Source organism: Lysinibacillus sp. OL1 (assembly GCF_004332175.1).
Taxonomy (GTDB): Bacteria; Bacillota; Bacilli; order Bacillales_A; family Planococcaceae; genus Lysinibacillus; species Lysinibacillus capsici.
In genome coordinates, this window is sequence record NZ_SJDS01000017.1 from 1 (window position 1) to 57,671 (window position 57,671).

The window sequence follows — 57,671 nt, forward strand, 5'->3', positions numbered from 1 at the left end:
GGTATAGCCAAGCGGTAAGGCAACGGATTTTGATTCCGTCATGCCTAGGTTCGAATCCTAGTACCCCAGCCATTTTTAATTTCACGAGCCATTAGCTCAGTTGGTAGAGCATCTGACTTTTAATCAGAGGGTCGAAGGTTCGAGTCCTTCATGGCTCATCATTTTTTAATTAACATGCGCCCGTAGCTCAATTGGATAGAGCGTCTGACTACGGATCAGAAGGTTATGGGTTCGACTCCTGTCGGGCGCGCCATAAAATCAACGGAATGTAGCTCAGCTTGGTAGAGCACTTGGTTTGGGACCAAGGGGTCGTAGGTTCGAATCCTGTCATTCCGACCATTTTCAAAAAATTATGGGGCCTTAGCTCAGCTGGGAGAGCGCCTGCCTTGCACGCAGGAGGTCAGCGGTTCGATCCCGCTAGGCTCCACCATTGTAATATTTTTGGAGGTATACCCAAGTCTGGCTGAAGGGATCGGTCTTGAAAACCGACAGGCGGGTAACACCGCGCGGGGGTTCGAATCCCTCTACCTCCTCCATTTTTCGGGTCAGTAGCTCAGTTGGTAGAGCATTAGATTGAAGCTCTAAGTGTCGGCGGTTCGATTCCGTCCTGACCCACCATTATTGCGGGTGTAGTTTAATGGTAAAACCTCAGCCTTCCAAGCTGATGTCGTGAGTTCGATTCTCATCACCCGCTCCAAAATGGGCCTATAGCTCAGCTGGTTAGAGCGCACGCCTGATAAGCGTGAGGTCGATGGTTCGAGTCCATTTAGGCCCATCATTATTCCGAAGTAGCTCAGTTGGTAGTAGCACCTGACTGTTAATCAGGTTGTCGCAGGTTCGAGTCCTGCCTTCGGAGCCACGGCCCGTTGGTCAAGTGGTTAAGACACCGCCCTTTCACGGCGGTAACACGGGTTCGAATCCCGTACGGGTCATCAAGCATGTAGCACAGATGTGTGTTACATGCTTTTTTCTATTCTCCTTTTTGTTAATCGATAAAAGATAATGCAATAGCAGAAAAAGACCTATTGGCAAGGTGAAGGACTAAATTTCATTCCCCTAGCATCTTTCTATGGGCTTCCAATAAACCGCTTTACTTACCACGTACACTTCATGGTCAACATTTTTGTGAAGGCGCTTGACTTCTCTAGTATAGCGATACAGGCGCAATCCTGCCCAGAGAATTAGTGAAACTGGTTCTGCTCTATGCGAAAGCGAAGTACTAGCAGCAAGTAAGTAGCTCAGAGCGATTAGTCTTTCCATCATTTATAAAAATTCTATTGATTTCTTTGTTCTGCAATCCCCTGAAAAAGGCTACATGACTACTGTAGCCTTTTTATAATAATTAAAATCTTTCTCCCTTACATTCTCTTACGAAAAAGAGTCTATAGAGTAAATTTGAACAAACTATTTCATATATAAAATATGTATGTTTTTTCGATTACTATTTTCATGGTGCTTGTTGTTTTGTTCCTCTAATATGAGGATAAGTGGAGGAATCGATATGAATATACAGGAGATACAGCAATTTTTAAATCTATATCAGACAGAACAAAATGAATCAGAACTTTGGTTAAAGAATAGATTACAGGCAGTTAAGGATGCAGGTGAATATCATCCAACAACAGAGGAGCTAGTTTTTGGTGCACGGGTGGCATGGCGAAATAGCAATAAGTGTATTGGACGTCTGTTTTGGCAGTCACTGCATGTGGTAGATGCACGTGATGTTTTAGATGAAAAGGCTATTTTTCAAAAATTACTAGAACATATTGATTATGCGACAAATCATGGGAAAATTCGTCCAACTATAACAGTGTTTGCTTCAGATAGAGTACGGATTTGGAATCATCAACTAATTCGTTATGCAGGCTATGAAACAGATGCAGGCATTATTGGAGATTCACAGTCCATTAAATTTACAAAAGTGTGTGAGTCGTTAGGATGGAGAGGTAAAGGAACTGATTTTGATGTACTACCACTCGTTATACAGGTGGATAATCGTGCTCCTCAAATGTTTGTAATTCCTGAAGAAAATATAGTAGAGGTCTCAATCCGCCATCCAGAGTCAATCGATGTGGAGAAATTAGGAATGAAGTGGTATGCTGTACCCATTATTTCGAGTATGCGTTTTCAAATGGCTGGAATTGATTTTCAAGCAGCTCCATTTAACGGCTGGTATATGGGAACAGAGATTGGTGCACGAAATTTAGCAGATCATGATCGTTATAATATGTTACCTGCCATTGCAGACATTTTTAATCTTGATACAACCAAACATGCGTCTCTTTGGCGTGATCGTGCTTTAGTAGAACTTAATATTGCTGTTCTTCACTCATTTAAAGAAGATGGTGTGAGCATTGTTGATCATCATACAGCAGCTCAGCAGTTTAAATTGTTTGAGGAGGCAGAAAAATCAACAGGAAGAGAAGTGACAGGCAACTGGACATGGTTAATCCCACCACTTTCCCCTGCCACAACGCATATATTCCATAAACCCTATGTAAATATTTATCATACACCAAATTATTTTTATCAAAAACCATGCTATTAGTGTAAAGGAATTGTTTACTTTCAATACTTTTGATGAGAGAGGGCGCTTACTATGTTAAATCAGCAAATTCCCAATATCCCATGGAGACAATTGACGACACCTTATGGTAGAGGTACAGCCATTCCTAAGCTGATAGAACAGGAGCAATACACACAACTAGCTGAATTAATTGAACATCAAGGTACACTGTGGCAGGTGACACCATGGGTTTTGCTTGTCCTGCTAAAAAAGCTTACTAGTAAAAAATTAGAGGTTGTCTCCTTACAAGAGGTACAGTTATATTTAGCTGTGGCACATGCTATTACCAAGGATTATCTCGAGCCAGTCAATACTGTTAAAAATATGCAGGAGCTATTAGACGTCAACTATTTGTGGATAGAAAATGAGGATAATGATGAACAGGAGTGGGAGAAAGAAACGCCAAAGGGCTATGAGGAGCAAGCTTTTGTAGGCTATTACTATTATAGTTATAGGCTTTTACAAGAGGCTGTTCCTATTTTTTCTACTATAACAGCTCGTAATAATGAAGCATCAGAATGCCTTGCTGAATTGCTAACATTACTCCAGCAACCCGACAATTAAGTAATGTGTAAACACTATATAGAAATAGAGCAGATGGAGGAATCTAATCCACCTGCTTTATTTAATTTTAATGCACATATTCATCCTTAGAGGCTCTCATTGAGCAAAAGAAGAGTAACATTGCTACAACGACAAAGAGCCATCCCGCAATATTCCAGCCGCCAAATAAATCATGCAAGTAGCCAAAAAGAATAGGACCAATTGCGGCAAATAAATAACCCAAAGATTGTGCAAAGCCTGATAAATCTGCTGCTTCAAATGCAGTACGAGTACGGAGAGTGAAGAACATCATTGCTAGGGCAAATGAAGAACCACCTGCTAACCCTAGAAGAACCATCCACAGTACCCCAAGACTTGTCCATTCCATGACAACCCCAACAAAGCCTACTAAATAGAAGGATGTAAACATCAATACAAGTGGGCGTTGAGAAGTCATTTTACCGGCAATAATAGGCACTGCTAAGGCCATTGGTACTTGTGAGAATTGCATGATTGAAAACATCCAGCCAGCTTTATCAGGGGCTAAACCTTGAGCAATATAGATCTCAGGTATCCAAGCTGCTGTTGTGTAGAATAATAAAGATTGTAAACCCATTGCCCCTGTGACAGCCCAAGTAACAGGTGATTTCCATAAAGGTGTACTGGTCTTTTTAGATGTAGTAACTGGTTCCGGTTTATTTGACTTTAGTTGAGGTATCCAAATTAAGATTGTAATGAGAACGAGTATGAGTGCAATGGAAAGTGCACCTTGCCAGCCTAACCATGAATTAGCTATCGGATAGCTAATACCAGCACCAAGGCCTGCAGTAAAATTCATGGACATGGTGAAAAAGGCCATTAATAAACCCACATGATAGGGAAATTTCAATTTCAATAATCCTGGAATTAGTACATTTCCAAAAGAAATGGCTACGCCAATTAACACAGTACCCAATAGAAGTAATTCTGTAGTACCAAGTGAACGTAGGACAATTCCTAAGGCCAAGAGAAAAGTTGATAAAAATAATGTTAGCTCAAGCCCTAGTTTGCGTGCTACAACTGGTGCAAATGGAGATATAACAGCAAAAGCCAGCAATGGTATCGTTGTTAGAAAGCCTGCCAATACATTAGATATTCCAAGATCTTCACGGATAAAGGATATAATTGGGCCAACAACAGTTAGTGGCATTCGTAATGTAGAGGCTATAAAGATAACTCCAAAGACTAAAAGTAAGGTTGTTCCTTTCCAGCTAATTTTTTTACTTGGAAAACTAGTGGAATGATCATTTGTAGTCAAAATAAAATCCCCCCTAATAATAATCATTCTAATTGAACTACTATAACACTTTATCACACTATTAAAAATAGTAGAAGATTCATAAAATACAGAACATTTATGGTTGTATTGAAATGTCTATGGTCTTATGTTAGTATAATAAACATCATAAATTTAATAATTATATGCCTCATGTTTGTATTGAGGTAGAGGTCGCGATATTTATAAGTATGCTAATTGAAATGACAAGCATTGATGAAATTAGTTGAAAGGAAATATTGCCGAAGTGTGAGGGGACTTGAAAACCTCATGCTGGGGCTGTCTCCGAAAGGAACAGAACTGTCACGTTTGCACAACGTGTTGAGCTATCATGTAGGAAAAACTGAGGATTAATGTAGCCATCACAGTGTATATGTGATGGCATTTTTTTGCCTCATAAATAGGAAGGAAGCTATATCGTGAGTGAAATAAAAGTAAATCAGCTCGGACATAAAGCACCGAAGCTGAAAAAAGAATTAAAAAGCCGTCATATTACAATGATTTCTTTAGGCGGTACAATTGGTACGGGGCTATTTTTAGCCAGTGGAGGAGCAATTGCTCAGGCAGGACCTGGAGGAGCATTGCTTGCCTATGCTTTAATTGGTATTATGGTGTATTTTTTAATGACAAGTTTAGGGGAAATGGCTGCCTATATGCCATCATCAGGTTCATTTAGTACGTATGCAACGAAATTTGTAGATCCTGCTTTGGGCTTTGCATTAGGCTGGAACTATTGGTATAACTGGGCAATCACCATTGCTGCCGAAATTGCTGCTGTGTCATTAATTATGAAATATTGGTTCCCAGATAGTTCATCAGCACTTTGGACAGTATTATTTATTGCTGTTGTACTGACGTTTAATTTACTATCCGTAAAAAGTTATGGTGAAAGTGAATATTGGTTTGCCATGATTAAAGTAGCAACGGTTATTGTTTTTATTATCATTAGCTTACTAATGATTTTTGGTATTTTAGGTGGGCAGGCTCCTGTAGGTTTCACTAATTTCTTTGTTAGTGATGGGCCATTCCATGGTGGCTTCCTTGCTACATTTGGTATTTTCCTAGCTGCAGGATTTTCATTCCAAGGGACAGAATTACTAGGAATTACAGCTGGTGAAACAGATGATCCTGGTAAAAATATTCCGAAGGCTGTTAAATCTGTATTTTGGCGTATTCTTTTGTTTTATATTTTAGCGATTGGTGCAATTGGGATGTTAATTCCATTTACAGACGAACGTTTATTATCAGAAGATATCGCAGTATCACCGTTTACACTAGTGTTTGACCGCCTAGGTATCGCCTTTGCTGCTTCATTAATGAATGCCATTATTTTAACGGCTATGCTTTCAGCAGGAAATTCAGGACTATATGCATCTTCTCGTATGTTATGGCAATTAGCTATGGATGGACATGCACCTAAATTTTTTGCAAAGCTAAGTCGTAGAGGTATTCCGATTTATGCACTTATGGCAACATTAGCTGTAGGCTGTTTAGCATTTTTGGCATCCTTCTTTGGCGATGGAGTGGTTTATATCTGGTTATTAAATGCTTCTGGAATGTCTGGGTTTATTGCATGGCTAGGTATTGCGTTTAGTCATTATCGTTTCCGCCGAGCGTTTGATGCACAGGGCTTAGATCCAAAGTTATTACCTTATAAAGCCAAATTATTTCCGTTTGGACCATTATTTGCTTTTACAGTTTGTATGATTGTAGTCATTGGACAAAATTACACAGCCTTTACAGGCGATAAGATTGATTGGTACGGTATCCTTGTTTCGTATATTGGGATTCCATTATTTTTAGCATTATGGTTTGGCTATAAAATAAAGCACAAAACAAAAATGCTTCCACTTAAAGATTGTGATTTAAAAGTTGAAGATTAGATAATAGAGCTGTTCTATAAACCAAAGAGTGATGGTTTATGGAGCAGCTCTTTTTTCAACACTCATAAACAAATCACTAATCAAACATCATAAATATGGTAATGTAATATACATATGGAAATTGGGTTTTGATAGGAGAGGTGCATCATAGTGCAAAAGCATATTTTACTTGTAGAAGACGATGAAGCCATTCGTGAAATGGTTTCTAATTACTTAACGATGGAAGGTTTCCATGTCACAACAGTGACTAATGGCGAAGAGGCATTACAAAATTGTTTGCAAAAAACCTTTGACTTAGTCATCTTAGATATTATGATTCCTAAATTAAATGGATTGGAAGTATTAAAGATTATTAGAGAGCAGGCAGCACTTCCTATCATTATTATGTCTGCAAAAGACAGTGATGTTGATAAAGCATTGGGCTTAGGATTAGGGGCAGATGATTATATTGCTAAACCCTTTTCTATGCTGGAATTTTCAGCACGTGTAAAGGCTGTTATCAGAAGAGCTACGAAATACTCTAGTCAAGCTGAACAAAAGCAAGAAGTCCTAGAAATTGATAATTTAAAGATAGATATCGTTAATTTTTCAATAACAAAGAGCGGACAAGAGATAAAGCTGACATCAAAGGAATTTTCCATTTTAAAATTGTTTGTGACAAATCGCCACAGAGTTTTTACCAAAGAGCAAATTTATCAGACGATATGGAAAGATGCCTATTACGGAGATGAAAATATTATAAATGTACATATCAGAAGACTACGTGAAAAAATAGAAGATGATCCGTCACATCCTCAATATATTAAAACCCTATGGGGAATCGGCTATAAATTTGAAGGGTAAAACTATATGATATTTCTATTATTATTAATCATTGTATTGCTAATCGGCATTCTTATTTTTCAATGGAAAATCAAGAAGGAACAAGAACGTGCTATCCAATATATTCATCGAAAACTACACGTAATTGTGAATGAACAGACGTATGAAAAGATTCTAGTAACAACTACAAATTCAGAAATTCAACAGTTACTTATTACACTGAATACTTTGCTAGATCAACATCAAAAAATTCAGGCTACGCATCGTAAAATGGAAAATTCCATGAAAAAGATGTTGGCCAATATTTCACATGATCTTAAAACGCCTTTAACCGTTGTACTTGGCTATATTGAAATGCTTCAACTTCAAAATGGGATTAGTGACGAGGAACAGCAACGTTTACTTAAGGGTGTACATGCTAAAACATTAGAAGTATTAAAAATTATTCATACATTTTTTGACTTGGCAAAATTAGAGGCTGGGGACACAGATTATCCAATCACTAAAATCAATGTCAGTGAAATATGCCGAAAAAATGTTTTGTCTTTTTACGATTTGGTTACTTCACTGGGATTAGATATTAAAATTGATATCCCAGAAAGCTCCATATATGCACTTGGTAATGAAGAAGCATTAAATAGAGTGTTAAACAATCTACTGTCTAATGCTATTGCATATGGAGCAGATGGCAATGTAATTGGAATTACCATAAGAAATGACGAAGTCAATATTGATATTGATGTGTGGGATTGTGGCAGGGGCATTGATGAATATCATATCGATCGCGTTTTTGAAAGAATGTATACGCTTGAGGATTCTCGAAATAAATCTTTCCAAGGTAGCGGTTTGGGACTAACGATTACAAAGAGACTAGTAGAAATAATGAATGGCTCCATCCGTTTATCGAGTATTCCCTATGAAAGAACTATTTTTACGATTTCGTTAAAGCGAATGATGTATTAAATCGATTATGCTTGTAGAGCTTTAATGCTTTGCAGGCTTTTTTACTTAAGAAATATGTAAGAATGCAGTAATAAAATAGAGAGTTTCATTTTTTATAATGAAGCTAGTCACAATTGAGGGAGAGAATTACATGACATACATTGTAAAAACAAATCAGCTTACGAAAGTGTACGATGGAAAGGAAGTTGTTTCTGCTGTCAATATGAACGTTAAGAAGGGAGAAATTTATGGATTTTTAGGTCCAAATGGTGCGGGTAAAACGACTGTTATGAAGATGCTAACTAATCTTACGAAGCCTACAAGTGGGGATGTAGAAATTTTGGGGACGAAATTGACGGATAAATCCTATGAAATACTAAAAAGAATGGGGACAATTATTGAATATCCTATTTTTTATGAAAAATTAACGGCTAGTGAGACCCTGGAATTACATTGTGAATACATGGGTTATTATGATAAGAAAGAAATTGCACATGTTCTTAATTTAGTAAAGTTATCGAATACAGAGAATAAGCAGGTTAAAGATTTTTCTCTGGGAATGAAGCAGAGATTAGGTATCGCAAGGGCCATTATTACAAAGCCAGAGTTACTTATATTAGACGAACCAATTAATGGATTAGACCCAGTAGGGATAAAGGAGTTAAGAGAGCTTTTCAAGATGCTTTGTAAAGAGTACGGTATAACCATTATTATCTCTAGTCATATTCTGGCTGAAATAGAACAATTGGTCGATACAATAGGTGTTATTAAGAATGGGAGGCTCATCACGGAGGTAGCAATGGATACTATTAATCGTGATCAGGTCAATTATACCGAAGTGATTGTAAGTGATGGGAAAAAGGCAGCGTTTATTATTGAAAGCGAATTGAACATTACTAATTTTAAGCTAATGGATGATAAAACGATACGTATATACGACTCAACTCTATCCCAAAAAAGCCTATCTAGAGCATTAATTGAACATAACGTTGAGATTGAAGAGATTAGTAAAAAAACAAGTTCATTAGAGGATTATTTCTTAAAGCTAATCAATGGAGGTGTTGTCCATGCTTAATTTAATGCGTTTAGAAATGAAAAAATTTCATTTAGGTTCATATGTTAAAGGAGCCATTATCGCTAATTTTGTTATTCTTGGTTTCTTGTTTATGATTTTATTTATTTCTAAAGTTGAAGGAGACCCAGGGCTTGAAAATTATGAGGTTGCATTCAGTGTTATTGATTCATTTGTAAGAGCAGTTTTTATGATTTTTGCTTCTACGTTAATAGCTAAGTTAATCATCGGAGAATATAAATTTAAAACCATTACATTAGCCTTTATGTATCCTATAAGTAGAAAGAAATTAATGGTCGCAAAGCTTGCTATTGTCATGCTATTTACTTTCAGTATGATCATTATCTCCAATGCTCTTATTACAACCATTTTTTGTATCATAAGCGATCGATATGAATTAATTCCTGATGTACTATCAAGTTCTTTAATTATCCAGCAAATACCTTCTGTATTGATGAATGCGATTGCTGCCTCAGGTATAGCTTTAATCCCATTGTATTTCGGGATGAGAAAATACTCTATACCGACAACTATCATTTCATCTATTATAATTGTGTCTGTAACTTCATCAAATTCAGGTAACTTTACTTTAAACGATATTATTATTATTCCAATTACTTTAGCAATCGTGGGTCTTGGTATTGCTTATTTAGCCATTAGAAATATCGAAAAGGTGGACGTTTAATCAAAAAGATACCAGGTGCTCATTACTATAGAGTACCTGGCTTTTTGTTATCCAAAAATTGTTTCCCACAGTAAGTAAATATTTAACGTAACAACAATGACTACGACAAACCAACCTAAAACAGTTGTAATACGGTGATTAACTAAGCTTCCCATGATGTCTCGTTTACTTGTAAACATAACCAGAGGGACAAGTGCAAAGGCAATACCAAATGATAAAACAACCTGACTAAGAACGAGAGCATAGGTAGCATTCACACCAGAGGCAATGATTGCAAGTGGTGGCACCATGGTAATCGCTCTACGTAAATAAAGAGGTATTTTTCTTTGAATGAAGCCCTGCATGACAACATCACCTGCTAAAGTCCCTACAGAGGAGCTAGCAAGCCCTGCAATAAGTAAACCAAGACCAAAGGAAATGGCAGCCATTGGGCCGAGCGCCTCTTTTAAGCCATTGTAGGCAACATCTAAATCTTCAACTACAACGCCTTGGGTATGGAATACTGCTGCGGCAATTATGAGCATGCTCATATTGATGGCACCAGCAATAATCATAGCGATGATAATATCGATAAATTCAAATCGAAAAATGCGTCTTTTTTCTTCTTCATTACGACCAATAATACGGCTTTGTGTTAAAGAGGAATGTAAGTAAATAGCATGAGGCATAACGGTTGCACCTAAAATACCTGTTGCTAATAATAGTGAATCTACACCTTCAAAGTGTGGCGTGAACATGCCAATCGCTACATCACCCCATGCTGGCTGCGCTAAAAATGTTTGGAAGGCAAACGCCAATACAACAATTAAAACCATGCCAGAAATACCTGCTTCAAAGGCTCTAAATCCTCTTCTTTGCAACTCTAAAATAGCGAATGAACCCACTGCTGTAATCAATGCGGCGGGAAGCATTGGGATATTAAAAAGTAAATAAAGCCCTAGTGCTGCTCCGATAAATTCCGCGAGGTCTGTGGCAATGATGACCAATTCCGCCTGTATCCATAAAAAGATAGATGTTTTTTTAGAAAAATGCTCGCGTGCGACTTCAGGTAAATTTTTTCCTGTGGCAATCCCAAGTTTGGCAGACAGGGACTGAATTAACACGGCCATTAAATTAGAAAAGGCTATAACCCAAAGTAGCAGGTAGCCGTATTGAGAGCCTGCTGTAATATTTGTAGCAAAATTGCCAGGATCAATATAGGCGACTGCTGCAATGAAAGCAGGTCCTAAAAATGGCAAAAATCTTCGCCAACCTTTTATATCTCCATCTAAAACCGCCTCTGCAGACGATTTTGTGACTCGTTTGTAAACCATATTGTTCCCTCGTTTCAAAAAGTATCATTAGTGAAATAAAGTTTCCTATAGGAAAATAAGATATTAGTATTCTAACGCTAGGAATAAAAAAAGTGAAGTAGTTTGCTTTATCCTTCTAAAATAAGTATGCTCTTTTGGATGAAGTGAATGAGTAGAAAAATTAAATTGCAGGAAAAATTCGAAATTTATAGAACTAATGAAATGAAGAAGGGAGACAGGGTGATGGATATGGTATGGGTAAAATCAAAAGTAACAATTCCACGTACAGTGCCAAATGTATTAGAGAGGAAGAAATTATTTTCTATTTTATCTAACAATCGAATGAAGAAACTAACCATTATACGGTCAGCCGCAGGATACGGAAAGACGACTCTTTTAAGTCTGTGGTTGAAGCATATTGATGAATCGGTAGCATGGTTTACTATCGATCAGAATGACAATGATCCTGTGAAATTTTTAAAGTACTTAATACATACATTATCTTTTAGCATATTGAATGTAGAACAAAAGTTAAACAATATACTAGATGAAACACCACCTTTTGAAATAATTATAGATACACTGTTAAACGATTTGAATACATATAAAGAAAATATTCATATTGTTTTTGATAATTTTCAAGAAATCCACAACCCTCAAATTCATCAAATTATCAATCGACTTATTGAATATTTACCAGCCAATGCACGAATCTATATAACCACACGAACTAATTTAGAACTTTCACTAGCAAAATGGCGTGTAAAAGGTTGGATACTAGAAGTCGGGACGGGTCAATTATGTTTTGATTTAGAAGAGCTACAATCTTTCTTTAATTCTGTTACTAATGATGAACAGAAGGATGCGCTGAAGCCTTTATTAAAGACTACAGGGGGCTGGATAGCAGGTATCCAACTGATAAAGCTATCAACAGGTGGAATGATAGGTAATCTTAGTAGTGAAGAAATTTTAGGCAAAGCTAGTTCATATATACATGAGTACTTCATGCAAGAAATTCTTTTAATATTACCTCAAGAATTGCAAGATTTTCTACTAAGAACTTCCATTTTAAACTACTTAGATCCGAGTGTTTGTGCATCCATCACGAACGGATTAGATAGTTTAACTACATTCTCAGAGCTGGAGAAAAATTGTTTGTTTATCGAACAAGTACAAGCTCATCCACCCGTTTATCGTTACCAAACTTTATTTAGGCATGCCCTACAGGTAGAATTTCAAAGGCAATATTCCTATGAAATGATTACCTCTATTTATTACGAAGCAGCCACTAATTTATGCCAAGGAGAAGACTATGTAGCGGCAATTGAGCTTGCTTTAAATGGCGAATTATACAAGCTTGCACATGAATGGATTCAAAAATATTTAGTCGAAATATTTGCCGAGGGACATACTCTATTATTCGGGCAGTGGATACAGAAATTAAGGAATGCGCAGTTTCCAGTAGATATTAATATGCTTGTCTTATATATTACTACTCTGTTTTCAACCCATGAAATTGATCAGGCGAATAAAATCATAGAGGAACTACTTTTAAAACAAAATAAATTGAAATGGATGGATGGTTTTCAATTTATTGCTGTCTCAAAAATCTTTGAAATTTTGAATGCTTATATTGGTTATATGGAAGATGGGGATATTGAAAGGGCAAAAGTAGGCTTACAAACACGTGTAAATGTAAGAAAGAATAAGTCATCTTTATATGATATTTCATTAAAATATAATCAATTTGAACCTAGAATTTTACGTACTTTTATAGGTGCAAAAGGAAAATTCTTACCAGTAGAAAAAATGGATGAACTGATTAGCGTGTTGAATGAAAGTGAAATAAGGGAGCGAAATATTACAGGCGTTACCTATGGATTACTAGCTGAAATTTTGTATGAAATAAATGATTTAGATAGGGCAAGTAAAGAGTTAGAAATCGGTTTACAATATGGTTTGCATTTTCAAGATCCAGGATTATTTATACCAATGTACTTATTAAAGGCACGTATTTATATGACTAAAAAACAATTCGAAGAAGCACATCTGTTATTGATTGAAGCTATGAAGGAAACCGATAAACCTTATTGGATCGGAATGCTCTATATTATGAAAGCACAATCTTATTTATTGGAAGGAAATATTTCATATGCGCAACAGGAATTTTTTAGAGTGACGGATTTTATCAATTATAGAATTGCATCAAAAAATCCCTTTTATTTATTAGTTGAGGGTAAAATTCTGTATGCTAAAAACCAACTGGAGGAAGCATTGCAAATTGCTATTCGTTTAAAAGAAGGAGCAATTCAGGAAAAGCAAATCGTTACGCTTATTGAAGCGGGTCTGCTAGAAGCCATTTGTCATTTTTCACTTGGTAAAGAGGATTGGGCTTTAATAGTATTACACGATGCTCTTGAACATGGACTGTCATATGGGTATTACCGTACATTTATAGAAGAGGATTCTATCTGGCCATTACTTAATAAATACTGGCGTCTACGTCAGCATAGTAAGGGAGATACATTTATGTCAGTGCCGTTAGCCTATTTAAATAAACTATTACAGAATGACAGCAAAGAAGATGAGTTTTTCGCTAACTTTACTGCAAGAGAAAAAGATGTTCTACAATTACTTGCAGAAGGTGCTTCTAATAAGGAGATTGCACAACAATTGCAGTTGACAGAGGGAACTATTCGTATATATTTAACAGGAATTTACAGTAAACTAGGTGTGAAATCTCGCACGAAGGCCATATTATGGGCAAAAGAATGGCTAGGCTTTTAAAGTTGTTAAAGAGAAAGGAGGTTTACATGATGCCAAATATTTTAGTAGCCTCAAAAACAACAGTCCCTCAAACGGGCAAGCAAATTATAGAAAGAGAACGATTAAATGCTATTCTACATCAGTCAACAGCAAAACTTATAGTAGTACAAGCACCAGCAGGGTATGGTAAAACCACTTTTCTAAGTAGTTGGTTTCAGCAACTTGAGACGGCAGTTGCATGGTATACGGTGGACCAAACAGACAATGATCTAAACCGCTATTGGAAGTATTTAATTCATGCTATTGGTCACTCCTTACAGCCAGAAGCTGCCTCTCGGATTAATTCTATACTCCATGCTCAACCACAGTTACCATTAGAATTTTTAGTGGACTCTCTTTTAAATGAATTATCGCTATCTACTAAAAAGATTCATATAATGATTGATGATTATCATCATATTCATAATGTTACTATCCATCAAGCGATGATTCGACTAATTGATTTCTTACCTGAACATTGCTTTATTTATTTGACTAGTAGATCATCTATTTCATTACCGATTGCAAGGTGGAGATTAAACCATTGCTTGCTTGAAATTGGTTTAGAGCATCTACTTTTTACGTATGAAGAGACAAAAGAATTTTATAAAAATTTAAATAAAAAGCTGGATGTAAAGGTACTTCAAAAGGTTTTTGAGATAACAGAGGGCTGGCCAACAGGGTTGCAATTGACTAATTTAGCAGGTTTCCACAATGTAGACAAAGAGTTTAGAGAAAGTAATTTATATGTGTTCCAATATTTAATGAGTGAGGTTTTTTCCAAACTAGCACCACCCCTACAAATCTTTCTTCTTTATACTTCACTTTTAGAACAATTAACCGCTGATACGTGTAATGTCCTAACAAACCGTACCGATGCTCACCTAGTCTTATTAGAGCTTGATCAACAAGGTTTATTTATTAGCAGAGTAGAAGCAAAAGAACAGGTTTTTCGATATCACAATTTATTTAGAGAAGCATTGCGCCAAGAGTTGAGCAATCGTTTTACTCAGCAGGATATTATTTTTTTATATGAAAAGGCAGCTGTAGCTTTATATAATAATGGGAATTTTTTATCTGCTATAGAGCTTGCTTTAAGCGGCAACGTATTTATGTATGCTGAACAATGGATTCAGGAGCATCTTGTAACATTCCTTTCCTGTGGTCATTCCACATCCTATGTAAAATGGATTGATACATTTTTGTCTAATGGCTATGAGGTACACCCAGAGTTGATGGTAATGTATGCTTATACACTTGCAGCATTACACAATTTAGAAGATGCTTATCAGACGATACTAGAACTAGAACAAAAGCATAGGTCCAATCAATGGATGAATAAAAGTGAGTATGCATCCGCTGTCGATGATTTTCTAGGTGTGAAAGCCTATGTTTTTGTGATGAAAAATGGAGACCTTTCTCAAGCTGGGGAATACATTCGACAAAGACTGGAGAGAAATCCAGTCGGGTCCAAATGGGACGCAATATTTATCCAATATAATCAAACAGAGCCAATGTTGTTTAGAACAAATATTGGATCTCGAGGAAAGTTGCTTTCAGATGAACAGGCTATGTCTTTTTTTGCTAAGTTTAGAACAGGGAAATTTAAAAACTTAAGTATGACGGGCTATAGCTATGGCGTGCGTGCAGAAAAATTATATGAGTGGAACCAATTTGCTGAGCTATCAATAGAATTAGAGGAAGCTATACGTTCTGGACATCAATTTCAAGATGCAGGATTGTTAGTACCGATGTATATTCTTAAAAGTAAAATGGCTGTGTTAGAAGAGCAATATATAGTTGCTCAAGGCGTTTTGGATCATGCAATTGAAGCTGTCAATGAACGCCATTGGATTAATAGTATAAGAGTGATGAAGGCACTTTTATTTTTACGTGAAGACAATATTGTCCAAGCAGAACAGGAGTTAGCTAAGGTCAAAGAAAAAGTAGATAAGGATACGCCATTTTATTTGCTAGTAAAAGCACGTTATTTACTCATGAAAGGACATCCACTAGCAGCACAGCAATTGATTAGACAGGTACAATCGCAGGCACAACAACAAGAACAGCTATCCACTCGTATAGAAGCCACAATATTATTAGCCATATGTTTGGGTGAGCAAGGACAAGCAGATGAGGCGTTAGAAACGTTACACCAAGCATTGAAATTAGCTGAACCTTATAACTATATAAGAACTTTTTTAGATGAGAATAAAATTATTCCCCTTATGAGGGACTATATTGATGTTTGCCAGAAGCATGCTAAAGAAGACTGGGATGAAGTAATCATTAGCTATGTCTATCGATTACTGAATTATGTTCAAGAACTAATACCTGTATTAGAAGTTCTTTCTCCTCGTGAACAAGAAATATTTTCACTACTTTCAGAAGGTGCTTCAAATAAGGAAATAGCAGAGCAACTATTTTTATCTGAAGGGACCATACGCGTGTATCTTTCAGGAATTTACAATAAGCTAGGAGTAAAAAATAGAGCCCAAGCATTGTTATTAAAACAATCCAAATAAAACAAACCGCTATCAATTTATTGATAGCGGTTTATTTTTAGTTAGTGAAAAATTAACATTCCTCAATAGTAGAAGTAAATTGATTTTTTTAAGATAAAGAAGAGTGTTTTTCTTTATAAGGATAAATGTATGGAAACAAAGGAAAGGGGCTATTTGAAGCTGAAAATTTACAGAAGGAGAGAGGATGAATGAAGAAAAACATTACCATTATGCTTATTGTATTACTGCTCTTTTTCCAATGGGGACAATCCCTGACCTATGCGAATGAACAAAATGACATAGAAGAAAAAGCTAAAGAAGCAGGGGGAAATGAAGTAGATAATAAGAGTGAGGTTGATGTTCATGAGCAAATAGATAACGATCGTGATTTAACCAATTTCAATACAAGCGAATTTGAGATACAACCAAATAGCGCAGGTGTAACGATTGTAAAATATTTAGGTGCGGGGGGATCAGTGGTTGTTCCTGAAACCATTGAAGGGAAACCCGTAACAATAATAGGAAATCTCGCGTTTTATGAATCTAACCTAACAGAAATAGTGATTCCTGAAAGTGTAATAACGATAGGCGATTGGGCTTTTGCCAAAACTCAACTAAGCACGATTGTGATTCCCGATAGTGTGGAGGATATAGGACGTTGGACATTCCAAAATAGTAAATTAACAAGCGTAACCATTTCAAAAAACCTCACCACCATAGGAGCTCAAGCATTTTATGGTAATCAGTTAGTACATGTGGACATCCCTGATGGTGTTACGGCTATAGATTATCAGGCTTTCTTTGGAAATCGATTAACAACTGTAAATATTCCTGATAGTGTAACAATAATAGGAGCCCAAGCTTTTACAAACAATCGGATAACAAATATAAAGATTCCAAATAGTGTAACAAGCATAGGAGATGAGGCTTTTGGCTATAATCAGTTAATTAATGTCGAACTTCCAAACAGTATAACAAGTATAGGAAATTATGTATTTGATAGTAATAGGTTAACAACTGTAAATATTCCCAATAGTGTTACTAGTATAGGGATAGGAGCATTCCAAGCTAATTACTTAACGAATGTAGAACTTTCAACTAGTCTTCTTAGTATAGGGAATCTCGCGTTTTTTGGTAATAAGTTAAAAACTATAGTCGTTCCTAATAATGTTATAAGTATAGGTGATTGGGGATTTGGTCAAAATCAACTAACATCTATACAACTTCCTAATAGTCTTCTTAGTATAGGAAATCTGGCATTTTATGATAATCAATTATCGACTGTATCGTTCCCAAACAGTTTAACGAGCATTGGGGATAGGGCATTTGAATATAATCGGTTACAATGGGTTCAATTTAATAGCCCATTAATGTTGGGAGTAAATGCATTTAACAGCCAAGGTAGTACTTTTGACGGTTGGTACCAAGATTTATCATGGGTAACAAAATGGGATGTAAATGTAACACAACCCTTGAGAATTTATGCCAAGGGGAATGTCCAACAGTACACAGTTACATTTGAAACAAATAGTGATGGTACTACCATAGAAGAACAGAAAGTATTGTCTGGGGAAAAGGTGGTAGAACCCGATGTTCCAGTGAAAGCAGGTTTTACATTTGATGGTTGGTATAAGGATGAAGAATTGAATAAACCCTGGAATTTTAATACAGATGTGATAACAGAAAATAAAATCTTGTATGCAAAATGGTTAAAGAATTCGCATACTGTCACATTTCACTCTGATACAGACATTACAACTGTCGAAGTACCAGAAGGAGCGCTACTCAGCAAACCGAGTATTCCAATAAAAGAAGGACATAAATTTATTGGCTGGTTTAATGAAGAACGTACTACAGAATGGAACTTCGACACATTTAGGGTAACGTTTGATATAGATTTATATGCTGTGTGGTTGAAAAATGTATATGGTGTCAGATTTGAAGCAGGAAATAGTACTACCCCTATAATAATTGTCGCAGAATATGGAGATAAGTTGGAAGAGCCAGAACCGCCAATCTTAGCAGGACAAATATTTGCGGGCTGGTATAAAAACCCTGCTTTAACTAAACTATGGGACTTCGCAACAGATGTGGTCACAGAGCACACAACTTTATATGCAAAATGGGATATAGTGCAACAACAGTATGTGGTTCAATTTGAGTCAAATGGTGGAAGTCCGTTACCTAGCCAAACTATAAATTCTTATATGACGGCTACTAAACCAGAAAATCCCGTAAAAGTTGGATATACATTTGCAGGCTGGTATAAGGATAAAAAATTCACAACCCTATGGGAATTTGAAATAGATAAAGTGACAGAAAATATAACCTTATATGCGAAATGGGATTTAGTACAGCAATATGAGCTTAAATTTGAGTCAAATGGTGGAAGTTCAGTTCCAAGTCAAACTTTTACTTCTCCTATGAAGGCTACTAAACCAATTAATCCAACAAAAACGGGGCATCTATTTGTAGATTGGTATAAAGACGCAGAACTCCATAGTCTATGGAATTTTGAGATAGATAGGGTGACGGAGGATACAACTTTATATGCAAAATGGGAAAAGGTCATCCCACAATATACGGTGGATTTCGAAACAAATGGAGGTAGCACAGTAGTATCACAGAAGGTAACTGAAGACACCTTAGCAATAAAGCCAGCAGACCCAACAAAAGCTGGATATGAGTTTGCAGGTTGGTATACAGATGCTGTATTCAGTACACCATGGAATTTTACAACGGATAAGGTAACCGAAAATACAACTTTATATGCTAAATGGAAAAAGGTAGTCGTACAGTATACGGTGAATTTTGAAACGAACGGCGGAAGTGCGATTCCGTCTCAAAAAGTTACTGACAAAGCTAAAGTGACTAAGCCAGCAGATACTACAAAGGCAGGTCATATATTGATAGGGTGGTATAAAGATAAAACGTTGAGTATCCCATGGGAATTTGATATAGACGTGGTAACCGAAAATACAATTTTATATGCAAAATGGGAAAAGGTCATCCCACAATATACGGTGGATTTCGAAACAAATGGAGGTAGCACAGTAGTATCACAGAAGGTAACTGAAGACACCTTAGCAATAAAGCCAGCAGACCCAACAAAAGCTGGATATGAGTTTGCAGGTTGGTATACAGATGCTGTATTCAGTACACCATGGAATTTTACAACGGATAAGGTAACCGAAAATACAACTTTATATGCAAAATGGGAAAAGGTCATCACACAATATACGGTGGTTTTCGAAACAAATGGAGGAAGTGCAGTAACATCACAGAAGGTGATTAAAGATACCTTAGCAACAAAGCCAGTAGATCCAACAAAGGCAGGTTATTTATTTACAGGCTGGTATAAGGATATTGAACTGACGATACCATGGAATTTTTCTAAAGATGTAGTGAAGTCCAGTATCACATTATATGCTCATTGGGTAACAGACGATTCATCGGGTGGTGGAGGAAGTATATCTCCGAATCCAACCCCGATACCAGAGCCAGCCATACCTGAAAAACAAGAACCTAGACCTGAAGAACCAATTGATCCACAACCAACAGAGACAACACCCCAACCAGAGCCAGATATCATCTTCTCAGATATTTCTAAAGGACATTGGGGCTGGGCGATGATTCAGGAGATGGCAAAGCAGGGCATTATTACAGGCTATCAAGATGGCACCTTCAAGCCAAATGCACCAATTCAGCGCCAGCATGCTGCCCTGATATTAACAAGAGCGTTAGCGCTAGAACCGAAAAAAGACGCACGAGAATTTGACGATATACCTAAAAACCATCTCTATTTTGGGGTAATCGATCAGGTGCAACAAGCAGGTCTGTTTGAAGGCATAGATGGGGATTTCCAGCCAACTACTAATATGACACGTGCCCAAATGGCAAAAGTATTAGTCCTTGCCTTTAATTTAACTTCATCGAATAAAGATACTTTCAAGGATGTGCCAAAAACACACTGGGCACATAACTTTATAGCTATACTCGCAGGAAATGGGATCACAATTGGAAATAATGGCAACTTTAGACCAAATGATCCTGTAACACGTGCGGAGTTTGTAGCATTTTTGTATAGAGCTTTGCATCAATAATTAAAAACCTCACCAATCGCTATCCATAAAGCTTTTGGTGAGATTTTTTTGTTCAAATTATTAACATTACTCAATAGTGCGTAAGGATGTAAATTATTATGCTAATAGAAAAGGAAGTGTTTCTATTGAAAATTGCTCGTCTTATCTTCTTCATATTATTCTTAAGTTTAGCTTTTGTATCGATTAAACTTTCAATCAAAACAGATGAAAGGAATTATGATTGGCGTAATAACTCTGATGGTACAGTGACCATTATTCATTACAATGGTCCACATATGGAATTTCCCTTTCCAAGCCGTTTAAATGGCAAAAAAGTTGCTAAAGTAAGCTCAGGGATTTTTCAGAAAAGGGATATATACAGCTTTTTACCAAAAGTTTATTAGTTAAAGACATACTCTGTGTCAAAAAAAGAAATGTATTGTCTTTCTCATCATTTTCTAATTAGACTTTCACCACTTGTATCGTATACGATGAAAAGAAAAGGCGAAGGACGGATTCGACATGACACATCGAATTTTAATTATAGAAGATGAAGAAAATATTGCGAGAGTGCTACAACTGGAGCTTCAATTTGAAGGATATGAGGCAGCGATGGCCCATACAGGAGCAGAAGGCTTACTACAATACCGTGAGCAGCAATGGGATTTAATTTTACTTGATATCATGCTACCTGAGATGAGTGGTATTGATGTGCTAAAGCGTATTCGTGCAACAGAATCCCAAACACCTGTTATCATGCTAACTGCCAAAAGTGAAGTAGAGGATAAGGTAAAGGGCTTGGATTTAGGAGCCAATGATTACGTGACAAAGCCTTTTGAAATTGAGGAGCTACTGGCACGAATTCGCAATGCATTACGGTTTTCGCAGAAGGTGAGTCCAAAGCAAGTTGCACTTACATTTGGCCATTTATCGATAAACGAGCAAACAAGGGAAGTTGTATATTTTGATAAGGAAATTCAGCTGACACCTCGTGAGTATGATTTGTTGTTCTATTTACTAAAGCATCCTAAACAGGTACTGACAAGGGAGCAAATATTAGAGGCTGTGTGGGGCTATGATTATTATGGGGATACAAATGTTGTGGATGTTTATATACGTTATGTCCGACAAAAGCTTGAGGCTGCTAATCCAACACCTCTTATTCAGACAATTCGAGGTGTTGGATATGTGCTAAAGGAACATCGTTATGAGACTTAAAACAAAAATTCATCTACTAACAACATTGCTTATGCTAGTTATTGTAGTGGCAACAAATAGTGGAATTTATTTGTTGTATGAGAAATTTGCCTATGATACGGAATATAATCAGCTCCAGTCACGGGCAAATGATTTAAGCTCTACACTGAGTCAGTTAAATGCACAAACCAACCTACAGCAAGTATTAAGAGCTTATATGCCCACAGAGGGTGCTGTTTATATTTATGATGGTGAACGCTTGAAAACAAAGGTTCAAGCTACCCTTGAAATGCAAGAAGTCCCTGCCATTACCTACACTATGCCTGCTATTTGGATCGACGGAACGGTAGTGGATATAACATTACAGCAATCTATGGAAGAAGTAGAACGGACATTAGATTTGTTAAAGGTCATCTTAGTTGTTGCATCTGTCGTGGCAACGATTCCAATTTTCCTAGCGAGCTTGGTACTTGGGCGACTTATTTTATTACCGCTAGAACGTTTAAATGAGACCATGCGCAAAAGTGCATCTACTGGGAAATATGAAAAAATAGATACTACAGAAAAAGGTGGCGACGAGTTAACAAACATTAACCGTACTTTTAATATGATGATGGAGAAGCTTGAACAACATTATCAAAAGCAACAAGAATTCGTATCAAATGCCTCCCATGAGTTAAAAACCCCTATAACTGTCATTGAAAGTTATGCAAAACTCCTCCTAAGAAGGGGTTTTGATAATCGGGAGGTTGCTCAGGAATCCTTACAAGCCATTGCCAATGAATCATCTCGTATGCATGAAATGGTGTTGCAATTGCTAGAACTAGCTAAAAACAAAGAGCAATTGGACGTTCATTTCGAACAACTAGAGCTTGCCCCTTTCTTAAATAAAGTAGCTTCACAAATGGAACAGGCTTATCATCGAACATTTAGAATTGATGCGCAGATTCCAAAATTTATTTATAGTGATGAAAAAATATTGAAGCAACTACTTTTTATTTTGCTGGATAATGCTAGGAAATATAGTAAGGATGAAGTACGTATTCAAGTCACCGAAACAACCAATCAAGTACGTATTACCATCCAAGATTTTGGTATGGGTATTCCAGTCGAGCATATTCCTCATTTGTTTGAGCGTTTTTATCGTGTAACAGAGGATCGTAATCGTAAAACAGGAGGTTCAGGGCTAGGGCTAGCAATAGCGCATGAACTGGCACAACAATTAGGTATAACGATAGATGTGAAAAGTAAGCTTGGGGAAGGCTCAAGCTTTACTTTATGTATACCAAAGGAGGAACAGCAATGAAAAAGTGGATGTTAGTAATTGTTGTTATTATCCTTTTTTGTAGTGGAGTAATTTGGTTTGTTCAACATCGTTATTTTTACGTTCAACCTCTTAGTGAAGCGCAGGCTATTCGGCATATTGAGACTATCTACAATGGTCATGTTACACAGGTTGAAAAACAAGGAAATACCTTTGAAATGCTTTTTACGCGTGACGATGTCAAGTATGCAGCTATACTCGATGTTACGACACAACAGGTGACTGATCTTATCCTGAAAGAAGGACATAGTAAATTACTATTAACAGAAAAGCAGATCAGACAAATGGTTAAAAAGGAATATGGAGATGTAGAAAGCGTTATGCTTACAGACTCCATTTACACTGTACGTGTTGAAAATGAGGAAATTCAAAAGGATTTAACGTTTGATGGTTATACTGGCGAACTACTGGCTGAGAAAAAGGTTGAGCCACAAGAACAACCTATCGAAGAGCCTATTATAACTGAGCAACAGGCCATTCAAATAGCTCTTAAGCAATTAAAGGGTGAAGTGGATTCAGTTGATTTTGAAGAAACCTCAGAGGGTGGTTATTATTTAGTTGAGATTGAAACGCAGGAGGACGAAGCTACATTTCAAATTCATGCTGTTTCAGGAAAAGTACTGTCTGTAACATGGGATGACGATCATTAAATCATTCTCATGAAATTCTAATGTTTCTCTTATAGTTCTATCATCTTCACTTGGTAAGCTAAGTTTAGATAAAACAAAGGAGAGATGAACATGAAAAAAATGATCATGATTCCAGCACTAGTAATGACACTGGGAGTGGGTGCAGCGATTGGCTCGACGACTTTATTATCAGGAAATGCCCAAGAAAAAAAGGTCTTATCCATGCAGGAAATTGAGAAGAAAGCTCTAGCGGTAGTGGATGGTACAGTTGCCAATATCGAATTTGACCAAAATCAGTTTAGCTCTATTTATGAAGTAGAGGTGTATAAAGATACAGAAGAATATGATTTAAAATTTGATGCTTATAGTGGAAAATTGCTCAAGCAGAAAAAGGAACGTCTAGATGACGATGATTGGGATGATCATATTCCTGCTACGACTGCTACAACAAAAATAATTACAAAAGAGCAGGCTATCAAGACAGCCCAAACAAAAGCAAAGGGTAAAGTGACAAAAATTAAGCTTGATGATGGTGTATATGAAATTGAACTGAAAGACGGTCAATATGAATACGAAGTAGATGTGGATGCAGTCTCTGGGAACATTATCGACTTTGAACAAGGCTTTGATGACTAATATAATGAGCTGTCTTGAAGGTAGAATATACCTTTAAGGCAGTTTTTATTGTTTATATTGTGGGTTTTGACTAGGTATTCAGGAAATTTTCTTTAAGAAGCGATTATTTATATGTTCAAAAAAAGCCTATGCTTTTACTCAAAAAAGAGAAAAATTTTCTTCTTTACTTTTTTAATTAGCAGGCGTAATATGACATCATTATAAAAGTTTCAAATTTCTAAATCGCTGAAGCAACTAAACGCGGGGGAACCAATTTTGATGGATGGCATAGCCATTCTTGGGGTGAATCTCTTCCTTGTGGAGGAGTAGGGCTACTCAGGCCCGAATCCGACAGCTAACCTCGTAAGCGTTAAGAGCAGAAAAGTGGAGCTTGGCAGACGGATGAGCGTCTACAAGTCTTATTTAGTGATGACTTGTAGGCGTTTTTTGATGTAATTTAGAAAGGCGAAACACATTCTATGAAACTAGAAGGTGTTTATCAATGAAATCCTCATTCAAACGTTATGTAATCGGCAAACCATTAAGATCCGATGCGTTAGGGGAACAAAAGCTCAGTAAAACAAAGGCACTGGCCATATTATCGTCAGATGCATTGTCATCAGTAGCCTATGGACCAGAACAAATTTTAATTGTCCTAATGACGGTAGGTGCAATGGCGTTTTGGTATTCTTTACCTATTGCCGCTGGAGTGGTTATTCTACTCGTGGCACTGATTTTATCCTATCGTCAAGTTATCTTCGCCTATCCACATGGGGGAGGCGCCTATGTCGTATCACGAGAAAATTTAGGCGTGAATGCAGGTCTTGTTGCAGGGGGTTCTTTGCTTGTTGATTATATTTTAACGGTAGCAGTAAGTGTGTCGGCCGGGACAGATGCCATTACATCTGCATTTCCAAGTCTTCATGCTTATAATGTACCCATTGCTATTATATTTGTGATTTTCTTAACGATTTTAAACTTGCGAGGTGTAACAGAGTCAGCTTCTATCTTGGCGTACCCAGTTTATCTATTTGTAGGCGTTATGCTGTTGCTAATCGGGATTGGGCTCTATAATGTGGCAACTGGACAGGTGCCTGCAGAGCTACATCCAAAGATTGGCACACCAGTGGCAGGGATTAGCCTATTTATTTTATTAAAGGCATTTGCTTCAGGAAGCTCAGCGTTAACTGGAGTAGAGGCTATTTCTAACGCCATACCTAATTTTAGAAATCCTGCTCCAAATAATGCTGCTAAAACGCTTTTAGCAATGGGCGCCATTTTAGCCGTTTTATTCATCGGGATTGTTAGTCTAGCTTATTTTTATGGCGTTGCACCAACAGCAGAAGCAACAGTCGTTTCCCAACTAGCAGAAGCTAGTGTTGGTCGGAATTTTCTTTATTATATTGTACAGGGGACAACGGCAATGATTTTAGTACTTGCCGCAAACACAGGATATTCAGCATTTCCCTTGCTTGCTGTGAATTTATCGAAGGATGGTTTTATCCCACGAATCTTCCAAATTCGTGGGGACCGTCTTGGCTATTCAAATGGTATTTTAATGCTAGGTATTGCAGCCATTTTTTTAATTATCCTTTTTGACGGGGCCACAGAGCATTTAATTCCGCTCTATGCAGTAGGCGTATTTATTCCCTTTACATTAGCGCAAACGGGAATGATGAGAAAATGGTGGCGCGAAAAACCTAAAGGCTGGGTAGCAAAATTTACGATCAATACAATTGGGGCTGCTATCTCTTTCATCGTGGCAATGATGTTTTTTGTGACAAAAATGCCTCAAGTATGGCCAGTGTTTATCTTTTTACCAATTATTATTTTTGTATTCCATCGCATTAAGCAACATTATCAAGCTGTTGGAGAACAGTTAATATTAAATCATGAGGAACTGGCTACTATTGAGGGAAATGTTTTCATTGTGCCAGTAGCTGGTATAACAAAGGTGGTGGAAAACTCCTTACATTATGCCAAATCACTTAAGGTTGATAAAGTGATTGCCTTTTATGTAGCTTTCAATCAAGCAGATGCAAAAGCTTTTGAAGAGAAGTGGAACGCCTGGCAACCTGATGTACGATTAGTTACCTACTATTCACCATATCGCAGCATTACACAGCCATTAATTAAATTTATTGATAAAGTAGAACATCAATGTACGAAGACAGGTCATAAAGTTACAGTTGTTATCCCTCAATTCTTACCGAAAAAAGGGTGGCATCATATGCTACACAACCAATCGAGTCTTCTCATTCGTACATCACTGTTATTTCACAGAAATGTCGTCATTATGACAGTACCGTTCCATTTATCAAAATAATGCTAGCAAGCTAGAAAATAGTCTGTTATAATCAGTACGTTGATTGAAAACACGAACGTTTACAATTAAAAAGTTCCAGAATGCCATTAAATTCCGAAAAATCAAACTTTTTTTGGTGAGAGATAGTAGCCCTTACCGAATAAAGTGATAAATTGGTTATTCTGATAGTTTCATACAAATCCACTCATATAATAGCGAGAATAGGGCTCGCAAGTTTCTACCGATTTACCGTAAATGAATCGACTATGGGTAGCAATGCTTTTAGAGAACTTCAATTTAATGATGTTTTCTATTCATTTCGACGTTTTTGCGCTGAATGCTTTGCTCCACTCGTAGCAGAATGGAATCAAAGTATTCAGCGTTTTTTTATAATTTTTTACGAAAGAAGGATATGAAAGAAATGAAGTTATTACAAGACAAAATTATGCAAGAGGGTAAAGTATTATCTTCATCCGTATTAAAGGTTGATTCATTTTTAAACCATCAAATTGATCCGATGCTAATGAAGGAAATTGGTCATGAATTTGCAAATCGTTTCTCTGATCAAGTGATTACAAAGATTTTAACAATAGAATCTTCAGGTATTGCCCCATCCGTGATGTTAGGCTTAGAAATTGGCGCGCCTGTCGTGTTTGCTCGTAAACGTAAATCATTAACTCTTTCAGATAACCTTTATTCTTCAAAGGTACATTCATTCACAAAAAATGAAACAAATGAGATCTCTGTCTCACGTAATTTCTTAAGCGAAGATGACAATATTTTAATCGTAGATGATTTCTTAGCTAATGGTGAGGCTGTCAAAGGCTTACTTGATATTGCTGCACAAGCGGGTGCGAATGTTGTAGGAGTTGGAATTGTTATTGAAAAGGGCTTCCAAGATGGCGGAAAACTATTGCGTGAGCAAGGTGTTCGCGTTGAGTCATTAGCAATAGTAGATTCTCTTGAAGATGGCAAAGTAACATTTGCTACGGAGGCTCGCGCGTAATGAATACCTTTAAATCGACTGCGCTAGCGATTCAACATTTACTTGCAATGTATGCTGGAGCCATCTTAGTGCCACTGATTATCGGTGGGGCAATTGGCTTCGATTCAACACAAATGACGTATTTAGTAGCGATTGATATTATGATGTGCGGGATCGCTACACTTTTACAGGTTTATTCAGGTAAATTCATTGGTATTGGCTTACCTGTAGTACTTGGCTGTACATTCACAGCGGTAAGTCCAATTATTGCGATTGGTACAAACCCAGAGCAGGGTATTACGGACATTTATGGTTCTATTATTGCCTCTGGTGTAATTGTAATGATAATTGCGGGCTTCTTCGGCAAGCTTGTGAAATTCTTCCCACCAGTCGTAACAGGGTCAGTTGTTTCAATTATCGGTATTTCCTTATTACCAGTAGCATTAAACAATATGGCAGGTGGACAAGGTGCTGAGGATTTTGCCTCTGCTTCTAATGTAGCCTTAGCCTTTATTACATTGGTTATCATTTTAGTCGTTTATCGCTTTTCTACAGGCTTTGTTCGCGCTATTTCTATTCTGATCGGATTAGTAGTAGGTACTGTTTTAGGTGCCTTCATGGACAAGGTGGATTTCACCCCAGTTGCAGATGCTAATGTATTTCACATGGTACAACCTTTCTACTTTGGCATGCCAACATTTGATGTAACGGCGATTATTACCATGACACTTGTAGCAATGGTATCTTTAGTAGAATCATCTGGTGTCTATTTTGCGCTAAGTGATATTTGTAATAAAAAATTAGATTCAAAAGATTTGGCTCGTGGCTACCGTTCAGAAGGTCTAGCTTCAGTAATCGGTGGTATTTTCAATGCCTTCCCATACACAACATTCTCACAAAACGTGGGACTAACTCGTATGTCAGGCGTTAAGGACCGTAAAGTCATTTACATCACAGGTGGTCTACTTGTAGCATTAGGCTTCCTACCAAAAATCGCAGCATTAACAACGATTATTCCAACATCTGTACTAGGTGCGGCAATGCTTGCGATGTTCGGTATGGTGATTACACAAGGTATGGGCATGCTTGTACCTGTTATGAATGAATCAGCAGAAAACGCAATGATTGCAGCGATTGCAGTAAGTTTAGGTGTCGGTGTATCCGTTGTTCCTGGCATTTTTGATGCACTGCCAACAAGCGTTTCAATCTTAACGTCAAATGGTATTGTTTGTGGTTCAGTCACAGCGATTATCCTAAATATTTTATTCAACATGATTGGGCCGAAGCATAAAAAAGACCCGATGCATGGGGAAGTTTAAAAAGATAATTAAATAACATTCATCTAAATATTTTACATATTTTGATGAAAAGAATAGTGTCATCTACTTTTATCTATTGATATAGATTTAAGGAGGTGGCATTTTTTTGTCGTAATAGATTAAACTATTGATTATGATTTTAGATTAAAATTTGTTCCGTTAAAATAACTTTAGACAGTCATCTTGAATGTTTAACATTAGACTAAAAGGGAATGTAAAATAGAGTTGTTGAAATCGCATGTAACTCTCTCTTTCAACATATACTTATATAAAAACTACTCTCAGAAAGGTCTAGCATAAATGCAAAGTATTGTTTTAATTTTAATTCTACAATTAGTATATGTACCTTTTTTAACATTACGAACTATATTTTTAGTAAAGAATATCACGTTCCTTGCTGCGATATTTGGGATGCTGGAGATGTTGGTGTATGTATTTGGCCTTTCACTCGTTTTTAGTGGGAAGCAAAGTATGTTATCTATGGTTGTCTATGCAGTTGGGTTTGGATTAGGTATATTTTTAGGAGCAAAAATAGAACGAAAGCTAGCGATAGGCTATGTTTATACAACCATTAATACGCAAAATAAAAATGAAGAGCTTGTGAAATTTCTTCGCCACGAAGGGTTTGCAGTCACGATTTATATAGGAGAAGGGCGAGATAGTAACCGCTATAAATATGAGATCTTAACGAAGAGGAATCGTGAAGGAGAGCTCTTTCAAATAGTAGAGCAATTTGAGCCGAATGCGTTTATTATCTCGTATGAGCCTAAATCATTTAAGGGCGGCTTTTTACTTGCTCGTATGAAGGCCAAGCAAAAATAATAGTCAATATGAGAGGACCTTCGCTAAAAGCGAAGGTCCCTTTTTACATTTTTGTTTCAACCCAGTTTTTGAATAAGTCATAATCTGTATAGACGGTTTCTTTGTAACTCATTGCTTGTAAAATTGTATGTTCTATAAATACATTTCGTTCTTTACCGATCGCTTTTAAAATCTCCTCCTCGCTGTGATAGGTAAAAACATGAGAATAATCGATGTCAGCTCGTGCATGTATTTTAGCGGCGATTTTCCCCATAAGTGATGTTGTTGTAAAGTAATCCTCTACATCCTTATAGTTTTTAGGCTTAATCTTCTTTTTATAAGGAGAACGTTCTCGAATATAAAATTCCTGACCATTCATTGTAATAAAGGCTAAATGTGGATCCTCTAAGTGGTGCATGGCTTTTTGAGTTCCAACTACTCGTGCTCCTTGGTGCTCATAATGAGCCCAAAACAGATCCTGATAGGGAAGAAAGTAGGCAGGAATGGCTGTGCGTACTTCTTTCATTTCTAACACTAAATTTTCAACCCCTGATGCACCCTTTTCATCTTCCACTAAAATATAGTAACGTTTTAAACCGATAGAAGCTGTCCCAGAGCCATACTTATAAGCTATGTCCCTAATTTTATAAGTAGAAAGTGCGTTTGAAATGGCACTGTATTCCTCAGCAGTGACTGGTTGAATTTCTTCACTCCATAAGAAAGCACGTTCGCCATCTTCATTGAGATACGTAATATCTTGTAAAAAGTAAGATCTTTGGCGTTTTTCAAGCTTTTTCAATAACCTCTTTGCGGGTCCCTTTGTATTATCTTTTGTGAAAATGAGTGTTAGAGGATCATCCTGTTTACGCTCAAATCGTTTTAGTTGATTGATATAACTATTAAGAAAATGTTGAATAGCCTTTTCTTGAGTTGTTTTATGTAAGTCTTGTTCTTCTAAATAAAGTGCAATACTAATACTCATACGAATAATATCGTATAAATAAGAACCGACATAGCCCTCATCGAAATCATTGACATCAAAAACAATGGAGCCTGCTTCATTTTGAAAAGCACCGAAGTTATCCATATGCATGTCACCTTGAATCCAAGTCGGTTTTCTATCAGGAGTATGGAAGATTGAAGCGGATTTTGTCATATCAAAATAAAAGAGATAGGCACTCCCACGGAAAAAGCGAAAAGGACTTTCAAGCATTTTACGGTATTTCTCCAAGCGCTGTACCTCTGTTAAGCGCATTCGTTGACCATCAAACTCTTTAAAGATTGTTTCCAATTGTTCTTGTCTTAAAAAAGTTCTAGTATGTTTAACTTGTTCCAATAATGCATGCTCCATATCATAATCCCCTTTGTTAATTTAAAATTTATCTGTATATACGGAAATAAATTGAATAAGTTTCGAAGAAATTTAGCAAATGCACTCGATAAAAATGGCTAATCATCTAAGGTTATTTCATAACATGTTCAATAACCTATTTTCATACTATAAGACATGCATAGACACGGAGGGGGGTTGTATGTATTTCTTTACAAAAAGTCTAGTTATTATAATAGGAAGTATTTCATTGTCGTTAGGAATAAACTTATTTTTAACGCCCTATGAAATTTTAGATGGGGGAGTAGTAGGGTTAGCGCTAATATTACATTATTTATATAAGCTCCAAATTGGTTTAATGATTATTATCATTAGTATTCCAATTTTTATTATTGCGTGGTTTAAATATAAAACCTATTTTTACAATAGTATACATGGCTTACTAACGTCTTCCTTCATTATCGATTTTTTAAAGCCTGTCCGCAATCTTGTGCAAATTGATGCGCTCTATAGTGCCATTCTTGGAGGAATACTTGTAGGCTTTGGTATTGGTCTAATGCTGCGATTTCAGACAAGCACAGGGGGGACTGACTTGATAGCACAATTTATCTGTGATAAAACGGGTATCAATGTTGGGATATTAATATTTTTTATTGATTCCATCGTGATTGTTATAGGTGGCTTTCTCCTATCCACCTCGACCTTGCTATTATCTATAATTACAGTGCTAGTTGTGGGGATTACGACAAGCATTATTACTAGTCGAGTTTAATAAACATAAAAAAAGTTCCAGTATAAACTGAAACTATTTTGGGGTCTGATTATCGAGTGCTTTCATTAGCTTCTTTTTTGGATGTGCGGGTTTCACTTCGGCAATTAGTATAGCTAGTAAAATAAGGACAGCACCAACGACCATACGGCTTGTTAGCATTTCATGCAAGAAGATAACGGATAAAACCATGCCGAAAAAAGATTCCGTTGATAGTATAATCGCAGCCTTTGTGGCAGTTGTATATTGATTGGCCACATTTTGGAAAAGATAAGCTATTGTTGTAGAAAAAATCCCTAAGTAAACAAGAGAGTAAATTGCCTCTTTTTCAAGTGACGTAGGAATTTCACCCTGACTAATGACAACTAGAACACCTATGAAGGATGCTGTGAGAAACTGAATAATAGTTAGAGCAATGGCATCTTCTTTTTGAACAAAAAGGTTTGTACAAAAGATATCAAAGGCAAAAGCAACAGCACAAGCTAATGATAGGGCATCACCTATATTCATTGTCAATGAGCCTTGTAATGATAAAAAGCCAATGCCTACAATTGCCATTATCGAACCAATGATTTCGTAGCCATCGATACGCCGTTTATAAACGGCATATGCTATTAAAGGAACAATAATGACATTAACTGCGGTTAAAAAGGCATTTTTAGATGGTGTTGTATATTGCAGTCCGACTGTTTGAAGGGCAAACGCTATATACAAAATCGTACCTAATAAAGCTCCCTTCCAAATTACTGATCTCGAAGCCTTTTTTAAGCGGGCGCCAAATAAAACGCTTAATATGATTGAAGCTAATAAAAATCTGCCAGCCATTACTTGATATGCTGTTAAATATTCTAGAGCAATGGCCGTTACAACAAATCCACTACCCCACACGATTGCAGTAACTAATAACATGCCATCAGCTATGTAAGTTTTCATGTGTTCTTCCTCCTAACTTCAATAGAATAGCATAAGAGAGAAGAAAAGAATTTGATTTTATTTCTAAATATTCAGGCGTTTTTTTGTACTTATTCCAAAGCGATTAGTCACTGGTCATTTTGCTATGTAATAAGTACAATTTAACGGCTGCAGCTAGGCGTTCATAAAAAACATAATCATTATCTATGGGGGCTACTAGCTGACGTATTTTAGCCATACGATAGCGAATTGTATTTGGATGACAGAATTGTGCTACAGCAACTTCCTTAATATTTCCTTTTTTAATGATATAAGTTATGGCAGTCTCCATTAAATCTGGATCAGCCTTATCATCAAATAGAGGGGCTAAAAAGGAGCTAACATAGTCCATAGCGAATGCTGCATCTTTACGGTATAACTCGATTAATAAACAATCAGACGCGAGATTCTTATAATGACAGCTAGGGAGAATATCGATTTCAGCGAAAATACTGGCAAAAAAGGCTTCGCGTAATGCCAATGGGAATCCTGTCTGGGCATCATTACAACTGCTATAGCCGAAAGTGATTGTATCAGTGGGTATGGCGTATAATGTTAGCCATTCATGTAAAACCCTTTCAAATTGGAATTGCTGAGATGGATGTGTCATGATGATAAATAGACTTTTTTTATAAGAACAAATCATACCCGATTTTAATAGTGGCTCCAACGAGTAAAAGGGCTGCATCCAGTTCGGATGGATTGTGTCACCAGCTCGTAGATTTGCTATAAATACATATTTTTCAAAGGGCTTATTGAGCTGTTGTAAAATGGATTTGATTTGCTCCTGTGTTACATCTTCCTCCACTAACCTTCGTAAAATCGTTTCTATAAAATAGGAATAATCCTGTGTCTTAGCATAAGCCATCGTTTCTAAAATGATTTTTTCAAAAAACTCATCCCCACCAAAGCGCAATATAGGGAAATTATGCTGCTCTGCATACGACAAAACTTCTTCAGGTAATTCCTTAAAAATAACAGGCTTATAAGCTAAAGCACTAGCCCCAAGCTCAATTAGATTTTTAACAGCATTGAATAAATACTCAGGCTTTTGCTTAGCAAATAATAAACTACTTAACACAACACTGTTGGGTGTAAAGATAGTATCTCTGACATGGTGGATGTCAGGTGAAAATTCAAAGTCTAATATTTCTACATTTTGAACAGCTTTATTTAAGCCGTTGTGACCCGCTATAACAGTGAAGTCTTTGGTAATAGGTAATTGTAAAAATTTCTCTACATTCATGAGTGGATCATTGCCTTTCCTGTAGTAAGCTTCTAGCTTCTATTATAAAATTACTTGTTCATAAAAAACCATTAGTATGAATGCTAACAGGTTTCCCCCATAAAAAAATCTGCTCATTCAGTGGTATACCGTGAAGTGAGCAGATTTCTAGTGCTTATCGTTTAGATATTAGCAAAAATATTTGGTTTTCTATTTCTCTGTGGATTTGCTTGCTCAACAGCGTAGCCTACATTTAAAATGCGTCCTTCTTTAAAGGCTGGGCCAATAATTTGTAGACCTATTGGTAAGTTTCCTTTAAAGCCACAAGGAACCGAGAGGGCAGGTAAGCCTGTTAAGTTACTAGGGCCTGTAAAGCGGATAATATTATCAATTAAATCTACTTTTTGACCGTTTAACTCTGCAAAATCATCCCCAATTGTACTGGCTACAACAGGTAGGGTAGGGGAAATGAGCACATCTACCTTATTAAAAATCTCTGTAAACTCCTGCTTGATTTGACGACGTACCTGCTGAGCCTGCAAGTAATCGACTGCAGAAGGTAACTCACCAAGCTCAAATAGCAGACGAATATCGTCACCAAAATCTTGTGGTCTCTTTTGTAAATCTGAATGGTGTATAGCTGCTGCCTCTGAAAGAGACGTCACAAGCTCTGCCCATTCTGCATAATGTAGGGAAGGAATACGCACCACTTCTACTTTAGCGCCTGAATCCACTAAGCTTTGAATACTTGCTCTAACAGCCTTCTCTACATCAGCATCAACATTATTAAAGAAATATTCTTCATTGATACCAATCACTAGATCTTTGATATTGCCAGTAAGCTGCTTCTCATAGTTGTCTACTGGAACATTCACGCAAGTAGGGTCTCGATGATCAAAACCAGCAATGACTTCGAGCAAGCCCGCTGCATCCTTAACTGTCTTTGTCATCGGACCAATATGGTCTAAGCTCCATGCTAGCGGGTAGCAGCCGTATTTACTTACACGACCGTGTGTAGGTTTTAAACCTACAATGCCGCAAGCAGAAGATGGAATTCGAATAGAGCCTGCTGTATCTGTCCCTAGTGAAGCAACACTTGCTCCAGCTGCAACAGCCGCACCAGAGCCTCCACTTGAACCACCAGGAATTTTATCTAATTCCCATGGGTTACGAACAGGGCCGTAATGGGGGTTGTTATTGGTAATTCCCCATGCATATTCATGCATACTTAATTTCCCAGTGAAAATAACACCAGCATCACGTAGCTTTTCAACCACTGTCGCATCATAATCAGAAACGAAGTCCTTATGAATTTTTGAGGACATCGTTGTTATTTTATCTTTAAAATACAAGTTGTCCTTTAAGGCCATAGGTATCCCATGATACATACCCTTATAATGACCTTGGAGAATCTCCTGTTCAACTTCTTTTGCCCTTGCTAAGGCTTCTTCCCGATAAAAAGCCATATAGGAATTAATTTTAGGCTGACTTTCCTCAGCAAAATCTAAAATAGCTTTCGTTAATTCCACGGGAGATAGCGACTTTGATGCAAGTAAAGGTGCCAACTCTTCAACAGATTTTAAATGTAAATCAGTTGTCAATGTGATCACCTCCAGGAATACTACGTACAGCGATGTCTGCATCATCAATCGCAATACCTTCTAAATTGCTGCGAAGTGACTGCATACCTTCCCAGCGTGTTTTTAATAGTTCAAGGTGTTCAGGTTTCGGTGTAATTCCTTTGTTCTCCAATAATTGTTGAATAGACAAGCTCATTAACAGGATCCTCCCTTGAATAATTTTTATCTAAATAGGTTTCCCTATTAAGACCAATACAGTAAAAACACAAAAAAATATAATAGGTAATATAAACCTATTATTACAATCATACACTAATATCATTTTATATCAAATAAATTATTTGTAATAGTTTTAATATTGTGAAATATTAACTAGAAAAGAGTTTTGTTAAAACCTATTGCTGGAACTTGCTCTTTTTACATTCGATTCACAGTCTGTTTACAATCAAAGCGTACAATGAACCATAATAACCAATTGAAGAGGTGCAGGGATGGAGTCTGTAGTGGGACAAAGTATAAAAACAAGTAATATAGTTTCTTTTTTTAAATATTTATATGGTCAGCATCAAAGTAGTTCGTTATATATGAAACGTTTAAAGGCATTGAAACAAATTATTCAACATAACGATTTACATACATACTTTCAACCTATTGTAGATTTACAGTCACAGCAAACAATAGGATTTGAAGCCTTAAATCGACCATTACCCTCCACATTATTTAACAGTGTGGATCAGTTTTATGAGTTTGTAGGGCAAACAGATTGTGTTTTTTTATTTGAATGTTTTTGTAGAAATCTTTCCTTGCAACGTTTTAAGGAACGTTTACACAAAGACTTGGTGAATAAAAACTTTTTAGTGTTCCTTAATATACATCCCAATGTTTTATTAGATAAAAAATATCACAGTGGTGAAACGCTACAATTATTGAAGGAGCTTGGAATTAAACCTCAGCAAGTGGTTTTTGAATTAACTGAGCGGAGTGCAGTAATAGATTTTGTGGAGTTTGAACGTGTATTATCACATTATCGATCACAGGGCTATCGTATTGCCGTAGATGATGTAGGATCAGGCTATAATAGTTTAAAAACGCTCATCTATTTAAAGCCAGAATTTATTAAGCTAGACCGTTCGTTAATTCAATTCATAGACCAAAATAGTGAACAACAGCAACTCGTCACATTGTTAATGAAATATGCTGAACAAGCCAATACTAAAATCATCGCTGAAGGGATTGAACGACAAGAGGAGCTTGATTATCTCCATCGTATTGGCATTCATTATGCACAGGGCTATGCGATAGGAAAGCCTGCAAAGGAAATATATATGGGGAAAATAAGGGTGGGTGACCATGAAGATAGGGGAAGTCATTGAGAAAGTTCCATGTATTGATGAATTTGTGAAAAATAAAGAAGTAGATGTACTTTTTACAAGTAATCCATCGTTGCGTAGCGTTGTTGTTGTGCGTGATGAAAAACCAATTGGACATATTACACGCACACATTTCTATCAAAAAATCGGTACTCGGTATGGCTATCATTTATTAATGGAACGTCAAAATCAGCTGATGATAAAGAAAAACCCTTTAATCGTTGATCGTAATACACCGATCACAGAGGTCAGTACATTAGCCATGGCTAGACCTCCTGAGGATTTATATGATGATGTCATCGTCACGAAAAACAATCTTTATTATGGCATGGTTAGTATTCGAGAGTTATTGTTAAAGCTTGTTGATACACAAGTAGCCATTGCAAGCTTCCTGAATCCATTAAGTAGTCTTCCAGGCAATAAATTAATCGATGAAAAGTTAGAGGAAGCACTTCAGCTATCGCAATATAGTTTAATCTATTTTGATTTAGATCACTTTAAAACCTACAATGACACTTATGGCTTTAATAAAGGCGATAAAATTTTACGGTATTTAACAGAAATACTAAAAAGACATATCTGCGGCGTAGAGGATTTTTTAGGACATATTGGTGGAGATGATTTTGTAGCCATTCTACCTTATTACGAGGTAGAAAAGATGTGTCAAAAAATTATTGATGACTTTGATGCCAACATACTTAGTTTTTACGAGTTAGAGGATCTAGCATATGTTCAGGTGGCTAATAGATCTGGAGAACTGGAGCCTTTAACATGTACATCCTTATCCATTGCCATAATTACGAATGAATATCAGTATTTTGACTCTGTCGAACAATTATCCAATGCGGTAACACATGTAAAAAAGCAGTGTAAAAAAATAGCGGGTAGTTGTTACCTCATTAATAAACAACAAAAATATTTTGTTCATTAGCAAACTATGCTAGAATTATGGAATTGATATGTAAAATATATGAAAATTTAAATAAAATTGATATATATTTTGGTTACAGGAGGTTTAGATGGATTCAAGAAGACTGCACATTTGGCAACCCGTCACTTGCTTAGAAAGAGCCCAAATCATTAATGCCACATTGAATTATACAGATCGAGGGCTCTGCTTAACATTAATAGATCGAAACAATACAGAAGTTGATATTATCTATGATAAGATGTCTCCTATTCAAGATTATGTTTGGTCTTTTCGCTATACTGGAGAAATCCCACGATCTGATTTAGTAGACATGGTCACTGAAGCCATGACCCAAGAACAATCTAAAAATTCTTCAGCAGAATGGTTTTATAAAATGAGCAATTCAGATTATATAGAATGGTTTGATCAACTCCCGTGGATTGGAAGCAAAGAAATTCCTACCGTAGAACATCATATCTACTGCTATAATGACGGTGTGTTTGACATCATTAGTGACTACGAACCAAGATTTGTAATTAGAAATAATGCTTAAAAGGCTGCCCCTGCACTGTTAAAAACTAACAGTATAGGGGCAGTTACTCATTTGTCACCAAATGTAGTGGCATTGATTAAACTAGCTATACATTTACAAACATTCTTTATGACTTTTCCATGATTAATCCTTTGCCAAAGGATGATTGTTACTCAATTTTTCGGGGTATAATTCTTAGCAAGAAAGCTTTTTGTTATAGGAATTTATTAATCTTAATAAAACATACTTGAATTATAGGGATTATGGGTATATAATTCGATTACATTATTATAAAACATCTTAGGAGGCATTCCATTGTCGAATTTACAAATCATTCTTAACGTAGCAGTGTTACTTGTGTTCGTTGGAATTTTATATGTTATGAATAAAAAGCACGTTAAGTTTTCTAATCGTGTTTTTGCCGGTTTAGGCTTAGGGATTGTACTTGGTCTTGGACTTCATTTTATTTATGGTCTCGATTCTGAAGTATTAGCCAAAACAACATCTTGGTACAATATTATCGGTACTGGGTATGTGAAACTGCTCCAAATGGTAGCAATGCCATTAGTATTTATCTCCATTTTAATTGCATTTACTAAAATGAAGATTGGTAAAAATTTCGGAAAAATGGCAGCACTTATTTTAGCCATTTTAATCGGTACAACAGCCGTTTCCGCAGCTGTAGGTATTCTTTCTGCAACAGTCTTTGATTTAGATGCAACACAAATTTTACAAGGTGACGCAGAAACTGCACGTGGTCAATACCTTGAAGAAAAAACAACGGGCTTAGCAGCTCCTGATTTACCAACACAAATTATTGAGTTATTCCCAGCAAATCCGTTCCTTGATTTAACGGGTGCTCGTTCTACTTCAACGATTGCGGTTGTAATTTTCTCAGCATTCCTTGGTTTTGCTTATTTACGTGTGGCACGTAAGGATGAGGGAACAGCAGCTACAATTAAAAAAGGATTGGATGCCATCTATGCCCTTGTTATGGGTGTTGTAACAATTGTATTACGCTTAACGCCATATGGAATTCTAGCGATTATGGCTCGTACGGTAGCAACATCTGATTTTGGAGCTATCTATAATTTAGGTAAGTTTGTTATTGCTTCTTATGCAGCTCTATTTATTGTTCTAATCGTACACTTATTAATCATTACATTAAGTGGTTTAAATCCATTTACGTATTTGAAAAAATCGGCAGAAACATTATTATTCGCCTTTACATCTCGTTCTAGTGCTGGTACTTTACCGATGAATATTAAAACGCAAACAGGTCGTCTTGGGGTATCTGAGGGGATTGCAAACTTCTCAGGCTCATTTGGATTATCAATCGGTCAAAATGGTTGTGCAGGTGTATATCCTGCGATGTTAGCCATTATGATTGCACCGACAGTCGGCATTAATCCACTTGACCCTGTGTTCATTATTACAGTTATTGCAGTAGTAGCAGTTAGCTCATTTGGTGTAGCAGGTGTTGGTGGTGGTGCAACATTTGCAGCTATCCTTGTATTATCAGCACTTGATTTACCAATTGCTTTAGCAGGTGTATTAATCTCTGTTGAGCCTTTAATTGATATGGGTCGTACAGCGTTAAATGTAAGTGGTTCAATGACTGCTGGTGTTACAACAGCGCGTATTACTAAAGAATTAGATACAGAAATGTATAATAATAAAGAATTAGGTGCTCAAGTAGCAGACCTATAAGGTCAAAGAAGCCCCGTTAAAGGTAAAACTTTAACGGGGCTTCAGCTTTATACGATTTTTACATAAAAATCTTTACCGTTGATTAATTCAGATATCTCAATCTTATAATTTTGTTTATAGTAATCATAAATATTGTAGGCTAAACCGGAGTGTCCATTCAAATAGGTTCCCTTTTTAATCTCTTTACGTGGATTATGGAAATCAAAATATAAGCGTGAATCATGATTCATTGTATTTAAAATAGCAAGAAATTCTTGTTCTTCAATATGAATTCCCCGTGTATACCGACATTCTCTACGATACGTATCATGTGACACATTTACGGGAGAAGCTTCAAGAATCATTTCAATATGTTTATTCAAATGATGACAGCTCCTTTCAAATTATAGGTAAAAACCATAAGAACAATCAGCTTTTATTACTTCTAGTATATAATTGTCAGAAAATTATATCAATATTTTTCTACCAGTTTTGCTGTTGAATTTCTTCAGCTATTAATTGTAAGTCATAGGCAGTTACTGATAAAAGATTATAATCATGGGACTCCATATATTTTTCTGCAAGCCGTTTGATATATTTGGGTGAACCCTCATTTTCTTCATCATAAATTAATAAAAGTCCATCTGTATTTTGGATAATAAATTTGTCCTTCTCAATAAATTGCCAAGGAGCTTCATATGGTTTTTTGGTCACGCTTGTGACAAAATCAGCTTGGGCAATTAAAGCTTGATACTTTTCTTTTTTATGATCTTGCCAATTTTTCTCTTGCTCTAAAAAAGGTGTAATCACAGCGTATTTTAAAAATGGAAATTCTTTTTTTAACATTAAAACAACTTCAGCACTCCAAGTTTCTACGCCCTGCTGGCCGCTGATAATCACCCATTCGAGACCTTCATCAAGCAGTGTACGTAGTTGAGCTTCCAATGCTTTTTTTATGATGACAATACCGGGATGTTTATCATTAAAGATACCAAGCTCATGTGGTTTATAGCCAGTAATCATAATCCGATGTAACAACGAAATACCCCCTAGGCTGTATAGTTGTAATCCTAGTATACAGCAAGGAGGCAAATGAAATCGATATTGTCTATGAAAAGGCAAATAGTGTTAAAATTACTGCTACAGCTGCACAAATGCCTAAAAACCACCATGAGTCTGTAAAGTCTTCTTTTGTGTCACTATTCATAAAAAATATTCCTTTCTAATTTGCTTGTTTGAGGGGTTTACTTTACTTGACCAGTCCAAGACCAATTTGTCCATATTCGTAAGATTGTTTCAAACGGACCACGTTTAAATTTCTTTAAATAGGCAAGGCTGAAAACACATTGCAGGCTATAAACAACGATTCCGAAAAGGATTCCGCCAAAGACCCCTAATTTGCCATATAAGCCAAGGCCATAGCCATAAAAAACAGTTGTACAAATGATGGTTTGTAGTAAATAATTGGTTAGTGATAGTTTGCCAACGCTCTCAAATGCAGGAGCTAGTAGTTGAACTGGACGGGTGTTATAAATGTATGCTGCGAGGCAAACATAGCCAATCGCTAATAACTGGGAGCCACCCATTAATAAGATAGAAGAAAATGCACTTTTACTTTCTATAAAACTTACACTTTTACATACGAGCCCTATGGGTACAAGGAGAGCACCTAGCTTATACCATTTCATTTCCTTGTTCATCTCCACGAAGGCCTGCTTCTTAGCAAGCGCCATCCCAAACAGGAATAGTGGTGCGTAGAACATAGGTGCAAAAATTAATATAATGAAAATAAATGAAGAATCCTCTATTCCTGGTACTTCGGCATTAGCTCTAAAATCAAAAATTTCTAAGTAGCTGCCGTTAGCGTAAACATCATCCGCTTGCTCGATGTATGTGTCTATTTCTTTTTGTTCTTTTTTAGACGTTTCCATAGAGCCGTATGTTAACGCTGTAGTTAGTACAAATAGGATACCAGCCCAAATAAATAAAGTTTTTGGTTTACGATTAATAAATGGGATTAAAAATAACATCATACAGCCATAAGAAAATAGAATATCGCCTTCCCACAATAAAATAGAATGTAATAAGCCAAGGGCAATTAATCCTGTTACACGACGCAAAATAGACCAACGGCTTTTATTCTTTTTTCTGCGGATGGATTCAATTAATTTAATAAGTGAGAAGCCGAATAAAATAGTGAAGATGGGCATAAACGAGCCTTCAATCACAACTTTTACAAAATATAAAGCCCCGTTATCTAAGGTAGAAAGATTTTTTAATTCATCTTTGCCGTACATCCCGAATTGGAAGATTAGCAAATTTGCCATTAAGATGCCAAATAAACTAAATCCACGCATTGTATCAATGAAAGTAACACGATTAGTTGTCATTGCGTTTTATCTCCTTAATTGGTTATCTTATACATATAATAAATAGGGAAGCTTATGGTGAAATAATGACTACCTTAAAGTAATCTTAAAAGTAGGTGAGGAAATGCAGGAAGCATCAATTTTAGTGTTAGAGGATGAACGTGCCATTGCTGAAATGATTGAAATCATTTTAAGAAAAGAAGGAATTAACAATATTACCTTATGTAATACAATTGAAGAAGCGAAAGATGAAATGAATACTAAAACATTTGACTTTTATCTATTAGATATCATGCTACCAGATGGAAGTGGGCTGGATATTGCGAATAGTATTCGAGAAAAAACGGACGCTCCTATTTTTTATTTAACCGCAAAAAGTAGTGATGCAGATAAGCTTCGTGGTTTTATGAATGGTGCAGATGATTATATTACAAAACCATTTAACCCCTTAGAGCTTGTAGCACGAGTAAAGGTGCAGCTAGTCCGTTATATGAAGAAAAAAGGCGTATCAGAAAATCACATATTTACTTGCAGCCGTTTTACATTTGACATTGATGCAGCAGAAATTGAGGTAGACGGTGTAAAGGAAATAATCAGTGGTCGCTTGTTTCATTTATTAAAATATTTATGTGACAATGCAGGGCAAGTGTTATCAAAAGAGCAAATATACGAACGTGTATGGGGTGATTGTTTATTTGATGATAATACAGTGATGGTACATATTAGAAAGCTACGAGAAAAAATAGAAAAAAATCCTGGAAAACCGACATGCATTATCACTGTCAGAGGCATTGGCTATAAGCTTGTTGGGGACATTTCTTCATGAAGCCTGCTGGAAAATTAACACTCCGCTTTGTTTCGTATTTCATCATATTCTATCTATTGATCATTTCAGGTTTTATTATGAGTTTGGTGTTTTTTGCTATTTTTATCAATGACCGTGTTGGTGACAACATTCATGTGATGAGCTCCTTTGAAATCGAAGATGATGCAGTTGTAGAGCAAGGGAAGACAGTTAAAATTGCTGATTATTTAGTGAAGAGAGCTGAAGAAAATGTTGGACAGCTTTATTTATTTGATCCAACCATGACGATTGTTGATTATACAGGAGATACATGTGGTCTATGTGGAAAGTCAGATAGTGAAATATTGGCATTGCAGCAACCAGGCATGCATACATGGGAATTGCCGAATTACTACTTATTATTTCTTCCAACTACTCCTGTGCAACCACTTTTTGAGGATGCGCTTGAAAACTGGACAGCGACAGGGGACATTTCAGCTTTAACACAGCAACGTCTAAAAGAAAATAAAGCTAGTGTTGAAATTTATGACGAGCAATGGAATCGAATTGAGGTCATAGGCGAACGTTATGAGAAGCTAAATAAGCCACAATTACTAGAGGAAAAATACGATATTTTCGAGCATGCGGAGCTGAAGCAAAGTACAGCCTTAGCCAACGATAAGACATTTGTTGTAAGAATGCCTAATCCATCGTATAAGCCATTTGAAGAGCCTTTTAATAAGGCAATGGTACTGTTTGTTTCTATCTTCTTTGGGGGACATATTATTTTGCTGTTGGGGGTTATTTTCTTATCTATTAGTATTTCACGTCAATTCGTGCGACCACTTGTCTATGTGATATCGCGCATTGAGCGACTTACCCAATTCGATTACAGTGAGATTAGTGACAAAAAAATTCATCATAAAAAGACAGGGAAGTTGAAAAGAAAATTTAAACTGTTCCAACCTGTAGAAGAGTCACTCAATCACTTATCGGAGCGACTTGATTCAAATGAAAGGCAAATCAAGCATGCAGAGCAATTACGGGAGGAGTGGATAACCGGTTTATCGCATGATTTAAAGACCCCGTTAAGCTCAATTTACGGTTATTCAACGATGCTGGCATCGGAGGATTATGAGTGGACAAAGGAAGAGATGCGTATTTTTGCACAGACCATGCAGGAAAAGGCAACCTATATGGATGCACTTATTCAGGATTTGACGTATACGTATCAATTAAAAAATAAAGCCATACAGCTAGATAAAGTGGTACTGCCGCTAGCAACATGGCTACCACAATTTGCAGACGAACAGGTGTGTGTGAAGGTGGATGGTGATGTGTTGTTACAAGCGGATGAGCTTTTACTCAAGCGAATAATGGATAATTTAATTACCAATGCGAAAAAATATACCCCTGAAGGCACGAAGGTAATTGTGGAAGCACAACATACTGGTAAAGAAGTAATGCTTACCATTGCTGATCAAGGACCTGGTATTCCACAGGAGGAGCTCGATAATCTATTCGAACGCTATTATCGAGGTACGAATACAACAGACGATATAACAGGAACAGGGCTAGGACTAGCCATAACGAAGCAGCTCATTGATTTACACAATGGCACAATTAGTGTCCGTTCAGGTCAGGATGGGACAATCTTTGTGCTAAAATTTCAATGTCATTAAGGTGAATCTCTGAGCTTTCTTAAGACTGTACAAAGGTCTGTCATAGAACTTAATTTCATTCAACAGAGTAAAGAGGTATCAAAGTGTTCATTTGATACCTCTTTTTTTATTTATTTTTCGTACATCGTTCAGCGGGCTGTTCAATTTTTACGTAACGCCATAAGTTATTGGCGATGTCACGGGCTTCTGCGATATGTTCTGTGCCGACGAAGGCCTTACGGAAAGGTGTAAGAAGTGATTCGATGATAAAAAGCTTCGGTTTTTCTTTCTGCAATTCTTCTAATAAGAATTGTGCATACTCCGAACCTTCCATTGTTTCATTATTCGATAATCCCTTTGTAAATCCTTCTAGTTGTTCAATAACCATTTCTTTTGTAACGGTTTTATAGTTCACGACATTTTGAATGGTATTGATCATTTCAACACTTACGATAATCTCTTTCGACTCAAGCATAGTGGGTATAATTACGCTAATATTGCGCAATGCTACACGTACAATAGCTTCTCGATTGATATATTTATAATCGGCAATAAAGACAGCGCGTAGAGTGAGGTTAATCATTCCGAGTGTTTGAACAGCACATTCATAGCTAATAGGGCTAATCTCTTCTCCAAAGACTTGTACTAGACGATTGGCGAGCCATTCTAATTCTTGTAAATGGTAATTAATAATAATTTTTTTTAGTTCTTTATCTCTTGATTGGAAGATGGATTCGAATATCTGTACTAAATTATGTTCACGATTGACATACATGAGAACAGCGACTTGCTGCGTCAATACCTCTAAATCTGTAGGGTCCTTGCCATAAATGAGTTCATGGCGACGATTACTAGCTTCTTCGCGACCTTCATCTAAGATGGCGATTAAGCATTCATTTTTCGAAGTAAAATGATTATAAAATGTACCTTTAGAGATTTTAGCCGCATTGATGATGTCATTAATCGATGTATCTAGAAAGCCTTTTTCAATAAAAAGTTCGCGTGCTGCTGTTATAATTTGTCTTTTTCTTTTGTTCATAACCTCACCTTTTTTATAATATTATACTCTTATTCTACACTTGAAACGCTTTTATATCAACGTTTATAAAAAATATAAACTTATATGTTGAAAAAAGTAGACTACGAGTATAAAATAAGTTTTATCGTAAAACACAAGAAAGAATTGAGGGATATAAATGAATAGTGAGCAAACAATGAAAAAGCCCCCTTATGGCATGATAGCTATTCTATTTGTGGGTGCTTTTGTTGCTTTTCTAAATAACACATTGTTGAATGTGGCATTACCAACAATCATGAAAGATTTTGGGATCACCTATTCAAAAGTACAATGGTTAGCAACAGGGTATATGCTTGTGAGCGGTATTTTAGTGCCTGCTTCAGCATTCTTTGTGACACGCTTTAAAAACAGACATTTATTTATTACAGCGATGTCTATCTTTACAATTGGTACAATTATGGCAGGTTTCGCTCCTAATTTTGGCATGCTGCTAGCAGGTCGAATGGTGCAAGCAGCCGGAGCTTCTAGTATGTCACCACTTTTAATGAACGTTATGCTAACAAGCTTCCCGAAAGAAAAGCGTGGGGCAGCAATGGGGATCTTTGGTTTAGTTATGATTATGGCGCCAGCAATTGGTCCTACATTATCAGGGTATATTGTGGAACATCATGATTGGCGTATGCTTTTCCAAATGATTATTCCATTTGCTTTAATTAGTTTATTATTTGGTGTTTGGAAACTAAGAAACGTGATGGAGACACGTGAAGTTCACTTAGATTTCCCTTCAGTACTTTTATCAACAGTTGCATTTGGTGGTATTTTATACGGCTTTAGTACAGCAGGAGATAAAGGTTGGTCAAGTCCATGGGTATATGGCACAATTACGATTGGCTTCATTGCTTTAATTATTTTCGTTGTTAAACAGCTGAAAATGGATGAGCCATTACTGGAATTACGTATTTATAAATATCCAATGTTTGCTTTAGGGTCTGTAATCTCAGTTATTATCTCTATGGCAATGTTCTCAGGGATGATTTTAACACCAGCATATGTACAGTCTATCCGCGGTATCGAACCATTTGAAGCTGGCTTGATGATGCTTCCAGGAGCTCTTGTCATGGGGATTATGTCACCAATCACTGGTAAGCTTTTCGATAAATTTGGTCCACGTGTGTTGGCTATTGTTGGATTAACGATTACAACAATCGCAACTTTCGGTTTAACAAAGTTAGAAATTGATTCAAGCTACACATATATCGTATCGATGTATACAATTCGTATGTTCGGTATGTCGATGGTCATGATGCCTATTATGACAAACGGTTTAAATCAACTACCACAAATGATGAATCCACATGGTACAGCCATTAATAATACATTACAGCAGGTATCAGGAGCAATCGGTAGTGCGATCCTTGTAACATTTATGAATAATCGTACAAAAGTTAAAGCGGAAGAATTAATTGCAGAAGCGAAAGCAAATGCTGCACAATCAGGAGCAGCGCCTACAGCAGAGCAAATGCAACAAATGCAAGATCAAATTATGCAAACTGCCTTATTAGATGGTATTACGCATTCCTTCTTAATTGCAGCTGGTATAACAGTGATTGCAGTGGTACTTGCCTTCTTCTTGAAACGCGTAAAAGTTGAAAGCGCAGCAGCGTCAATGGATTTAAAAAAACCAACTAAATAATCAAGAGTATCCCTAGCCAGTAAATAGTTACTAGCTAGGGATTTTTTATTGAGGACATATGAAAAAAAATTTTAGGATTGGTGTTATTTTTCATCATTTTATTTTATATGATAATACTAATTTACAGAAAATTTAGACATTTAATAGTGGGGTGCTTGCTTGGTAGATGCATATATGACTGGCTTAGTGAAAGAACGAAAAATTCCAGGTGCTGTATTAATTGTTCAACAGCAAGAAAGAAGGCTATTTTCAGGCAATTATGGAGCCTATACAGCTGAGGATGGCAGCGAGCAAGTTATTTTAAGTAATACGTTGTTTGATTTAGCCTCCTTAACAAAAGTTGTCGCAACACTCCCAGCTATTTTACTCCTGATGAGTCGAAATCAAGTTTATATAACAGATCCAGTTCAAACCTATTTGCCTGATTTTAAATATCCTCTTATTACAATCCAGCATTTATTGCAGCATTGCTCAGGATTGCCAGCAGATTTAACACCTGTAGTCAAGAGACAGCAGCATAAGCGTGACATCCTGCAGGAGGTACTGACAAGTGATGTAGTTTGGCAGCCAAATGAACAAGTGCAATATAGTGATTTAGGTATGATTATTCTAGGAAAGGTGATTGAGAAAGTTACTGGCATTTCATTAAAAAGTTTTGTAGAGCAAGAGATTTTTAAGCCATGGGGCATGCATCATACATGTTTTCAACTGCCTGTGCATAGAAGGACGCTTGCAGCATCTACAGAAATGGTGGCAGGTCAATTTGTGCAGGGAATAGTCCATGATGAGAAAGCTTTTTTACTAGATGGTATTGCTGGTAGCGCAGGTTTATTTTCATGTGTAGAGGATTTAGCAAAGTATGCGGAAATTTGGTTGGGGATCAAGCAACAAAGTGTAATTCCATATGAATGGTTAGAGCTTGCCTATACGAAAACTTTTAAAACGAGGGGACTTGGCTTTGAAGTATGGGGAGGAGATGAAGCATCATTTTGTTTTGGTAGGAGGTGGAGCAAGGGCTCATTTGGTCATACAGGATTTACAGGCACGAGTATTTGGATGGACCCTGTAAAAAAGGCATTTGTCATTTTACTAACGAATGCTGTGCATTATGGGAGAAATACAAACATGGGAAGGATTAGAGAGAAGCTTCATACGATGATTTATGAAAAATTACTGATATGAAGGGTGGATCTGCTGGTATGAGACAAAAGAGTAAATGGTTATTGCTGCTTCTTTTATTACTCATTGTGGGTTTAGTAGGCTGTAACAAGAATGAGAAAATAACGACCTCAACAACACCTGATAATGAAGAGAAACCGAAAACGGAAGAGGTCTCCCTAACAATAGGGAGTTGGCGCACAGAAGATGTTGCCAAGTATGAAAAAGTGATTGCTTTATTCAATGAACAACATCCTGAGATACATGTTTCATTTAATCCAACTAAAAATACTGAATATAATACAGTCCTCAATACGTCATTACAGGCTGGAGAGGGTCCAGATATTTTCCACTTACGTCCCTATGCAGCTGGATTGAAGCTTGCGGAGGCAGGTTATGTTGAGAAAATAAACGACTTAAATGGATTGAATGTATTTCCTGAAGAAGCATTAAAGGCTTCTCGCGATGACCAAGGGAATCAGTACGGTGTACCAATTAACTTAAGCTCTACACAATTTTTTTATAATAAGAAGATTTTTAAAGATAATAATCTTGAAATTCCTACTACATGGGATGAATTCATGGCATTAAATGACCAATTATTAGAAAAGGGTATTACACCAATTGCAATGGGTACAAAAGAAGGCTGGCTATTATCGTTGCTACATGGTATTGTCGGTCCTGCTGTTTATGAGGGCAATGACTTTTACACAGCAGTGCTCGCAGGAGAAAAGGATTTTACAGATCCGAAGTTTATTGAATCAATTCAAGTAATGAATGACTTGAAAAAGTATTTTCCTGTCAATTCAGAAGGCTTAGGAATGGATGATATCCGTACTTTGTTTGCACTAGAAGACGCGGCTATGTTCCCGTTAGGTAGCTGGGAAATTCCTGTTGTATTAGAAATGAACCCAGATTTAGATTTAGGTTATTTCCCTATTCCATCTAAAGAGGGTAATACAACGGTGACGACTTGGGTAGACGGCTCATTTGCGATCAATGCTAATTCGAAAAATAAAGAAGCGGCTAAAGTATTTTTAGAATTTTTAACAACTAAGGAGTTTGGTGAGTTGTTTGTAAAAGAGTTTTCGATGATCAGTGCTATTCCAGGTATTACCTCTGATGATGCATTGTTAAATGCTATTAGTCATTCGACTGCCAATGAAGCAACGCCATATATGTGGGTAACTAATTTTACTGGTGGGGACCCAACAACAAAGAGCTTGCTTGAAAGTGAGCTACAAGGCATGTATTTAGGTCAAGTTACGCCTGAAGAGGTTGCCAAAAAAATACAGGAAAACGCTAAAACTTGGTTTACGCCATTTCAAAAATAATGAAAGCATCAAGTCAGCAGACCCCTGAAGTGCTATAAGGAGTTTAGGGGTCTCGTTGTTTCATGATTAGTAAAAGGAGGCTACTCATGATAAGAGAATATACAGCTCCATCAGTAAGAAGGAGGAAATCGAGAGTAAGGTGGACTATCCATCTTTTCCCTATTCCAGCACTGATAATCTATGGGTTGTTAGTGCTTTATCCGATATTAGCGGCATTATCCTATAGTTTTTTTGAATGGAAAGGGATGGCTCGTGGTGATTTTATCGGTTTCCAAAATTTTGTGACGCTTTTTACGACAGAACCCTATGGCTCCATGTTTTGGAATGCCTTTAAACATAATGTCCTCTATTTTGTTGTGCAAATGATTGTGATGAATGGATTTGCCTTCTTTCTTGCCTTTATTATTTATCAAAAAATTAAAGGTGCAGAGTTTTTTAAGGCTGCTTTCTTTCTACCGCGATTATTATCAGTGATTGTTGTAGGTTTCTTATGGAAGCTCATTCTAAATCCAAATTTCGGTACTTTAAATGTCATTTTGGAGAAATTAGGTCTTGAAACCTTGCAAAAGGCTTGGCTGGGTGATCCCAAAACGGCGTTAATCGCCATTATTTTAGTCAATTGTTGGTTTGGATTAGGTTTTGGTGTCTTAATTTTTCTTGCTGGCTTTCAAGGGATCCCAAGCGAGTTAGTCGAAGCTGCAAAGTTAGATGGCGCTAAGGGCTTTACTTTATTGCGTACGATTTACTTGCCTTTAATGGTGCCATCAATTATGATCATGGGCATTTTAACATTTATCCAATCGTTTGAAGCATTTGAATTAGTATATGCAATGCAGGGCTCCATGGGAGAGCCGTACTATTCTACAGATACGTTAGCCGTGTTTTTCTATCGCTTAGCATTTGGTAGCTCTACGGCTTCTGGCACAACAGCTATTGGGTTGGGTTCGGCGTTGGCTACAGTACTATTCTTATTTATATTAGTTTGTACGACGCTATTTTTACGCTTTGCCAATAAAAAGAATGTTCAAATGTAAGGGGTGAGTATGGTGAAGCAAGGCGCTATTTGGGTTCGACCATTTTATTATCTCGTGGTGTTTACAGTAGCGACCATTAGTTTATATCCAATTTTGTTAATGATTTTATCTTCATTTAAACAGAGCGTGGATATCTATAAAAATCCATTGGGTTTACCGACTAGCTTTAGCTTAGATACGTACCGTACATTATTAGCAAAAATTCCATTTACCACATACTTTCTAAACAGTCTATTTGTCAGTATTGTATCTGTGATACTAATAGTGGTTGTTTGTTCACTGGCTGCATTTTATATTGCTCGCTTTAAATTTTCTTGGAATCATGCATTGTTCTTTATTTTTTTATTAGGCATGATGATTCCTATAAAATTGGGGATTGTCCCGCTCTTTATATTAATGCGTGATTTAGGACTGATCAATTCCTTATGGTCTTTAATTTTGATGAACATGGCGACAGGTATTCCATTATCCATGCTGATCTTAACTGGCTTTTTTAAAACAATGCCTTATGAATTAGAGGAAGCAGCCCGTATAGATGGGGCGGGGAACTTAAGAGTTCTTTGGCATGTAATGTTACCGTTAATGAGACCTGCCCTTGGAACAGTGGTGATTATAAATTTTATTGCTTCATGGAATGATTTCTTTTTCCCACTTATTTTTATTACAGAAAAAATGAAACGGACGATACCTGTTGGAATGATGTCACTTTTTGGGGAGCATTCGGCAGATTGGGGCTCTCTTTTTGCAGGTTTAACATTAGCTTCATTACCAATGATCCTATTATTCTTTATTGCCTCAAAGCAATTTATGGAGGGGCTGACGGCTGGTGCCATTAAATAGGGAATACATTATTGGGGTCGATGGTGGTGGGACGAGAACTCGTGCAGTGATTGGGACAAGAAAAGGGGAAGTGCTGGCTTTTGTTGAAGGAGCTGGAACGAATATAAAATCAACGCCACCTGACGAGGTAAGGCTACATATTATCAAGCTCCTTGCCACGTTACTACAAAAGATAGATGCAACAAATAATGATATTGCTGCGGTGTTCTTATGTGTGGCAGGGGGCGATCGCCTGTTAGATAAAGAACGCTGGGAGCAATGGATTAGCTTCCTTTTCCCTGCTAGCTCCTGTAAGATAACCATCACCAATGATGCGGTAGCGGCACTTACTAGCGGCACATTTACACAGCAAGGGATCGTTGTGATAGCAGGGACGGGTTCCATCGTATATGCAGTTGGAAAAAATCATCAAGTTAGTCGTGTTGGAGGATGGGGTTATTTATTAGGAGATGAGGGCAGTGGCTACTATATAGGGCAAGAGGCATTGCGATTGATTACGCGACATTACGATGTTATTGGCGTGAATGAGGATCTGTTTACAGCGACTATTATGGAGCAGCTAGCATTAAAGAATCCTACTGAAATTATTACGCATGTTTATGAGCATCCACAGCCACGTGTACTCATAGCCTCCGTAGCTCGTGTGGTGTTGCGTTTAGCAGAGCAAAATAATGATAGGGCACAAAAAATTATTGAACACGCTGCTCATCATTTAACTCATTTCATCCAAATAATGTTGAAAAAAGAGCCTCAGCTAAAAGGTGACTCTATTGTCCTATGTGGAGGTTTATTCGAAAATTTTTATTTTGTTCAATGCTTTCGAGAAAAATTACAGCTTGCTAAAATACCTAATCAACTAATACAACCAGAGGTGCCACCTGTTATAGGAGCTTTCGTTAATGGACTTCTCAGTGAAGGAATTCCAATCACAGAGGCTTTACAACAAAAGGTAAAAGGAACTTGGATGAGTATCCATGAAAACTAGTGTGGAGGGATTTGATTTCAATGGAACGAATGACAAAACTGACGACTGAAGGCTATCATCCAGATACGACAAATCTAGATTTAATGTCCACTATTGAAATTATAAAGCTGATGAATGAAGAGGATAAAAAAGTACCATTAGCCATAGCAAAGGTTTTACCTGAAATCGAGCAGGCTGTCACAGCTGTTGTGGATGCACTAAAGAATGGCGGTAGATTATTTTATGTTGGTGCAGGAACAAGTGGGCGAATTGGTTTGCTAGATGCCGTAGAGTGTCCACCTACATTTAGTACATCACCAAAGCTTGTGCAGGCAATATTGGCTGGAGGAGCAGATGCAGTAATGATTGCCATAGAAGGTGCAGAAGATGATCTTTCATTAGGAGAGCTTGAACTACAGAAACAACAGCTAACAAACCGAGATGTAGTGATAGGGATTGCAGCAAGCGGTCGAACGCCTTTTGTCAAAGGAGCATTAAACTATGCTCAACAACTAGGGGCAAAAACAATCAGCTTAGTGAGCAACGCTCATTCTATTATTAGTAAGCATGCAGATATTGCAATAGAGGTGATTACAGGACCAGAAATTTTAACAGGTTCTACAAGACTAAAGGCTGCAACAGCTCATAAACAAATATTAAATATGATTACAACGACAACCATGATTAAACTTGGAAAGGTCTATAAAAATTTAATGGTGGACGTTCATGCTAGTAATTTTAAATTGCGAGAGAGAGCCAAACAAATCGTCTGTGAGGTAACGGGAGTTTCTTATAGTCAGGCTGAAAGTGTTCTGGAGCAAAACAATTATCAAGTAAAGCTCGCGATTGTGGTGCTACTGACGAATACAACGATTGAAGAGGCGACGGAATTACTTGCTCAATCAGAAGGGCATGTGCGGAGAGCGGTGGCACTAAAGAAATATTGATGAAGGAGGTACATGGATAACTTCCTTTTATCTAGAGATGGAGCTGGAAAAATGGAAAAAATAAATGCGGGTTTAATTATGCTTGCTGAAATGTGCGAAAAGCTTCCACTCTCCGAAAAAAAGGTGGCAAGCTATATATTAGCACACCCAACACAGGCTATAAAAATGACAGCGGTTGAACTAGGAGAGGCAAGTCAAACAAGTAGTGCCGCAGTTATTCGTCTATGTAAATCGTTAAATATTAGTGGTGTTCAAGAGCTGAAATTGCGCATTGCTGGTGATTTACAACATGCTAAAATTGAAGATCGAGATATTGAGGCGAATGAAGTGTTGCCATCGATTGTAGAGAAGGTAACGACGCAAAGTAGTGAAATTTTGACACAAACAGCTAATTTAATAAATATTGCTGAATTAGAGCGTGCCATAACGGCCTTATCACAAGCTGATAAAATTATATTTTTTGGAGTGGGTGCATCAGGTATAGCAGCAATGGATGCAGACCAAAAATTTTTACGAATCAATAAAAATAGTAGGGCATTTGTGGATTTGCATTTAGGCGCTACAGCCGTTGTTAATACACAGAAGGGGGATGTAGTAGTAGGTATCTCCTTCTCCGGAGAAACGCACGAAGTGGCTAAAATCCTTGAAATAGCTAGCCAAACACCAGCCACTACAATCAGTTTAACGCGCTACGGTAGTTCACTAGTGTCTAGCCTAGCAGACATTTGTTTATATGTCTCTCCAAATGTTGAAGCAACTTTTAGAAGTGGCGCCACTTCCTCACGTCTAGCGCAGTTACTTGTCGTTGATATTTTATTTATGGGGGTAGTGACGAGTGCCTATGAGCAAACAGTGGATCATTTAGATGAAACACGTTCAGTTATTCAGAGGTTGCATAAAAAAGTGGCTAAAAGAAAAAATAAAATAAAAACATATTAAAGTTTGTATGTTTAGACTGTAGACAAAAGCTATCGAGAAGTTTTCTCTCGATAGCTTTTGATATTTTTCTTTCCCGGAAATAAAACGAATTCTGGTTTGGAGGTAGATAGCTAGATGTAATGCCATTACCCACTTTTCTTAAATCTTTCTTATAAGCAAAAACATTGTAATGATATTGGATTAAATGGTAGGTGAGTTAGTCTGTTTGGGAAAAAATACATTTTTTAACCTAATTTTAACCTTGTTATTGTAATGTGCTAGGTAAAGCAATATTTTGTAAGGAGGTTTTAAGGATGGAACAATATGTCGGAGAAATTCGATTATTTGCTGGTGATTATGCCCCAGATGGCTGGGCTCTTTGTAATGGTCAACTATTATCTATTTCCGAAAATGAAATACTTTTTTCTTTGATTGGCACAACCTACGGGGGAAATGGTCAATCAACCTTTGCATTACCAAATTTTCAAGGCAGGGTTATAGTACATCAAGGACAGAATCCAACTACTGGTACTACCTTTGTCAATGGTCAAATGGGAGGGGCGGAAACCGTCACTTTAATCTCTTCACAGCTTCCCGCACATACACATCAGGTAAAAGCTTCTTCTCTTGATGGCACAACACCTAGTCCAGAAAATGCAGTTTGGGCAAAAAATATACAATATTCGACACAACCACCAAATGGCACAATGAATGCCGCCATTGTTTCAAGTGTGGGAGGAAACGCTCCTCATAACAATGTAATGCCGTTTTTAACAATTAGTTACATTATTGCCCTTTACGGTATGTATCCAACAGAATAGGAGGTATGAAGGATGAGTGAACAATATGTAGGTGAAATAAGATTATTTAGCTTTGGGACAGTTCCAAGCGGATGGGCAAGATGCGATGGGCAAATATTGCAAATTAATACAAACCAAGCGCTGTATTCAATTTTAGGAGCAACTTATGGTGGAAATGGCTCTACGACATTTGCATTACCTGATTTAAGGGGAAGAGTCCCAGTTCATGTAAGCAGTAGCATCACACGTGGACAAAAAGCAGGAGAAGAAGCACATGTATTAACAACTAATGAGATGCCGACTCATACACATATTGTTAATGGTAGTTCAGAAAGTGCTACGTTGAAAGTGGCTGCTGGAAATGTATGGGGTACATCTGCTAATAATATTTATTCTGTCAATCAACCAAATACTATTATGAACATGCAAGCATTGTCAACATCAGGAAATTCGCAGTCACATCAAAATATGCAGCCATACAGTGTCGCTAATTACTGCATAGCTTTAGTAGGAATTTATCCATCAAGAAATTAGAAAAAAGGAGGTGGGCAAAGTGTCAGAAGCATATATTGGAGAAATTAGAATATTTGGCGGTAATTTTGCACCAAAAGACTGGGCTTTGTGTGATGGTCAGATAATAAACATTGCCTCGAATAGTGCATTATATGCTATTTTGGGTAACAGATATGGAGGAGATGGTAAAACAACCTTTGCATTACCAAATTTAAATGGTAGAGCAGCTATTCATCAAGGAACAGGTGTAGGTTTAACGCCTAGAATTATAGGGAGTAGTGGTGGTGCCCCCTCTGTAACGCTGTTGGAAAATGAGATGCCTAGTCATAATCATCTAGCAAATTGTAACAATCTTCAAACCACTAATAATGATCCAACGGGTGCAATATGGACAGATCAGCAAGGGAAAGGAACTGTCCCAGTTTATACGTCACAAGTAAATAAACAAATGAATCTAATGACGGTTAATGCTGTTGGAGGAAGTCAACCACATAACAATATGCAGCCATATTTAGGACTGAACTTTATTATTTGTTTATATGGGGAATGGCCTCCTAAGAGTTAACGATTCATTAAATGAAGGGTGTGAAACCAAGAAGGAGAATATAGAATGGGAAAAAAGATATTAACCATAACCCTGTGTTTGGTGTTGGTCGCTTATAGTCAATTGATGGGATTAGGGTTCGTTTCACCTTTAAAAGTGGAGGCGGCTGCTTGCGATTCGCCAGATTTTCCAAGTTGTATACAGGATTTAACTCAAGCTTCGTGGAAAGATGACACAAATAATGGCTTTGTAGTAAGCGGTATTCCTGGTGATAATGGTATTAATTTATTCACATATAGCAATGGATCACAATTTCCAGCTGGTTATTATTTTGATGCAGATGAATATTCACCACCAAAATCAATTAGAATTTCTGCTGGGGAAAGCTTTGCAGGTGGGATCTTCGATTTAAAATCATTAAAAATTAATACGATTAATAAACATCCTGAAAACGATGCATTGTCCATAACAATTCAAGGGTATGATGGGGCAGGAAACCCAAAAGGAAATCCTGTAATTTTTAAGACAATTGCAAATCATGAGCCTATTTATGATATTCCTATTAATATAGAAGGAATCAACTCATTTGTCATTACTGCGAGTGTAAATTTTATACCTACTGTACAGGCGGGACTATGGGATTTAACGTTTACCCAATTTACGATTGATATCCCAAATAATAGTCCACCAACAATTACAAATGGTGCTATAACTTCTTCAAATATTACTACCTCAGGCGTACAGTTGGACTGGGCTAAAGCATCTGATGATATAACAGCTCAAGAGGATTTAGAATATCAAGTCTATCAATCTAGTAGTAACAATATTGATACGGTTAGTACCATAGAATTGAATGGGACACCGTTAGGCGGTTATACCAAAGATAGTAACTCCTTTAATGTTACAGGTCTTGTAGCTAATACAACCTATTATTTTAATGTCATTGTCAAAGATATTGATGGCAATAAGAGTGCCTATATGATGCAGGAGGTAACAATCACTGCATTAAATAAACCACCGACATCCAGTAATGGAACCGAAAATGTAAACGA

General features: G+C 36.9%; 49 protein-coding genes, 10 tRNA genes and 3 riboswitches (1 of these 62 running past the window's edge). Of the genes, 48 read left to right on the forward strand and 11 right to left on the reverse strand.

Annotated features, from left to right (window positions below; all coding sequences use genetic code 11):
• The first annotated feature begins 85 nt into the window (after positions 1-85).
• The 12 genes from EW028_RS21740 (at position 86) to EW028_RS21795 (ending at position 3,130) form a co-directional block, all read left to right on the forward strand.
• Positions 86-158: transfer RNA gene (locus tag EW028_RS21740), tRNA-Lys, on the forward strand.
• Positions 159-176: 18 nt separating this feature from the next.
• A tRNA-Arg gene (locus tag EW028_RS21745) sits at positions 177-253 on the forward strand.
• Positions 254-262: 9 nt separating this feature from the next.
• Positions 263-339: transfer RNA gene (locus EW028_RS21750), tRNA-Pro, on the forward strand.
• A 15-nt stretch (positions 340-354) separates the two neighbouring features.
• A tRNA-Ala gene (locus EW028_RS21755) sits at positions 355-430 on the forward strand.
• Positions 431-443: 13 nt separating this feature from the next.
• Positions 444-536 (forward strand) — tRNA-Ser (locus tag EW028_RS21760).
• 6 nt (positions 537-542) lie between these two features.
• A tRNA-Phe gene (locus EW028_RS21765) sits at positions 543-618 on the forward strand.
• A 5-nt stretch (positions 619-623) separates the two neighbouring features.
• Positions 624-697: transfer RNA gene (locus EW028_RS21770), tRNA-Gly, on the forward strand.
• 4 nt (positions 698-701) lie between these two features.
• Positions 702-775, forward strand: a tRNA-Ile gene (locus tag EW028_RS21775).
• Positions 776-782: 7 nt separating this feature from the next.
• A tRNA-Asn gene (locus tag EW028_RS21780) sits at positions 783-859 on the forward strand.
• Position 860: 1 nt separating this feature from the next.
• A tRNA-Glu gene (locus EW028_RS21785) sits at positions 861-932 on the forward strand.
• A 569-nt stretch (positions 933-1,501) separates the two neighbouring features.
• On the forward strand, positions 1,502-2,548 hold the full coding sequence (locus EW028_RS21790) for a nitric oxide synthase oxygenase (RefSeq protein ID WP_131522377.1): 1,047 nt from the start codon (positions 1,502-1,504) through the stop codon (positions 2,546-2,548).
• Positions 2,549-2,599: 51 nt separating this feature from the next.
• Positions 2,600-3,130: a hypothetical protein gene (locus EW028_RS21795; protein WP_131522378.1), complete on the forward strand. Its 531-nt coding sequence runs from the start codon at positions 2,600-2,602 to the stop codon at positions 3,128-3,130.
• 67 nt (positions 3,131-3,197) lie between these two features.
• Here EW028_RS21795 and EW028_RS21800 read toward each other — a convergent pair whose 3' ends face one another.
• Positions 3,198-4,406 (reverse strand): CynX/NimT family MFS transporter, encoded by a 1,209-nt coding sequence (locus EW028_RS21800; RefSeq protein WP_131522379.1) that lies wholly within the window; start codon positions 4,404-4,406, stop codon positions 3,198-3,200.
• Between the two features lie 178 nt (positions 4,407-4,584).
• Positions 4,585-4,761: riboswitch (Lysine riboswitch) on the forward strand.
• A gap of 82 nt (positions 4,762-4,843) precedes the next feature.
• Here EW028_RS21800 and EW028_RS21805 point away from each other — a divergent pair.
• From EW028_RS21805 to EW028_RS21825, 5 genes are all read left to right on the forward strand, one after another.
• Positions 4,844-6,307, forward strand: coding sequence for an amino acid permease (locus tag EW028_RS21805; RefSeq protein ID WP_131522380.1), 1,464 nt, complete (start codon positions 4,844-4,846; stop codon positions 6,305-6,307).
• 150 nt (positions 6,308-6,457) lie between these two features.
• The gene (locus tag EW028_RS21810; RefSeq protein ID WP_131522381.1) at positions 6,458-7,150 is read left to right on the forward strand and encodes a response regulator transcription factor; all 693 of its coding nucleotides are present in this window, start codon (positions 6,458-6,460) and stop codon (positions 7,148-7,150) included.
• Positions 7,151-7,156: 6 nt separating this feature from the next.
• A complete protein-coding gene (locus tag EW028_RS21815) occupies positions 7,157-8,092 on the forward strand; it encodes a sensor histidine kinase (protein WP_131522382.1) in 936 nt (311 codons plus the stop codon).
• 130 nt (positions 8,093-8,222) lie between these two features.
• Entirely contained in the window at positions 8,223-9,146 is a 924-nt protein-coding gene (locus EW028_RS21820; protein WP_131522383.1) for an ABC transporter ATP-binding protein, read from the forward strand.
• Complete coding sequence (locus EW028_RS21825) at positions 9,139-9,828, forward strand: ABC transporter permease (RefSeq protein ID WP_048391929.1); 690 nt, start codon at positions 9,139-9,141, stop codon at positions 9,826-9,828. Before EW028_RS21820 ends, EW028_RS21825 begins: the two co-directional genes overlap by 8 nt.
• A 47-nt stretch (positions 9,829-9,875) precedes the next feature.
• Here the strand turns inward: EW028_RS21825 and EW028_RS21830 are convergent, their stop codons facing one another.
• Positions 9,876-11,141 carry an Nramp family divalent metal transporter gene (locus EW028_RS21830; RefSeq protein ID WP_131522384.1) on the reverse strand — a complete coding sequence of 422 codons (1,266 nt, stop codon included), beginning with the start codon at positions 11,139-11,141 and terminating at the stop codon, positions 9,876-9,878.
• 222 nt (positions 11,142-11,363) lie between these two features.
• Here EW028_RS21830 and EW028_RS21835 point away from each other — a divergent pair, with 222 nt between their 5' ends.
• The 12 genes from EW028_RS21835 to EW028_RS21890 all read left to right on the forward strand — a co-directional run bounded on the left by EW028_RS21835 (position 11,364) and on the right by EW028_RS21890 (position 29,707).
• Positions 11,364-13,907 (forward strand): winged helix-turn-helix domain-containing protein, encoded by a 2,544-nt coding sequence (locus EW028_RS21835; protein ID WP_193767441.1) that lies wholly within the window; start codon positions 11,364-11,366, stop codon positions 13,905-13,907.
• Between the two features lie 29 nt (positions 13,908-13,936).
• Positions 13,937-16,450 carry a winged helix-turn-helix domain-containing protein gene (locus EW028_RS21840; RefSeq protein ID WP_193767442.1) on the forward strand — a complete coding sequence of 838 codons (2,514 nt, stop codon included), beginning with the start codon at positions 13,937-13,939 and terminating at the stop codon, positions 16,448-16,450.
• Between the two features lie 188 nt (positions 16,451-16,638).
• On the forward strand, positions 16,639-20,532 hold the full coding sequence (locus tag EW028_RS21845) for an InlB B-repeat-containing protein (protein WP_131522387.1): 3,894 nt from the start codon (positions 16,639-16,641) through the stop codon (positions 20,530-20,532).
• A 98-nt stretch (positions 20,533-20,630) separates the two neighbouring features.
• Entirely contained in the window at positions 20,631-20,915 is a 285-nt protein-coding gene (locus EW028_RS21850) for a hypothetical protein (protein WP_131522388.1), read from the forward strand.
• Between the two features lie 118 nt (positions 20,916-21,033).
• Complete coding sequence (locus tag EW028_RS21855; RefSeq protein ID WP_131522389.1) at positions 21,034-21,729, forward strand: response regulator transcription factor; 696 nt, start codon at positions 21,034-21,036, stop codon at positions 21,727-21,729.
• Positions 21,719-23,014: a sensor histidine kinase gene (locus tag EW028_RS21860; RefSeq protein ID WP_131522390.1), complete on the forward strand. Its 1,296-nt coding sequence runs from the start codon at positions 21,719-21,721 to the stop codon at positions 23,012-23,014. Before EW028_RS21855 ends, EW028_RS21860 begins: the two co-directional genes overlap by 11 nt.
• On the forward strand, positions 23,011-23,682 hold the full coding sequence (locus EW028_RS21865; protein ID WP_131522391.1) for a PepSY domain-containing protein: 672 nt from the start codon (positions 23,011-23,013) through the stop codon (positions 23,680-23,682). Before EW028_RS21860 ends, EW028_RS21865 begins: the two co-directional genes overlap by 4 nt.
• 90 nt (positions 23,683-23,772) lie before the next feature.
• Complete coding sequence (locus EW028_RS21870) at positions 23,773-24,297, forward strand: PepSY domain-containing protein (protein WP_131522392.1); 525 nt, start codon at positions 23,773-23,775, stop codon at positions 24,295-24,297.
• 213 nt (positions 24,298-24,510) lie between these two features.
• A riboswitch (cyclic di-AMP (ydaO/yuaA leader) is annotated at positions 24,511-24,660 on the forward strand.
• 118 nt (positions 24,661-24,778) lie between these two features.
• On the forward strand, positions 24,779-26,602 hold the full coding sequence (locus EW028_RS21875) for an APC family permease (RefSeq protein ID WP_131522393.1): 1,824 nt from the start codon (positions 24,779-24,781) through the stop codon (positions 26,600-26,602).
• A gap of 164 nt (positions 26,603-26,766) precedes the next feature.
• Positions 26,767-26,868: riboswitch (purine riboswitch) on the forward strand.
• Positions 26,869-27,002: 134 nt separating this feature from the next.
• Complete coding sequence (locus tag EW028_RS21880; protein WP_048391917.1) at positions 27,003-27,587, forward strand: xanthine phosphoribosyltransferase; 585 nt, start codon at positions 27,003-27,005, stop codon at positions 27,585-27,587.
• Positions 27,587-28,885, forward strand: coding sequence for a nucleobase:cation symporter-2 family protein (locus EW028_RS21885; RefSeq protein ID WP_036075370.1), 1,299 nt, complete (start codon positions 27,587-27,589; stop codon positions 28,883-28,885). The genes EW028_RS21880 and EW028_RS21885 overlap by 1 nt, the downstream gene beginning before the upstream one ends.
• Before the next feature lie 300 nt (positions 28,886-29,185).
• Positions 29,186-29,707, forward strand: a complete 522-nt coding sequence (locus EW028_RS21890) for a DUF2179 domain-containing protein (RefSeq protein WP_048391915.1) — start codon at positions 29,186-29,188, stop codon at positions 29,705-29,707.
• Between the two features lie 43 nt (positions 29,708-29,750).
• Here the strand turns inward: EW028_RS21890 and EW028_RS21895 are convergent, their stop codons facing one another.
• Positions 29,751-31,037 carry a DUF2252 domain-containing protein gene (locus tag EW028_RS21895; RefSeq protein ID WP_131522394.1) on the reverse strand — a complete coding sequence of 429 codons (1,287 nt, stop codon included), beginning with the start codon at positions 31,035-31,037 and terminating at the stop codon, positions 29,751-29,753.
• A gap of 181 nt (positions 31,038-31,218) precedes the next feature.
• On the opposite strand from EW028_RS21895, the gene EW028_RS21900 reads away from it, so the two are divergent.
• A complete protein-coding gene (locus tag EW028_RS21900; RefSeq protein WP_048391911.1) occupies positions 31,219-31,788 on the forward strand; it encodes a YitT family protein in 570 nt (189 codons plus the stop codon).
• A gap of 33 nt (positions 31,789-31,821) precedes the next feature.
• Here EW028_RS21900 and EW028_RS21905 read toward each other — a convergent pair whose 3' ends face one another.
• From EW028_RS21905 to EW028_RS21920, 4 genes are all read right to left on the reverse strand, one after another.
• Complete coding sequence (locus EW028_RS21905) at positions 31,822-32,718, reverse strand: DMT family transporter (RefSeq protein ID WP_131522395.1); 897 nt, start codon at positions 32,716-32,718, stop codon at positions 31,822-31,824.
• A 103-nt stretch (positions 32,719-32,821) separates the two neighbouring features.
• Positions 32,822-33,982: a PucR family transcriptional regulator gene (locus tag EW028_RS21910; protein WP_131522396.1), complete on the reverse strand. Its 1,161-nt coding sequence runs from the start codon at positions 33,980-33,982 to the stop codon at positions 32,822-32,824.
• 161 nt (positions 33,983-34,143) lie between these two features.
• Positions 34,144-35,562, reverse strand: a complete 1,419-nt coding sequence (locus EW028_RS21915) for an amidase (protein WP_131522397.1) — start codon at positions 35,560-35,562, stop codon at positions 34,144-34,146.
• Positions 35,552-35,737 carry a hypothetical protein gene (locus EW028_RS21920; RefSeq protein WP_009373346.1) on the reverse strand — a complete coding sequence of 62 codons (186 nt, stop codon included), beginning with the start codon at positions 35,735-35,737 and terminating at the stop codon, positions 35,552-35,554. Before EW028_RS21920 ends, EW028_RS21915 begins: the two co-directional genes overlap by 11 nt.
• Positions 35,738-36,032: 295 nt before the next feature.
• Between EW028_RS21920 and EW028_RS21925 the strand changes: the two genes are divergently transcribed.
• The 4 genes from EW028_RS21925 to EW028_RS21940 all read left to right on the forward strand — a co-directional run bounded on the left by EW028_RS21925 (position 36,033) and on the right by EW028_RS21940 (position 40,063).
• Entirely contained in the window at positions 36,033-36,914 is an 882-nt protein-coding gene (locus tag EW028_RS21925) for an EAL domain-containing protein (protein WP_131522398.1), read from the forward strand.
• Positions 36,892-37,842 (forward strand): GGDEF domain-containing protein, encoded by a 951-nt coding sequence (locus EW028_RS21930; RefSeq protein WP_131522399.1) that lies wholly within the window; start codon positions 36,892-36,894, stop codon positions 37,840-37,842. Before EW028_RS21925 ends, EW028_RS21930 begins: the two co-directional genes overlap by 23 nt.
• A gap of 88 nt (positions 37,843-37,930) precedes the next feature.
• On the forward strand, positions 37,931-38,374 hold the full coding sequence (locus tag EW028_RS21935) for a hypothetical protein (protein WP_131522400.1): 444 nt from the start codon (positions 37,931-37,933) through the stop codon (positions 38,372-38,374).
• A 294-nt stretch (positions 38,375-38,668) separates the two neighbouring features.
• Entirely contained in the window at positions 38,669-40,063 is a 1,395-nt protein-coding gene (locus EW028_RS21940) for an L-cystine transporter (RefSeq protein ID WP_131522401.1), read from the forward strand.
• A gap of 47 nt (positions 40,064-40,110) precedes the next feature.
• On the opposite strand, the gene EW028_RS21945 is transcribed toward EW028_RS21940, so the two are convergent.
• From EW028_RS21945 to EW028_RS21955, 3 genes are all read right to left on the reverse strand, one after another.
• Complete coding sequence (locus EW028_RS21945) at positions 40,111-40,425, reverse strand: hypothetical protein (protein WP_131522402.1); 315 nt, start codon at positions 40,423-40,425, stop codon at positions 40,111-40,113.
• A 100-nt stretch (positions 40,426-40,525) separates the two neighbouring features.
• On the reverse strand, positions 40,526-41,065 hold the full coding sequence (locus EW028_RS21950; protein WP_371824166.1) for an SLOG family protein: 540 nt from the start codon (positions 41,063-41,065) through the stop codon (positions 40,526-40,528).
• Positions 41,066-41,286: 221 nt separating this feature from the next.
• Positions 41,287-42,432 carry a DUF418 domain-containing protein gene (locus tag EW028_RS21955; RefSeq protein WP_131522404.1) on the reverse strand — a complete coding sequence of 382 codons (1,146 nt, stop codon included), beginning with the start codon at positions 42,430-42,432 and terminating at the stop codon, positions 41,287-41,289.
• 103 nt (positions 42,433-42,535) lie between these two features.
• Here EW028_RS21955 and EW028_RS21960 point away from each other — a divergent pair, with 103 nt between their 5' ends.
• Complete coding sequence (locus EW028_RS21960; RefSeq protein ID WP_131522405.1) at positions 42,536-43,237, forward strand: response regulator transcription factor; 702 nt, start codon at positions 42,536-42,538, stop codon at positions 43,235-43,237.
• Complete coding sequence (locus EW028_RS21965; RefSeq protein WP_131522406.1) at positions 43,234-44,877, forward strand: sensor histidine kinase; 1,644 nt, start codon at positions 43,234-43,236, stop codon at positions 44,875-44,877. The genes EW028_RS21960 and EW028_RS21965 overlap by 4 nt, the downstream gene beginning before the upstream one ends.
• Before the next feature lie 106 nt (positions 44,878-44,983).
• On the opposite strand, the gene EW028_RS21970 is transcribed toward EW028_RS21965, so the two are convergent.
• Positions 44,984-45,895: a TetR/AcrR family transcriptional regulator gene (locus EW028_RS21970; protein WP_131522407.1), complete on the reverse strand. Its 912-nt coding sequence runs from the start codon at positions 45,893-45,895 to the stop codon at positions 44,984-44,986.
• A gap of 157 nt (positions 45,896-46,052) precedes the next feature.
• Between EW028_RS21970 and EW028_RS21975 the strand changes: the two genes are divergently transcribed.
• From EW028_RS21975 to EW028_RS22030, 12 genes are all read left to right on the forward strand, one after another.
• The gene (locus EW028_RS21975; protein WP_131522408.1) at positions 46,053-47,567 is read left to right on the forward strand and encodes a DHA2 family efflux MFS transporter permease subunit; all 1,515 of its coding nucleotides are present in this window, start codon (positions 46,053-46,055) and stop codon (positions 47,565-47,567) included.
• Between the two features lie 159 nt (positions 47,568-47,726).
• The gene (locus EW028_RS21980; protein ID WP_131522409.1) at positions 47,727-48,749 is read left to right on the forward strand and encodes a serine hydrolase domain-containing protein; all 1,023 of its coding nucleotides are present in this window, start codon (positions 47,727-47,729) and stop codon (positions 48,747-48,749) included.
• Between the two features lie 17 nt (positions 48,750-48,766).
• A complete protein-coding gene (locus tag EW028_RS21985) occupies positions 48,767-50,059 on the forward strand; it encodes an ABC transporter substrate-binding protein (RefSeq protein WP_131522410.1) in 1,293 nt (430 codons plus the stop codon).
• Between the two features lie 86 nt (positions 50,060-50,145).
• Positions 50,146-51,093 carry a carbohydrate ABC transporter permease gene (locus tag EW028_RS21990; RefSeq protein WP_131522411.1) on the forward strand — a complete coding sequence of 316 codons (948 nt, stop codon included), beginning with the start codon at positions 50,146-50,148 and terminating at the stop codon, positions 51,091-51,093.
• Positions 51,094-51,105: 12 nt separating this feature from the next.
• Complete coding sequence (locus EW028_RS21995) at positions 51,106-51,933, forward strand: carbohydrate ABC transporter permease (RefSeq protein WP_131522425.1); 828 nt, start codon at positions 51,106-51,108, stop codon at positions 51,931-51,933.
• Positions 51,920-52,918 (forward strand): N-acetylglucosamine kinase, encoded by a 999-nt coding sequence (locus EW028_RS22000; RefSeq protein ID WP_131522412.1) that lies wholly within the window; start codon positions 51,920-51,922, stop codon positions 52,916-52,918. Before EW028_RS21995 ends, EW028_RS22000 begins: the two co-directional genes overlap by 14 nt.
• A gap of 20 nt (positions 52,919-52,938) precedes the next feature.
• Complete coding sequence (gene murQ / locus EW028_RS22005; protein ID WP_131522413.1) at positions 52,939-53,844, forward strand: N-acetylmuramic acid 6-phosphate etherase; 906 nt, start codon at positions 52,939-52,941, stop codon at positions 53,842-53,844.
• A 51-nt stretch (positions 53,845-53,895) separates the two neighbouring features.
• Positions 53,896-54,783 (forward strand): MurR/RpiR family transcriptional regulator, encoded by an 888-nt coding sequence (locus tag EW028_RS22010; protein ID WP_193767444.1) that lies wholly within the window; start codon positions 53,896-53,898, stop codon positions 54,781-54,783.
• Positions 54,784-55,076: 293 nt separating this feature from the next.
• Complete coding sequence (locus EW028_RS22015) at positions 55,077-55,583, forward strand: phage tail protein (RefSeq protein WP_131522415.1); 507 nt, start codon at positions 55,077-55,079, stop codon at positions 55,581-55,583.
• 12 nt (positions 55,584-55,595) lie between these two features.
• Positions 55,596-56,096 carry a phage tail protein gene (locus EW028_RS22020; RefSeq protein WP_131522416.1) on the forward strand — a complete coding sequence of 167 codons (501 nt, stop codon included), beginning with the start codon at positions 55,596-55,598 and terminating at the stop codon, positions 56,094-56,096.
• Positions 56,097-56,115: 19 nt separating this feature from the next.
• Positions 56,116-56,640, forward strand: a complete 525-nt coding sequence (locus EW028_RS22025; protein WP_066038390.1) for a phage tail protein — start codon at positions 56,116-56,118, stop codon at positions 56,638-56,640.
• Between the two features lie 960 nt (positions 56,641-57,600).
• A protein-coding gene (locus tag EW028_RS22030) for an S-layer homology domain-containing protein (RefSeq protein WP_483869244.1) crosses the window boundary here: on the forward strand, positions 57,601-57,671 show its 5' end (the start). It continues 4,330 nt past the right edge of the window; only the first 71 of its 4,401 coding nucleotides appear in the window; it begins with the start codon at positions 57,601-57,603; its stop codon lies beyond the right edge, outside the window.

Excerpts from the sequence above, each read along its gene's own strand:
- EW028_RS21895 (WP_131522394.1), bottom strand. The coding sequence starts at position 31,037 with ATGGAGCATGCATTATTGGAACAAGTTAAACATACTAGAACTTTTTTA.
- EW028_RS21850 (WP_131522388.1), top strand. The coding sequence starts at position 20,631 with ATGCTAATAGAAAAGGAAGTGTTTCTATTGAAAATTGCTCGTCTTATC.
- EW028_RS21930 (WP_131522399.1), top strand. The coding sequence starts at position 36,892 with ATGAAGATAGGGGAAGTCATTGAGAAAGTTCCATGTATTGATGAATTT.
- EW028_RS21965 (WP_131522406.1), top strand. The coding sequence starts at position 43,234 with ATGAAGCCTGCTGGAAAATTAACACTCCGCTTTGTTTCGTATTTCATC.
- EW028_RS21985 (WP_131522410.1), top strand. The coding sequence starts at position 48,767 with ATGAGACAAAAGAGTAAATGGTTATTGCTGCTTCTTTTATTACTCATT.
- EW028_RS21955 (WP_131522404.1), bottom strand. The coding sequence starts at position 42,432 with ATGACAACTAATCGTGTTACTTTCATTGATACAATGCGTGGATTTAGT.
- EW028_RS21960 (WP_131522405.1), top strand. The coding sequence starts at position 42,536 with ATGCAGGAAGCATCAATTTTAGTGTTAGAGGATGAACGTGCCATTGCT.
- EW028_RS22010 (WP_193767444.1), top strand. The coding sequence starts at position 53,896 with ATGGAAAAAATAAATGCGGGTTTAATTATGCTTGCTGAAATGTGCGAA.
- murQ (WP_131522413.1), top strand. The coding sequence starts at position 52,939 with ATGGAACGAATGACAAAACTGACGACTGAAGGCTATCATCCAGATACG.
- EW028_RS21900 (WP_048391911.1), top strand. The coding sequence starts at position 31,219 with ATGTATTTCTTTACAAAAAGTCTAGTTATTATAATAGGAAGTATTTCA.
- EW028_RS21840 (WP_193767442.1), top strand. The coding sequence starts at position 13,937 with ATGCCAAATATTTTAGTAGCCTCAAAAACAACAGTCCCTCAAACGGGC.
- EW028_RS21970 (WP_131522407.1), bottom strand. The coding sequence starts at position 45,895 with ATGAACAAAAGAAAAAGACAAATTATAACAGCAGCACGCGAACTTTTT.
- EW028_RS21830 (WP_131522384.1), bottom strand. The coding sequence starts at position 11,141 with ATGGTTTACAAACGAGTCACAAAATCGTCTGCAGAGGCGGTTTTAGAT.
- EW028_RS21910 (WP_131522396.1), bottom strand. The coding sequence starts at position 33,982 with ATGAATGTAGAGAAATTTTTACAATTACCTATTACCAAAGACTTCACT.
- EW028_RS22020 (WP_131522416.1), top strand. The coding sequence starts at position 55,596 with ATGAGTGAACAATATGTAGGTGAAATAAGATTATTTAGCTTTGGGACA.
- EW028_RS21875 (WP_131522393.1), top strand. The coding sequence starts at position 24,779 with ATGAAATCCTCATTCAAACGTTATGTAATCGGCAAACCATTAAGATCC.
- EW028_RS21935 (WP_131522400.1), top strand. The coding sequence starts at position 37,931 with ATGGATTCAAGAAGACTGCACATTTGGCAACCCGTCACTTGCTTAGAA.
- EW028_RS21835 (WP_193767441.1), top strand. The coding sequence starts at position 11,364 with ATGGATATGGTATGGGTAAAATCAAAAGTAACAATTCCACGTACAGTG.
- EW028_RS21820 (WP_131522383.1), top strand. The coding sequence starts at position 8,223 with ATGACATACATTGTAAAAACAAATCAGCTTACGAAAGTGTACGATGGA.
- EW028_RS21845 (WP_131522387.1), top strand. The coding sequence starts at position 16,639 with ATGAAGAAAAACATTACCATTATGCTTATTGTATTACTGCTCTTTTTC.
- EW028_RS21905 (WP_131522395.1), bottom strand. The coding sequence starts at position 32,718 with ATGAAAACTTACATAGCTGATGGCATGTTATTAGTTACTGCAATCGTG.
- EW028_RS21865 (WP_131522391.1), top strand. The coding sequence starts at position 23,011 with ATGAAAAAGTGGATGTTAGTAATTGTTGTTATTATCCTTTTTTGTAGT.
- EW028_RS21790 (WP_131522377.1), top strand. The coding sequence starts at position 1,502 with ATGAATATACAGGAGATACAGCAATTTTTAAATCTATATCAGACAGAA.
- EW028_RS21860 (WP_131522390.1), top strand. The coding sequence starts at position 21,719 with ATGAGACTTAAAACAAAAATTCATCTACTAACAACATTGCTTATGCTA.
- EW028_RS21880 (WP_048391917.1), top strand. The coding sequence starts at position 27,003 with ATGAAGTTATTACAAGACAAAATTATGCAAGAGGGTAAAGTATTATCT.
- EW028_RS21990 (WP_131522411.1), top strand. The coding sequence starts at position 50,146 with ATGATAAGAGAATATACAGCTCCATCAGTAAGAAGGAGGAAATCGAGA.
- EW028_RS21920 (WP_009373346.1), bottom strand. The coding sequence starts at position 35,737 with ATGAGCTTGTCTATTCAACAATTATTGGAGAACAAAGGAATTACACCG.
- EW028_RS22015 (WP_131522415.1), top strand. The coding sequence starts at position 55,077 with ATGGAACAATATGTCGGAGAAATTCGATTATTTGCTGGTGATTATGCC.
- EW028_RS21870 (WP_131522392.1), top strand. The coding sequence starts at position 23,773 with ATGAAAAAAATGATCATGATTCCAGCACTAGTAATGACACTGGGAGTG.
- EW028_RS21885 (WP_036075370.1), top strand. The coding sequence starts at position 27,587 with ATGAATACCTTTAAATCGACTGCGCTAGCGATTCAACATTTACTTGCA.
- EW028_RS21825 (WP_048391929.1), top strand. The coding sequence starts at position 9,139 with ATGCTTAATTTAATGCGTTTAGAAATGAAAAAATTTCATTTAGGTTCA.
- EW028_RS21950 (WP_371824166.1), bottom strand. The coding sequence starts at position 41,065 with ATGATTACTGGCTATAAACCACATGAGCTTGGTATCTTTAATGATAAA.
- EW028_RS21855 (WP_131522389.1), top strand. The coding sequence starts at position 21,034 with ATGACACATCGAATTTTAATTATAGAAGATGAAGAAAATATTGCGAGA.
- EW028_RS21795 (WP_131522378.1), top strand. The coding sequence starts at position 2,600 with ATGTTAAATCAGCAAATTCCCAATATCCCATGGAGACAATTGACGACA.
- EW028_RS21975 (WP_131522408.1), top strand. The coding sequence starts at position 46,053 with ATGAATAGTGAGCAAACAATGAAAAAGCCCCCTTATGGCATGATAGCT.
- EW028_RS21890 (WP_048391915.1), top strand. The coding sequence starts at position 29,186 with ATGCAAAGTATTGTTTTAATTTTAATTCTACAATTAGTATATGTACCT.
- EW028_RS21815 (WP_131522382.1), top strand. The coding sequence starts at position 7,157 with ATGATATTTCTATTATTATTAATCATTGTATTGCTAATCGGCATTCTT.
- EW028_RS21925 (WP_131522398.1), top strand. The coding sequence starts at position 36,033 with ATGGAGTCTGTAGTGGGACAAAGTATAAAAACAAGTAATATAGTTTCT.